Source organism: Roseomonas acroporae, from assembly GCF_023223525.1.
Lineage (GTDB): Bacteria > Pseudomonadota > Alphaproteobacteria > Acetobacterales > Acetobacteraceae > Roseomonas_E > Roseomonas_E acroporae.
The window spans coordinates 1-43,659 of the sequence record NZ_JALPRX010000036.1 but is presented as its reverse complement, the minus strand read 5'-3'; the positions used below and the strand labels follow the sequence as shown (position 1 = coordinate 43,659).

The window sequence follows — 43,659 nt, the reverse complement described above, 5'->3', positions numbered from 1 at the left end:
GAGCCGGTCGGGCCTGATACGGTCAGGCCGGAACGGCTCCGGGGCGGATTGCCGGCAGGCGGAACGCCCGCGCCGTGCGGCCGCCCCCGGCGATGCGGGCGCGCGGCCGGCCACGGTGGGACGGCGGGCGGGCCCGGCGGATCGGGTGCCGGGACGGCCGGGCGGCCGCTTCCCGGAGCGGATCGACACCGGCCGCAGGGCCTTCCGGCCCGGCACGGCGGGCGCGGCCGCCCGTCGCCCGGGGCCGCCGCGAGGCCCGCGGTCGCAGGGGGCGGCCTCCGTGCGGCCGCGCCGGGCCGGGCGCGCCCGCGGATGCGGTCAGGGCACGAGGCGGCGGTAGAGATGCCAGGTCGCGTGCCCGAGCAGTGGCAGCACCACGGCGAGCCCGAGGAAGAAGGGGACCGAGCCGAGCAGCAGCAGCGAGGCGACGATCAGGCCCCAGGCCGCCATGGGGACGGGGTTCCCGGTCACCGCGCGTATCGAGGTGCGCACCGCCGATTCGACGCCCACGTCGCGGTCGAGCAGCAGCGGGAAGGACACGGCGCCCAGCATCAGCGCCACGGCGGCGAACAGGAAGCCGATGCCGTTGCCGAGGATCAGCAGGCGCCAGCCGGGGGCGGTGGTGAGGACCTGCTGCGCGAGCGCCGAGAGCGATGCGGGCCGCGCGCCGTCGAACACCATCCCGTAGAGGCCGAGGGCGCTGCGCAGCCACAGCAGGAACAGCGCCATCAGCACGAGGCCGAGCGCGACGATGCTGCCGATCGCGGGCGAGCGCAGCACGTCGAACGCGTTCCACCAGGAGGAGGACAGCCCCCGCTCCCGCCGGCGGCTGAGTTCGTAGAGGCCGATCGCCGCCACCGGGCCGAGCAGGGCGAAGCCCGCGACCAGCGGCCAGAGCAGCGGCAGCACCTCCGCGCCGTAGGTCATGCGGCCGAGCACGAGGCCGATGACCGGGTAGATGAGCGCCACGAAGGCCGCGTGCGTCGGGTGGGCGCGGAAGTCGTCGAGGCCCTGCCGCAGTGCCTCGCGCAGGTCGGCGAGGCCGATGCGGCGGACCGGCAGCGCCGCGCCGGACGGCGCCAGGGCCGGGGTCCGTGCGGGTGGTGCCGGGACGGCCCCGCGGGTCGGGGCGGGGCCCGCGGCGGCGGGCGGGCCACCGGCGGCGTAGGGAATTCTTTCCATGTCCATGCCTCCCAGGGCTGCCGGACGGGCGATCGCGGCATCATGCCGGGAGGGATGCCCGCCGGCTCTCGCCCGCGCGGGCAGCCACCCCGGCCGGGACGCACGCCGTCTCGGGCAATTCCGTATCTGGTAGGCCATGGGTCGGGCGGAAGGCCCCCCGGCCGCCGGCGCGGCGAAGGCTTCGCGGGGATCGTCACGGCGCGGGGCAGGCGGGGCCACGCCCGGCGGGAGCGGGACGGCCGGCCCGGACACGCATCCGGCGCCGCAGGGCCCCGCGCCCGTCGGTACCGGCCCGGTTTGACCGCCGGGGGAGGCCCACGATAGGGTGCCACCTGGCAGGGGAGATCCCCAGGGAGATCCCCCAGGGAAATCCCCCAGGGGAGACACCTGGAGGCCATCCCCCGTCCGGGGCGCCGGCGCCCTCCCGGAAGCGTGTGCTCCGGCCGCCGGCTTCGCGGCGGCGCGGACCCGGCCGGCCCATCGGCCGCCATCGGCCCGGCGCGCGACGCCCCGGCCGTTCCCGTGCATGAGGACCGCGATTTTGCCATCAGCGTCAGAGGGCAGCTGCGGCCCCCTTCCTGGCCCGCGCCCGGGCGTGCCCAGCCTGCGCGCGGCCTTCGCGGCGCACCGGGGCTACCTTTCCGACAAGTGGGAGCAGTATCCCGGCATCTACGAGGCCGAGCTGCACGACCTGCTGCAGGGCGGCGCCCCGTTGCGGGTGCTGGAGATCGGCATCCAGAACGGCGGCTCGCTCCAGCTCTGGTCGCAGGTCCTGCCGCCGGGCTCGCGCATCGTCGGCATGGACATCGACCCGGCCTGCGCCGGCCTCGAATTCGGCCCGGAGGTCGAGGTCTTCATCGGCGACGCGAGCGACGCCGCGACGCTGGATCGCTGTCTCGGCGGTCGTGTCTTCGACGTCATCGTGGATGACGGCTCGCACCGCTCCGGGCAGGTGATCGCGGCCTTCGAGGCGCTGTTCCCCCGTCTCGCCCCAGGCGGCGTCTACATCGTCGAGGACCTGCACTGCAGCTACCGCCGCTCGCACGGCGGCGGCCTGCGGCGGCGGGAGACGGCGATGACGTGGTTCAAGGATCTCGCCGACGCGCTCAACGTCGACCATTTCGAGCCGGCGGACGGCGATGCGCTCGCCCCGGACGCGCTGGCGCGGCTGCGCGCCTACGGACGGTGGCTGGCGCGGGTGAGCTTCTACGATTCCGTCGTGTCGGTCGCCCGCCTGCCGGCCGAGAAGACGCGCCCCTACGCGCGGCTCATGACCGGCACGGCGGCCCGCGTGGCCGACCCGGCGGCCATCCTGCCGCAACTGCCGGTGCGGCAGCTACGCGGCCTGACGCTGCTGCCGGGGATCGCCGGGGCGCTCGAGCCGTCGCTGCGCGCCGGCCTCGTCGCCGCGCGCGAGGAGGGCGAGGCGCTGCGCCGGATGCACGCCGAGGCGAGTGCCGAGGCCGGGAGCCTGCGCGCGCGGCTCGCCGAGGCCGAGGCCGCCGCGCAGCGGGCCGAGGCGGCACGTCGCCAGGAGACGCAGGCGCTGGCGGCACGGCTCGCCGAGGCCGAAGCCGGGATGGCGCGCCGCCTCGCCGCCGCCGACCGGACGGCCCAGGCGCGCATCCGGGCCGCCAGCGAGGCCGCGGGACAGGCGGAGGCGCGCGCCGGCACGCTGCGGTCGGAGCTCGCCGCCGCCCGCGCGGCGATGGCGGCGCTGGCCGGCGAGCGGGAGGCCGTCTCGGCGGAGCTGGCGGCCCTGCGCAACTCGGTGGGTGCCCGGCTGGGTCTCTACGGGGCCTATCGCCTCCAGCGGCTGCCACGACCGATCCGCCAGGCGCTGCGCGGTGCGGTGACGCGCGCGATGCGGCTGCGCGCCGGACTGCTCGGCCGCCCGTCCGCCGCGCCGCCCGCCGCCGCCTCGCCCGACACCCTGCCCGGGGCGCCGGTCGTGCCCGCCGCGCTGCTCCCCGCCGCGCCGCCTGGGTTGCCCGCGCCTTCGGAGCCCGTGCCTCGCCCCGCGACCGCGCGGCGGCTGATCTCGGCGCGATTCCCGGCCCTGCGCCCCCTGCCGACCTACCCGCTGCCCGAGGCTCCGCCGCGTCTCTCGATCGTGACCGACGGCATCGGCCCCGCCTCCGGGACGGACACCGCGCTGCTGCTCGGCGCGGCGCTGGCGGCGCGGCTCGGCGCGGGCCTGCGCGTCGTCACGCGGGACGCGCCCGGGGAGGCGGCGACGGTGCGCGAGGTGCTCGGGCGCAACGGCATGCGCTTCGACGGCCCCCTGGAGCTCGCCTTCGCGCCGGAGGACGAATCGCGCGAATTGCCGGTCGCGCCGCTGGACCTGTTCCTGACCACCTCCTGGCGGGCCACGCGCGCCACCCTCGGCAGCGTCCCGCCGGGGCGGGTCGCGGCGATCGTGGAGGAGGACGAGCGGACGCTCCATCCGCATGGCGAAGAGCGGCTGCGCTGCGCCGAGACTCTGGGCCATCCCGGCCTGCCGGTGGTGGTCAGCACCGAGATGCTCTTCCGCCACCTCGCGGAAGGCCCGGATGCCCTGCCGAACCTGGCGTCCGAAGGGATGTGGTTCGAGCCGGCCTTTCCCGGCGCCGACGCGCCGTCCGCGGAAGCGGCGCGTCGGCGCCTCCTCTTCCAGGCGCGGCTGGACGACCCGCGGAACCTCTTCTGGCGCGGCCTGGAGGCGCTGGACGCCGCCGTGGCCGAGGGGCTGTTTCCCGATACCGCCTGGGAGATGCACTGGGTCGGCGAGGCGTTGCCGGCGGTGGCGCTCGCCCGGGGCGTGGTGCCGATCCGCGCGGGGACGACGGCTCAGGATGTCCGCCAGCCCCTCATCGCCTCCATGGATGCCGGGCTGGTGCTGACGGATGCGCCGCACCCCGCCTACCCGACGCTCGACCTCGCTGCCGCCGGTGCCGCGGTGCTGACCAACACGCATCCCGGCAGGTCCTCGCTCGCCCGCTATTCCGCCAACATCCTCATGGCGCCGCCGACCACCGAGGGGCTGCTCGACGGGCTGCGCCGCCTGCAGGGGCTCGCGGAGGACGACGCCGCGCGGGCGCGCCACCGCGCGGCCGACCGTATCGGCCGCGACTGGAACGCGGCGCTGGCGCCGGTGGTTGCCCGCCTGGCCGCGCGCCTCCCGGCGATCCGCTGAGCGGCCGATGTTCAGGGACCTGACCGACGGCCCGCTGGGCTACGCGCCGCCCTGGGAGGCGTGGCCCCTCGCCACGCGGCTCGACGCGCTGCGGCGCGGGCGGCCGCGCATCGCCTGGCTCTACGAGACGCCGGACACCAGCACCTTCCGCTACCGCTGCCTGAACCCGACCGCGACCCTGGCGGCGACCCGGCCGGATATCGGCGCCGCCTGGTTCGGGCTGGACGACCTGCCCGCGCTGATGGACGAGGTGTCCGGCCTGCATGCCCTCGTCATCTGCCGCGTGCGCTACGACGCGCGCCTGGCGCGCCTCGTCACGCGCGCGAAGGCGGCGGGCGTGCGCGTGCTGTTCGACTGCGACGACCTCGTCTTCGACATCGGCTACATCCACCTCATCCTCGACACGCTCGACCAGGATGTCGGCAACCGCGACGTCTGGGACGACTGGTATGCCCATGTCGGCCGCAAGGAGACGCTGGCGCGGCTCTGCGACGGCGGCATCACCACCAACCGCTTCATCGCCGACAGGCTGGGCCGGATCGTCGCGAACGGGCTGGAATCGGTCGGCATCGTGCCGAACTACTTCGACCGCGAGCAGGAGGAGGCGTCGCGCGCCCTGCTCGCGGCCAAGCGCGCCCGCGGCTTCCGCGGGGACGGGCGCGTCACCATCGGCTACTTCAGCGGCTCGCCGACGCACAACCGGGACTTCGCGGTGGCCGCCCCGGCGCTGGCGCGCCTGCTCGCGGCCGATCCGGCGGTGGACCTGCGGGTGGTCGGCTTCCTCGATTCCACCGGCCCGTTGCGGCACCTCGCCAGCCGCGTCGAGATCATCCCGCTGCAGGACTACATCAACCTCCAGCGCGTCATCGCCGAGGTGGAGATCAACATCGCGCCGCTCCAGGACAACAGCTTCACCAACTGCAAGAGCGAGCTGAAATTCTTCGAGGCCGCGGCCGTGGGAACCTGGACCGTCGCGACGCCCACCTACACCTTCCGCCACGCGATCCGGGACGGCGAGACGGGCCTGCTCGCGCGCGCCGACCAGTGGGACGACGCCCTGGCCGCTTCCGTGGCGCGCGTGCGCGACCCCGAACGCTACGCGCCGGTCGCCGAGGCCGCCGCGGCCGAGGTCTATGCGAGGTATGGCTGGGACAGGCAGACGGCGTGCATCGAGGCCGCCCTCGGCCTGTGAGGCGTGGCGGGTACGGTCACGGGAAGGGCGGCCACGGAAAGAGCGGGCACGGAAAGAGCGGCCACGGTCAGAGCGGGCGCGGGCAGGGAGACACGGGCAAAGGGGAGGCGGGCACGGGGCTTGGGTGGGGCGGGCGTGGTACCGGCCGGCCTCCGGGGCGCCGCGGCGATGCCGATGATCGGGGGGCAGCTCCGGGAAGCGGGCTCCGGGCGGATCCGCCGCAGGGGGCGGAAGCATCGCGACGCTCGGCTTCCGGCAGGCTGCCGCCCACCGGCAGGGGCAGCGGCGGCGAGCGCCGGGATCGTCGGTCGGCGATCAGCCATCGGCCGGCGATCCCGATGGGGAGGAGCGCATCGCCCGGCCGGCGCCGGCCCGTGGGCTCACCAGCGGCGCCAGCCGCGGCCGTAGTAGCCGTAGCGCGGGCCGCTGTTCGCGATCGCGGCGCCGGCGATGATGCCGAGTGCCCCCGCGGCGACGGCGGTGCCGACCACCGCGTTGTTCTGCTGCTGCTGCTGCGCGTACTCCGCCTGCGCCAGGGGCGCGAGGCCCTGCGCGGCATAGCAGGCATTGGGATCGCCCATCTGGCAGGCATAGTTGGCCTGGTTGGCCTGGATCTGGTACGGGCCCGGGCCGGTCGCGCAGGCGGTGACGCTGAGGGCGGCGAGCACGGCGATGGAGCGGAACGGCAGGCGGGTGAAGCGCGTCATCGATCTGTCCTCCGGTCCGGGCGCGGCGCCCCGACCCACTGCCCGGACCCTAGGGGTGGCGGCCGGGCGGATCGCTGAAGCATTTCAGGGATCCGCGGCGGGAGTGTGGCGACAGGACGGCGGGCCGGGCGCGATCGGCCGTGCCGGTTGCGGCCCGGAAGGGCCGATCCCGGTGCCGCGGGGACCCGGCCGGGCACGATGGTTGTCGGGGCACGGACCGGCCCGTCATCAATTCCGCGCGCACCAGTCCCGCCAGGCATGGCGCAGCGCCTGCCCGAGCGCCTGTCCGAAGCGCGGCGCGTCGCAGAGCGGCGACTGGCGAACCTGGTCCCGCAGGCCGGCGCGCAGCGCGGCAAGGCCGGCCAGGTCGGAGGCGCGGTATCGGGCGAGCCGGACGTAGTCCTCGACCGATCCCGCGACCCATCCGGGCAGGCCGGCATTGCCGAGATGGCTCAGCGCATGCCGCGCGGCGAAGCCGTCGCCGGCCAGCGCCACCACCGGCACGCCCATCCACAGCGCCTCGCACACCGTCAGGCCGCCGGTGTAGGGGAACGGGTCGAGGGCGATGTCGATGTCGCGATAGGCCGCGAGCATCTCCGCGTGCGGGCAGCCGCCCAGCAGGTCGAGCCGGTCGGGATCGAGGCCCAGCGCGGCGAGCCGCGAGACGAAATCGGCGCGCGTCGCGGGATCCGCCAGCGCGTGGGTGCGCAGCCGCAGCCGCGCGCCGGGCACCTGCCGCAGCACCTCGGCCCAGGCGGCGAGGGTGACCGGCGTGACCTTGGCCAGGTTGTTGAAGCAGCCGAAGGTGACGTAACCGTTGCGCAACGCCGGCAGCGGCCCCGGCTCCGGCGCGTAGGGCGGCGGCGTGTAGCAGACGTAGCCGTCCGGCAGACGCAGCAGCCGCTCGCTGTAGAAGGGCTCGAAGCCGGGCGGGGTTTCGCGCGCATCGGTCAGCATCCAGTCGACGCAGTCGAGGCCGGTGGACGCGAATTGCACGCCGACCCACTTCACCTGCACCGGGGCCGGGCGGTGCTGCAGCGCCAGCAGGCGGCCGCCCTCGCCGTAGCCGCCGCAATCGAGCAGCACGTCCACGCCGTCATCCCGGATCGTCTCGGCCAGTGCCTCGTCCGGCAGATCCGCGACGTCGCGCCAGAGCGTGGCGCGGGCACGATAGCGGGCGGCCAGCCAGTCCCGCCTCGTGCGCAGCGCGTAGCAGGCCAGTTCGAACCCGTCCGCGGGCAGGGCCTCCAGCCCCGCCAGGGTCAGCCAGCCGACCGGGTGCACGCCCAGGCAGCCCGACAGCACGCCGACCCGCAGCCGCCGCTCCGGGTCGCGGGCGTTGCCGTGCGCCACGCGGGCGGGCGGGCCGACGCGACGGGCGATGTCGCGCCCGGCGGCCAGCAGCGGCGCCGCGCCGCCCTGCTCGGGATGGTACGGCAACACGGAGAGGCGGTTGATGAGGGTCGGCAGTTCGCCGCCGGAGATGGCGACGGCCCGCTCGGCCGCCGCCAGCCCCTCCCGCTGCCGGCCGCAATAGGTGAGGGCCAGGGAGCGGTTGGAGAGCAGGGACGGGTGCTCGCCGAAATTCCGCAGCGCGTCGTCGAGCACCGCGAGCATCTCGGCGAAGCGGTAGCGCTTCCACAGGACCGAGGCGAGCATGTTGCGCAGGTCGAGATCGCCCGGCGAGGCGGCCATGGCCTCGCGCAGCAGCGGCTCGGCCTCCGTCTCCCGACCGGCACGCATGAGGCCGTGCGCCAGCTCCGCCAGGATCGCGGGCTCGCCCGGCGCCAGCGCCTCGGCCACGCGCAGATGGGCGAGCACCGTCTCCGGCCGGCCGCAGCCGACCTGCAGGTGGGCCGCGGCGAGTGGCCAGGCGGGCGAGAAGGGGTCCGCCTCGGCGCCGGCGTCGACGTGGCGCAGCGCGTCCGCCTCGCCCAGCCATGCACGCAGGGCGCGGGCCAGCAGCTTCGCGGCCGCCGCCATCTGCGCCGGGTGCGCGCGCAGCACCGCCTCGCAGCGGCTCGCCGCCAGCTCGGCGTCGCCCTGCTCCAGGAGCAGCCGGGCTTCCATGAGCAGCAGCCCGGGTTCGACCGGGTCGATGGCGCGGGCGCGCTCCAGCAGCGCCGCCGCCTCGCCGGGATGGCCGTCCGCCTCGGCCACCATGGCCCGGGCGGCGAGGGCGGGCACGTGCTCGGGCGCGCGGGCCAGCGCCGCGTCGAGCAGCCTCGCCGCCTCCGTCGGCTCCCGTCGCAGCGCGGCGGCGAGGCCGAGGCGGAACCAGGGCTCGGCCAGGTCCGGCAGGGCGACGGCGGCATCCCGCAGCAGCGGCAGCGCCTCCTCGACGCGGCCGAGATCGGCCAGGGCGAGGCCGAGGTTCAGGCCGGCATAGGCCCCCCCCTCGCCGCTCTCCGCCGCCGCCCGCAGCAGCGGCAGGGCCGTGGCCGGGGCACGCGCCGCCAGCGCGTCAAGACCGGCCCGGAAGGGCGATGGCGGCGCCGACGCATCCTGCATGTCAGTGCGCCGCGCCGGACGGGGCGGGACGGGCGGCGACCAGCAGCCCGTCGATCATCCCGTCATCCTCCAGGCGCAGCACCTCCTCGCGCATCTCCACCACGTCGAGCGCCGCCGCGGCGAGGGCGCGCTCGAGGTAGGCGCGGCCGTGGCTGAAGCGCGCGCTGCGCTCCAGGTGCCAGCCCATCCCCGTGTCCGCCCCGCGCTCGACGGTGAACAGCAGCAGCCCGTCCGGCGCGAGCCGCCGGCGGCACAGCGCCAGCATCTCGTCCGCCTGGCCGAGATAGATCAGCACGTCCGCGGCGACGATGACGTCGCAGGGCGGCTGCGCCTCCCGCAGCACCGTCATCAGGTTGGCCTGGCGGAGCGCGGTGTAGACGCCCTTGCGCGCCGCCTGCTCCAGCATCCGGGCGGACAGGTCCACGCCGGTCAGGCCGCCGCCGAGCAGGTCGCTCAGGGCGACGCCGACCAGGCCGGTGCCGCAGCCGAGGTCGAGCACCGGGCCGAGACGCTCCGTGCCGGCGGCGAGGCCGGGCCGGAGCCGCTCCAGGGCGCGTCGGACGAGCCCGGGGCCGCGCCAGCCGAGCGAGAGCAGCGACAGCTCGAAGCTCGGCGCGTAGCGGTCGAACAGGGCGGTGGCGTAGGCCTCGGCGCCCTGCTCCGTGGTGTCGCCGTTCAGGGCGGCGGCGAGGTGCGCGAGGTAGCCGTCCTCCGGCCGCAGGCGCGAGGCGGACAGGAGATGCGCGGCCGCGCCGTCCAGGTCCCGCAGCCGCATCAGCGCATGCGCCAGCACCGCGTGCAGCGATGCGTCGGCGGGCCGGCTGGCGAGTGCCTCGCGCGCCAGCGCCGCGGCCAGGTCGGGCCGGTCGGCGGCCAGCGCGTTCTGCGCCCGCAGCGCGGCGACCGGCAGGTCGGGCCGTTCGATGCCGTGCTGGGAGAGGATTTCCTCGGCGGCGTCGTGATGGCCGGTCTCGCTCAGCGCGCGCGCCAGGGCGAAGCGGTACTGGGGGTTGGCCGGATCCGCGCGCAGGGCGGCGCCGATCAGGAACACCGCCTCGTCGTGCTGGCCCTGCTCCAGCAGCGCCGTGCCGAGCAGTGCCTTGGCGGCGGGGCTGGCGGAGTCCGCCAGCACGGCCGCGGCCGCATCGTCCAGTGCGCCGGTGCGGTCGCCGCCGGCGCGGCGCGCGCGGCTGCGCAGTTGCAGCAGCGCGGAGGAGCCGGGATCGGCGGCGAGGGCGTCGTCGACGTCGGCGACGGCCTCGGTGGTCCGGCCGAGGGCCAGCAGCGCCTCGGCCCGCAGGCCCAGCGCCATCGGCGGCGGGGTCGGCACGCGACGCAGGCGGTCGAGCGCCGGCAGCGCCTCCACATGCCGGCCCTGCTGCATCAGGTCGCAGGCGCGCTGGAACAGGCGTTCGACCACCGCCACATCCGGCGGCACGGCGGCGGGCGCGTGGGGCGGCCGGGGAGACAGGGCAGCGTGCAAGGCAGGATCCTCCTGGGCGAGGCCGGCGATCCTGCCGACCCGGTGCGGGCCCCGGCGCGGGGCCCAATGCGGTGTCAGGGGCGGTGTCAGGGGCGGTGTCCGGTGTGGGGCCGGGTGCGGCCCGGGCGGTTCAGCTCCAGAGGCCGGCGGCGATGTTGTCGTTGATGGTGGCGATGAAGCGCAGGTCCGGCTCGGGCGCGTCGCACTCGCGCAGCACGGCGTGCGCGACGCTGGCGAGCGAGGCGCGCAGCGCGGCGGGCAGGGCGTTGTCCGGGTCCTGCACCAGGTTCAGCACCGCATCCCAGAGGCGCCGGCTGTCGGCCAGTCCGCGCGCGCGGTCGAGCGGATGCGCATCTTCCGCCAGGGCGAGGCGGATATAGCGGTTGGCGCGGGTGAAGACCTCGGCCTCCATCTGCTTCGGCGTCAGGCGGCGGCGATAGGCGGCCGCGCCCTGGGCGGCGGTGGCCGGCGGGCTGGCGGGAAGCAGGGCCGGATCACTGGTCTGCATCATGCGGGTGTGGCTCCGAGCGGGGAGAGGAAGGGAGCGTTGCCGTGCGCCGTCAGGCGCGGGCGGCCACGAACGGGCGGACAGTGGCGCACGTGCCGGCGCACGGCGCCGGGCGCGGCGCGCACCAGCGCGGCGCCGGCGATGAGGCGTGGCGGAAGCGGGACGGAACCGGGCCATCCGGGCTGTCGGGCGGGCGGGGCTGCGGCGGTTCTTCACGCGGCGTTCCGGCACGGGCGCTGCTTCGCGGATTCTCTGGCGGGCCTGCCGCGCGGGCAGGAGAGGGGGAGCCGACGCCGCCGGCATCCTGTCGGCGGCGGGGGTCGGCAACCGGCGGCTTTGCGCCGGAAGAGGGATCAGCCGAACAGCTTCAGCAGGGCCTGGGGCGCCTGGTTGGCGATGCTCAGCGCCTGGGTGCCGAGCTGCTGGCGGATCTGGAGCGCCTGCAGGTTGGCGGACTCCTTGGCGAGGTCGGCGTCGACCAGCGCGCCGAGGCCCGAGTTCTGGGAGTCGATCAGCGACTTGTTGAAGGTGATCTGCGCCTGGACGTGGCTCTTGTAGGTGGCGAAGGTGTTGAGCGTGGTCAGGGTGTTGTTGATCGCGGTGGTGAGCTTGCCCGTGGCCGTCATCGCCGAGGCGGCCTGGCTCTGGGTGAAGGTGCTCGCCGTCGAGACGTTGTTCCAGACGTTGGCGGTGGCCTGGTAGTTGGTGAAGCTGTAGGTCACGCCGTCCGCGGTCTCGACCACCTTGTAGGTCTTGGCGGTCGCGTTGCTCAGCAGGTTGTTGCCGTTGTAGGTCGAGTTGGTGATGTAGGACTTGATCTGGTCGGTCATGCCCTTGACCTGGGCCGCGTAGTTGGCCTTCTGGTCGGCGCTGAGCGTGCCGTCCGCCAGCTTCGTCACCATGCTCTTGAGGTTGTTCAGCGTGTCGGAGATGCTGCTGAGGCCGGTGCTGGTGGTGTCGAGCAGGCCGTTGACGCCGCCGAGCTGCTCGTTGGCGGAGGTGGCGGCGGCGACGTTGCCGCGCACGCGCTGGGCCACCGCGTAGGCGGCGCCGTCGTCGCTGGCGTCGGCGACGCGGTAGCCGGTGGAAATGCGCTTCTGCGTCGCGGTCAGCTCGTCCTGCGTGGCGTTCAGCGACTGCAGCGCGACCTGCGCGCCGACGTTGGTGACAACCGAGTTCATGGCCATGGTCGGGTTTTCCTTTCGCGTGGGCCGATTGTTCGGCGCCACGCCCCGACTGTGTCGCCGGCCTATGAACGCCTGCTTAAGCCCGGCCACGAATTCCGGCTGCCCCGTCCTGTGCCGCCCCTTCCTGCGTCGCCCATTCCTGCGTCGGCGCGGCCGGCGGCCGTGACGGCGCGGGGCGCCGTCCGGGCGGAGGGTCGGCGGCGCCTGCACCATGGGAATGCGCCCCCGCCGGCGCAGCCCTGATGCGATGCAGGGAAGAGGGCGAGCCATCGGGCGTTGCGTTCATCATCCCTTACGCAACCGTCGGCATGATCGCCCGGCATGTGGCGGCGACATGGCCGGCCGATGGGGCATCGTACAGGTGGACGTCGCCGTTTCCGTGCGCGCAGACTGGGCCGGCGGATCGTCCAGGCCGCAGGCCGGGGCGAAGGCGGCATCAGAACCGCCGCGCGACCCGGGCTCGCCACCCGGGGTGAAGGCCGGAGAACCGGCCGACGAGATCGGGGGGATGCATGCCCACGCGTCGAACGCTGCTGATCCTGCCGGCCCTCGCTGCCCTCGCCCGTGCCTCCCCGGCGCGCGCCGGCTTTCCCGACCGGCCGCTGCGGATCGTCGTTCCCTTCGCGCCAGGCGGCAACAGCGACACCAACCTGCGCACCGTCACGCCGCGCATGGCCGAGCTGCTCGGCCAGGACATCGCGGTGGAGAACCGGCCGGGCGGCAATGGCGACGTCGGCATCGAGGCGGTGCTGCGCGCGCGGCCGGACGGCTACACGCTGCTCGGCGCGAGCACCGGGCCGATCATCAACGGCCCGCTGCTGCAGGCAGGCCCGCGCCGCGATCCGCTGCGCGAACTCGCGCCCGTCGGGCTGGTCAGCCTGATCCCGATGGCGCTGATCGTGCATCCCGACATGCCGGCACGCACCCTCGGCGAGCTCGTGCGCTACTCGCGCCAACGCGCCGGCGGCGTGACGATCGGCACGTCCGGCATCGGCGGCGCCAACCATCTGCCGCTGGAGCTGTTCAAGGCGGCCAGCGGCGCCAACATCGTGCACGTGCCCTTCCGCGGCGGCGCCTCGGCGGTGCCGGAACTGCTGGCGGGCAACATCAACGGCACGCTGATCGAGCTGTCCACCGTGCTCGCGCTGCACCGCGAGGGCCGGGCGCGGATCCTGGCCGTCACCTCGGCGCGCCGCTCCCCGCTGCTGCCCGGCGTGCCCACCTTCATCGAGTGCGGCGTGCCGGGCTTCACCGCCGCCACCTTCGTCGGCCTGTTCGCGCCATCGGGCACGCCCGAGGCGGCGATCGCGCGCGTGTCGGAGGCGCTGGCCACGGCCCTGTCCGATCCCGACACGCGGGCGCGCCTGCTCACCCTCGGCGCCGAGATCACGGAGCCCGAGGAGCGTACGCCGGAAGCCTTCGCCACCTGGCTGCGGCGGGAATGCGAACGCGCGCACCGGGCGGTGCAACTCGCCGGCATCCGGCCCGGATAGAGCATCTTCAAGCTGGGTGTACTCACCCAGCGACTCGGAAAGTGCGAAAAACCGAACGGCTCCATGACGTATCGCCGGAGAGCGGGACGCCAGGAGGCGTGGGGCGTCCCCGGAGACCATGGGCGGCGGCGCGCCCGGTATCGTCCCCGGCAGCGTTCCGGGCCGGGCGACGGGCGCAGCGGGGCGGCCCATACGCATGGCGGATGAACCCGGCCTGTCCGGCCTCGGTCCCGCGCCACTGTCGACGGGGCAGTCGATCCCGCCGGGCGTATCAGTCCGCCGCCCCGGCCTCGGCGTGCAGCATCGCCAGCACCGCCTCGGTGTGCTCGCCGAGCCGCGGCGCCGGCGCCAGCGCGTCGCCGAGGCCGGGCAGGCCGGGAAAGGGCAGCGCGCCGAGCGCCGGCTGCGCCACCGTGCGCATCGTGCCCGCGGCGTGCGTCTGCGGCTCCGCCAGCCAGTCGAGCGGCGTGTTCACGCGCTCCGCGAGCAGACGCGCCGCGTGCAGGCGCGGCAGCCACTCGGCCACCGTCGCTCCGGCGAAGGCGTCGCGCAGGATCGGCAGCAGCGCGTCGCGGTGCGCCGCGCGCTCGGCGAAGCTGGCGAAGCGCGGCTCGGCCGGCAGGTCGGGCCGGCCCAGCACCGCGGCCAGGGCGGCGAATTCGGGCTCGCGCACCAGCGCCACCGAGAGCCAGCCGCCGCAGGCGCCGCGGTAGCAGCCCGCCGGCACGTTGAGCGGCGACGGCATCCCGCCCTGCCGGGCCGCCTCCGCGATCGGGTAGGCGAGCAGCGCCGCGGTGCCGCCCATCAGCGAGATGTCGAGCACGCGCCGGCGTGGCGCGGCGTCGCGCGCGCGCTCGGCCAGCGCCGCCTGCACGGCGATGAAGGCGTGCAGGCCGGTGACGATGTCGCTCAGCACCACCGGCATCTTGTGCGGCACGCCGTCGGCGCCCTGGTTCAGCGCGATCATGCCGGCGAAGGCCTGGATCACGCTGTCCGTGCAGGGGCGCTCGGCGAACGGGCCTTCCTGGCCGAAGCCGGAGATGGAGACGCAGACCGCGCCGGGCGAGGCCGCTTCCGGCCCGAGGCCGAGACGGCGCGCGATGCCGGGGCGGAAGCTCTCGATCAGCACGTCGGCGCGCGCGGCCAGCGCCCGCGCCGCGGCCCGGCCCGGTTCCTCCCGCAGGTCCAGCACCACGCTGCGCTTGCCGCGGTTGTAGGTGGCGTGCAGCACGGAATCCGTGCCCTCGCGGCTGCCGAGGCCGCGCGACCAGTCGCCGGCGGGCGGCTCCAGCTTCACCACGTCGGCGCCGCAGGCCGCCAGCAGCATGCCGCAATAGGGGCCCGCCACGCCCTGGCCGGCATCGAGCACGAACAGGCCCGCATAGGGCCGCAGGGCTTCGGTCACGTCTCTCTCCCGCCTTGTCGCGACCGTCTTTAGAGCCGATCCAGCCTGACTGTATCAGGCCGGAACGGCTCTAACCTTTGATTTTTCGCATTTTCCGAGCCGCTGAGCGAGGACGCTCAGCTTGAAAATGCTCTAGAGCGGATCGCCGGGGCCTGCAGGCCCAATCGCGCCGTCGCCGCGAATGGCGGGCGGCGTCGGGACGCGGTCCCGGCCGGGCCGCGCCCCGCTGCGGGGCGGATCGCACCGCCTCGGCATGGCCGGTGGTACGCGGCCGTCGCCCGTGCTTCCTCCCCCGCCCCGATGCCCGGTCCCGGCCGAGGCTTGCCGGGCGCCCGGCGGCTGGCGGATGCTGCGCCCGGTTGCCGGCGCGGGGGGAAACGGGGATGGGCGAGGCGAGGGAGCAGGCCATGGCCGGCACGCGGCCGACGGTCGCGGCCACGCGGCGTGGCTGGCTGGGCGGGCTCGCGGGCATGCTGGCCGGGGCAGCGGCCGGCGCCGGGACGGCGCGCGCGGAGGCGTGGCCCGTGCGCCCGGTGCGCTGGGTGGTGCCCTATCCGCCGGGCGGGCCGACCGACATCCTGGCGCGCATCGTCGCGGCCGGCCTCGCCGACAGCCTCGGCCAGCCCTTCGTGGTGGAGAACCGCGGCGGCGGCTCCGGCGTGATCGGCATGCAGGAGGTGGCGCGGGCGGCGCCGGATGGCGGCACCTTCATGGTCAACGCCTCGGCGCAGGCCATCGTGCCGCACTTCCAGCCGAACATGCCGGTGGACGCGCTGGCCGACTTCACGCCGGTCACCAACATCGCCGCGGTGCCGCTGATCCTGGTCGTCACGCCCGGCCTGCCGGCGCGCTCGGTGGCGGAACTGGTGGCGTATGCCCGGGCCAATCCGGGGAGGCTCTCCTTCGCCTCCTCCTCGACCGGCGCCGCGCCGCATCTCGCGGGGGAGTTGTTCAGGCGCATGACGGGGACGGATCTGGTCCACGTGCCCTATCGCGGCAGCGGGCCGGCGATCCAGGACCTGATCGCGGGCAACGTGCAGCTCATGTTCGACAGCCTGCCCTCCTCGGCCGCGGCGGTGCGGGCCGGGCAGATCCGGGCGCTGGCCGTGACCACGGCGCACCGGGTCGCCGCCTTCCCGGACCTGCCGACCGTGGCGGAGGCGGGGGTGCCGGGCTACGAGATCGCGACCTGGTACGGCATCTGGGGACCGGCGCGGGTGCCGCCGGCGATCGTGTCGCGGCTGCGCGACGCGGTGGCGCGGGTGGTGGCGCTGCCGGAGACGCGGGCGCGGCTCGATGCGCTGGGCGCCGAGCCGGTGGCGGACACGCCCGGGCACTTCGCCGCCTTCGTGCGCGCGGAGTACGACCGCTGGGGGCGGCTGGTCCGCGAGGCGGGGCTGCGGCTGGAGTGACGGAGTCGGCCGGCGCGCCGGCCCGCTCCCCTGCCGCCCGCTCCCTCGACGCCCGCCTTCCTGCCGGCCGCCCCGCGCCCGTCGCCCCGGGTCAGGCCGCCGCGCGCAGCACCGGGGCGAGGCGGTCCGCCCAGGCCGCCGCGTGGTCCTCGCGCGCGATCAGGTCCTGGCGCACCTCGATCAGCGCCGCCGGCAGGCCGCGCGCGTCGCCGTGCACGGGCACGGTGTAGTCGTACTCGGCCTCGACCTTGTAGGGCTCGTTGTCGCCGACCACGAGGCTCGGGTCGTCGCGCAGCCCGGCGATCAGGGCCTCGGCGAAGTCGGCGGCCTTGCCGTACAGGATGCCGCAGTGCCAGGGCCGCGTCTCGCCGAGGAAGATCGGCGTGAAGCTGTGCACGCCGACCACGAAGGTCGGGCGCCCCGCCGCCCGGCGCGCGTCGAGGCAGGCGGCGACGCGGGCGTGGAAGGGCGTGAAGAACCGCGCCGCCCGGCGGTCGCGCTCGGCCTGGTCGAGGCCGGCATTGCCGGGGATGTCGGTCGCCTCGCTGCGCACGGGGATGCTGGTCGGCGTGCCGAGGGGGCGGTTGCAGTCGATCAGCAGGCGCGAATAGCCGGAGAGGAACAGCGGCGCGTCGAGCAGCGCCGAGAGCCGGCGCGCCATCGCCGCCGCGCCGATGTCGTAGGCGATGTGCCGCTCCAGCTCGCGCGCCTCCAGCCCCAGCCGCGCATAGGCGGCCGGGATGTGGTTGGAGGCGTGCTCGCAGAGCAGCACGTAGGGCGAATCGCCGGCCTCGTTCACCGCCGTGACCGGCGGCGGGGCGTCCTCGGGCCCGTCCCCTGGCGCATCCCCTGGCACGTCCCCGCGCGTCTGCGCCATCGCTACTCCTTCACCTCGTCGGTGTGCACATGGAAGCCCGACAGGGTGGCCGGGCCGAAGGAGGTTACCATGGCGACGTCGGTGGCGTCGCGGCCCGTGGCCATCAGGATGCGGCCGATGCGCGGGGTGTTGTGGCGCGCGTCGAAGGTCCACCAGCGGCCGGAGAGGTACACCTCGAACCACGCCGAGAAATCCATCGGCGCGTCCACCGGCGGGATGCCGATGTCGCCCAGGTAGCCCGTGCAGTAGCGCGCCGGGATGTTCATGCAGCGGCAGAAGGTGACGGCGAGGTGCGCGTAGTCGCGGCAGACGCCGACGCGCTCCTGGTAGCCGTCCCAGGCGGTGCGGGTGGGGCGGGCGAACTGGTAGCCGAAGGTGATGTGGTTGTGGACGTAGTCCACGATCGCCTGCACCCGCTCCCAGCCCGGCCGCGTGTGGCCGAACAGCGACCAGGCGGTGTCGGAGAGCCGGTCCGTGTCGCAGTAGCGGCTGCCGAGCAGGTAGATCAGCGTCTCGTCGGGAAGTTCCGGCACCGGATGCTGCACCGCGTCCCAGTTGATCTCGTCCGGCAGGCCGCTGTCCTGGACCTCGAAGTCGGCCGAGATCTTCAGCTCGCCCGGCGGCGCGTGGATGCGCGTGCAGTGGTTGCCGAACATGTCCCGGTAGTCCCAGGTGCTGATCGGCTGGTTGAAGCGCATGTTCTGCGAGGAGAGCAGGTCCTTCTCGCGCGAGGGATGCACCATCAGCATCAGGATCAGCGGCGCCCAGTCGGGGCAGGAGTAGCTGATGTCGTAGCCGGTTCGGATCTTCATCGTGGATTGGCTCCGGTGTTCGTTCTGGGCAACGGGAGGCCGGCGACGCGGCCGGCGGAATTCGGGGGCGGGCGCGGCGCATCCCGCACCCGCGGCGGCCGGCAGGGCCCTGCCGGGACGTGCGGCGGGATCACGGCGCGCCCTCCGTCGCGGCCAGCGGAGAGGCAGGCGAGGCGGCGGGCAGGGTGGCAGCGGCCACCGCCGCGGGGCCGGCCTCCTGCGGCGCGGCCGCCGTGGCGACGGGCCGGTCGGCGGGCACCTGCCGCTTCGGCGCGTCGGCCGTCGCCGGGGAGGCGGGCGCCTCTGGTTCGGCGGTGACGTCCACCTCGACGGTCATGCCGAGGTTGTCGGCTGGAAAGCCGATCCAGGTGCCGTGCAGCGGCACCGCCTGGCGCGGGTCGCGCGCCACGGCGACGCGGATCAGGTCGCGGTTGCCGACGATGCCGTTGGTGGGGTCGAACTCCACCCAGCCGGCGCCTGGCAGGTAGACCTGCGCCCAGGCATGCGTGGCGCCGCCGCCGAGATGCGCCGGCGCGCCCTCGCGCTTCGGGACGTGCAGGTAGCCCGAGACGAAGCGGGCGGCGAGGCCGAGCGCCCGCACCGCCTCGATCATCAGCATCGCGAAGTCCCGGCAGGAGCCGCTGCGCAGCCAGAGCGTCCGCGTCGGCGACTGCACGCCCATCTCCTCGCGCGCCACGTAGGTGAAGTCGCGGCGGATCGCGTGCGTCATGCTGGTGAGCAGGTCGCGCGTGTCGGTCAGGCGGCCCTCGTTGCGCAGGAACTGCCGCGCCCAGTGGTCCACCGCGTGCTCGGGATCGGGGGCGTGGCGCTCGATGGTGCGGCTGAGGTCGGGCATCTCCTCCACCGCGTAGGAGAAGGGATAGCTCGTCGCGTATTCCTCGATCGGGAAGTCGAGCGCGTTCACCGGACGGTGCAGCAGGCGCAGCACGCTCTCGAACCGCAGCTCGCGCGCGCGGCGGCCGAAGCGCGCGATGGCGACGGTGTTGCCGAACACGTCGTGCAGCCAGCGCACGTCCAGCGGCTCCGGCGTGATCGTCAGCGCCGCCGCGAGCAGCTGCTGATCGTGCCCTTCGCGCGGACGCAGCATCATCCGGTGCTCCCCGAAGGAGACCGGCTGGCGGTACCGGTAGGTCGTGACGTGACGGACGGCGAGGATCGGCATTTGGCAGCGGCTAGCGCCTGTCGGGAGAAACGGTTGCCATGCGTCGCGCGCGGGGCTGGGACCGTGGCGCATGAAGCAACGCCGGGCGAGGCGGTGTCGGGCGGGCAGGCATCCGGCTGCGCCGGTCGCGCCGTCACGGAGCCGTTGGTGGTGGCAGGCCGGTCGGCCGCGCGGCACGCTGGTCGCGTGCGGCGGCCCGCACCCCGGCGGGGGCGGCCTTTATACGATCGGTCCCGGACGGTCCAGGGAGGCCGCGCCCCATGGCAGCCATGCGGCGGCCTTCGGGTGCACCGAACCTCGGAATGCGTGCCATGCGTCGATCCTCGTCGCGACGTGGACCTGACGCCCTCCCCGTGCCGGACCGCGCTGGCCGTTCGAGGGCCCGGCTGCGGCACGACCTCCTTGTAGCGGATACAGCGCGCCACCGCATCGATTGTTCCCGCCGCGCACGGGGGGCGGCGGGTTGTTCCCGTCGCGCACGGCGCGAGGTCGGTTGTGCTCGCCGCGCACGGCGCGGCCGGTTGTGCCCGCCGCGCGCGGCGCGAGGCCGGTTGTGCTCGCCGCGCAAGGCGCGGCCGGGCGCCCTTCAGCCGATGCGGGTCAGGAGGCGGGCGGCGCGAAGGGCGGCAGCAACCAGAGCGGTTCCTTCAGCCGGCCGACGAAGGCGGCGTGCGCGGCGAGCTCGGCCTCGCTCGGCACGATCGGGCGCGGCGTCCGGGGCCGCGCGGGGCCGTCGGCGGCGGCGGCCGAGACCGGCGCGACGCGGCGCGCCGTGAGGCCGAGCCCCGGCTGCCGGCCGCCCATCAGCTCCAGGTAGACCTGCGCCAGCAGCTTCACGTCGAGCAGCGCGTTGTGGCTGGTGCGCATCGAGTTGTCGATGCCGTAGCGCCGGCACAGCGCGTCGAGGTTGTTGGCGAGGCCGGGGAAGCGCGCCTTGGCCATGGCCAGCGTGTCGACCATGCGCGCGCGGTCCAGCGCCGGGCGCCCGGCGCGGCGCAACTCGGCGTCGAGGAAGCCGAAGTCGAAGGGCGCGTTGTGCGCGATGATCGGGTCGGCGCCGAGGAATTCCTCGAGCTTCGGCAGGATCTCGGCGAAGCGCGGCTTGCCGCGCAGCATCTCGGTGGTCATGCCGTGGATGCGCACGGCATCCTCCGGCACCTCGCGCTCGGGGTCGATCAGCTCGTGCAGGAAGTTGCCGGTCGGGATCAGGTTGACCAGCTCGATCGCGGCCACCTCGATCACCCGGTCGCCCTTGCCGGGATCGAGGCCCGTGGTCTCGGTATCGAGCAGCACGCTGCGCCTGGAGGCGCCGACCCGCTCAGCCATGCCCGATCCGCCCCGGCGGCCGCGTCCTGTCCATGCCTCCTTCTACAGTCCGGCGCGGTTCCGCGGGAAGCCCAGGGGCGGGGCGGGGGCGGGGACCGAAGGTCGGTGCAGCATTCACATAAATGAGAATACGTTAATTTATACATTTCCGATATTGATCGGAAACGTTTAATCGACGATCCTTGTCGTCTTGAAATTGACACGAATGTCATTCGAGGCGCCTGCGATCATGTCCGCATCCGGAATGCCCAAAAGGAACGCCTTCGGCCTGTCCTGGGCAATGCCGCGTGTCCTGGCCCGGATCCCGGTCCCGGGCCGGCGTGGACGTGCCACCCAGGGACAGGAGGAGGCCGGCAGGTACGCGGCAGCGGGCGTCGCGTCGCCCGGCGACTCCGGCGCGCTGTCGCATCTCGATTTCCTGCGCTTCCTGGCCGCGCTGGGCGTGGTGGCGGAGCACTACGCGCAGTACCTGCTGCAGCAGGCGAAGCATCCGGAATGGATGCCCCGAACCGAGTTCCTCAACCTCAACGTCGACCTGTTCTTCATCATCTCCGGCTTCGTGATCGCCTACGCCTATGCCGACCGGGTCGGGACGCTGCCGCAGTACGGCCTGTTCCTGCGCCGACGGATCGCGCGGCTGGCGCCGCTGCACTGGCTGACGCTCGGCTTCTACGCCTTCGTCGCGGCGGCGATGGTGCTCCTGAACATGGAGTTCACCTATCCCGGGGCGCACGAGCCCGGCTGCTTCGTGGCGCAGCTCCTCATGGTTCACGCCTTCGGCGGCTGCTCGACCCTCTCCTTCAATTTCCCGAGCTGGTCGATCAGCGCGGAGATGTTCGCCTACCTGCTGTTCCCGCTGCTGCTGCGCATGGGCAGGAGGCTGACGCTGGCGCTCTCGATCATCGCCATGGGCGCGATGATCGCGGTCTCCAACGGCCTGCCCTTCGCCGCGGAGCATCCCTGGTACCTGTGGACGTCGGGTGCCGGGCCGCTGCGCGCGCTGGTCGGCTTCCTGTTCGGGCTGGCGCTGTTCCTGGTGCGGCACCGGCTCGTCGGCCTGCCGGGCGCGCGGGCGGGGCTGCTGCTGGCCTTCGCGGGCTTCCTGGGCGGCGGGCTGGCCGGCCTGCCGGTCTCCTGGCTGATGCCCTGCATCCTGATGGTCGCCATCTTCGCCGCGGCCGCCGACATGCAGCGGCGCGCCGGCCGGCGGCTGGCGGGGCAGGACCTGATCGCCCGCCTGGGTCCGCTCGGCGACCTGACCTTCTCGATCTACATGCTGCACATGCCGGTCCAGCTCATCGTGCTGAAGCTGCTCGGGCAGCGCTTGCTGCACCTCGACGGCCTGCCGCTGACGGTGCTGGCCGTCACCGCCGTGCTGGTGCTGGTCGGCCTCGCCTCCCTGTCGCTGCGCTACTACGAGACGCCGCTGCGCGCGCTGATCGGCTCCCCCCGCCGGCAGCCGAAGCCGATGGCGCGCGGGCCGGCCGCCGTCGCGTAGGGACGCGCCGACGGGCCATGCAGGGCCGGGCGGCCGGCACGGGCGGGCGGGTTCGAGCGCCCTGCCCGTGACGTCCCCAGCGGCGTCCCGGCCTGACAGTATCAGGCCGGAACGGCTCTAACCTTCTGGTCTTTCGCATTTTCCGGGGCGCTGGGTGAGTACACCCAGCTTGAAAATGCTCTAGCGGCGTCCGGCCGGCCGCTGCCGCAGCATCGCCTCCACCTCCTCGGCGCCGGCGATGCGCGGAAAGGCGCCGGCGGCGAGCTGGTCCAGGCTCGGCGCGGGCAGGCCGAGACGCGAGGCGTAGATCCAGGAGTAGGTGAGGACGCGCTGCACGTAGGTGCGCGTCTCGTTGATCGGGATCGACTCCAGATAGAGGAAGGGGTCGTCGCGGTGCCGGTTGGTGGGCTGCCAGCGCATGACCGCGCCGGGGCCGGCATTGTAGGCGGCCAGCACCCGGATCAGGTCGCCGCGCATCGCCTCCTGGCGCGCCAGCCACAGGATGAAGCGCTGGCCGAGTTCCAGCCCGTAGGCCGGGTCGTGCAGGCGCTGGGCGTTGCCCGCGAGGCTGGGGTCGTTCGCGAGGTAGCTCGCCGTCGCGGGCAGAAGCTGCATGATGCCGCGCGCCCCGGCCGGCGAGACGGCGGTGTGGTCGAAATTCGATTCCGTGCGGGCCAGCGCGTAGACCAGCGCCGGATCGACCCGGAAGCCCTGCTGCGGCCGCAGGTTGGGCACCGGGAAGCGGGCGAAGTCGCGCGGGCGGCCGTCGGCGCTCTGCACGAGGCCGGCGAGCTGCGCCGCGAGGCCGGTCAGCCCCGCCTGGTTCGCCACCACCAGCATGGCGCGCGACAGGCCGGAATTGCCCGCGGCCGAGGGCCAGAGCCGGCGCAGTTCCGCCTCGGCGCGTCCGGTCTGGCCGATCTGCAGCAGGGCGAGGGCACGCCAGCCGCTGGCGGTCTCGGCCAGGGCGGCGCCTTCCGCCTCGCCGGGCACCTCCTGCCCCCAGTCGAAATTGGCGGGCAGGCCGAGGGCGCGGCGGGCGAGCAGGCCGTAGAAGGTGCGCGGCTCCTGCGCCGCGGCCAGCATCCAGGGTACGTAGTCGCGCGGCTGGCGGGCCCGCACGGCGGCGCGGGCGGTCCAGAAGGCGGCGGCCGAGCGCAGCACGGCCGGGGCACCCTCCGAGCGCGCCGTCACCTCGAAGTAGTTCTTGGCCGCCTCGAAGTGGTCCAGCGCGAAGGCCGAGAGGCCGGCGGTGAAGGCGGCGGGCGCCTGCGCCGCCGGGTGCCGCGCGGCCTCGGCCGCGATGCGCAGCGCATCGGCATCGCGGCCGCGCCGGAACAGCGCCTCGGCGATGTCGGCCTTGAGCAGCGCGGCATAGGCCGCGCCCACCCCCGGCGTGCGGGCGACGAGGGTGAGGGCGGCGTTGACGTTGTCGGCCGCCACCCGGTCGCGCACGGCGCGGTCCAGCACGGCGTTGCGCGTGACCGGGCGGGCGCTGGCGCGCTCCTCGGGCACCACCTCGTCGCGGTCGAGCGTCTCGGCGCTCGGCAGCGGCGGCAGGGCCGCGTTGGCGGGCAGCCGGCTGGCGAGCAGCGCGTGGATGCGCGGCGCGTCCGGCTGGTCGGCGTAGTGGGCGAGCCAGGACTGCAGCTCGGCCGGCGTGGGGTGGACGCCGCTGGAGGCGGCGTTGGCGGCAAGGTAGTGCTCGGCGAGGACGTGCCCGAGCAGTCGTCGGTCCTCGAGGTGGGCGACCTCCGCCATCGCGCCGGCGTGGTCGCCGCGCGAGAGCAGGTCGAAGATGCGTCGCAACCGCGCGGCATCGGACGGGGCCAATGGCTGCGGCAGTCCGGCTACGCCACCTTGCGGCGAAACCCGGGGGACGCTCATGGCGGTCTGGACGACCCGCTGCGCCTGGGCGGGAACCTGAGCCCCCAGCCACAGGGTTGCTCCGAGCAGACCCCTCGCGAGGACGGCGCCGGAACGGCGGGCCATGAGGCAGAGCGCTGGCATGGCGCGCCCCGTTAGCGGGCCGAAAGCCCCCGAGGCAAGCGAAAAGCTTCATAATTTAGCATGCGCGCAATGATTGAGCGCGGAATTCCAGGGACTTAGACTCCTGGTTCCATTCACCTTCTTGTGAGGCGGCCTGCTGAAACCGTTTACAGATCGATGCCGCGGGCGATCAATCCGCGGTCTCGCCGTCATTCCCGGTCGTCGCCGCGGCGTCCAGCGTGCGGCGCAGCAGCAGCAGGTCCGACCAGGCGTCGCGCTTGGCGCCGGGGGTGCGCAGCAGGTAGGCCGGGTGCAGCGTGGCCAGCGCCGGCACCTCGGCGCCGCCGCCCTGAAGCAGCCCGGCGAGCGCCCCGCCAGCCGCGCCGCCCGGGGTCCCGGCGGGCGGGTCGGGCAGGGACACGCGGTGCCAGCGGCCGCGCAGGCGGGTGATCCCCTCGCGGGCGCGCAGCATGCCCTTGGCCGCGGTGCCGCCGAGCAGCACCAGATGCCGCGGCCGCACCAGCGCGATATGCCGCAGCACGAAGGGCATGAACAGGGCGATCTCGGCGTCCGTCGGGGTGCGGTTGCCGGGGGGGCGCCAGGGCAGGATGTTGCTGATGTAGAAATTGCGCGCCCGGTCCAGCCCGATGCTGGCCAGCATGCGGTCGAGCAGGCGGCCCGACTGGCCGACGAAGGGACGGCCGAGCCGGTCCTCCTCGGCGCCGGGCGCCTCCCCCAGGAACATCAGCCCGCTCTCCGGCACGCCGTCCGCGAAGACGAGGTTGGTGGCGGTCTCGCGCAGCGGGTTGTCGAATCCGGCCAGGGCGAGACGCAGCGCGTCCAGCGAATCGGCCGCGGCGGCGGCCTCGGCGGCGCGGCTCGCCGCCGGGGCGCCGAGGGCGGGGGCGGCGGGCGGCAGGACGGGCGGGCGGGCGAGGGAGGCCGCCATGCCGGTGCCGGGCAGGGCCCGCGCCTCGCCCGCCAAGGCACGGGGCGGCGAGGCGCCGGCGCGTGCCGGGCCCGAGGCGGGCGCCGGGGCCGGGGCGGCGGTGCGGTCGGCCGGCAGGTCGTCCAGCGCCTCGTCCGCGCCCCAATCGAGCTGCAGGCGCAACGCCGCCAGCAGCTCGGCGCGCTCGCTCAACCCCGCCATCCGCCGGCCGCTGGCCGGGTCTTCCCGGCGGACCGATCCCCGACCATGTCGCGCCCTCGCCTTGTTGCGTCCCGGCCGTCCGCCGCGCCGGTCGGCGGCCTGCGGGCCGCGGATAGCCGATATCGTCGCGAGGCGGGGTTACGCACAAGCCACCAAGCCGTTAAATCCCGCAGGAATCGAGGAGGGATCGCGCATGTCGGAAGCAGGGGCGGCGGACGCCATCGAGCGGGAGTCGATGGAGTTCGATGTGCTGATCGTGGGTGCGGGCCCCTCCGGCCTGGCCGCCGCGATCCGCCTCAAGCAGCTCGCGCCGGACGCCGCCGTCTGCGTGGTGGAGAAGGGCAGCGAGGTCGGTGCCCACATCCTCTCCGGCGCCGTGCTGGAGCCCCGCGCGCTCGACGAGCTGATCCCCGATTGGCGCGACGATCCGCCCGCCCTGGCCACCCCCGCCGGCGACGACCGCTTCATGCTGCTGACGGCGACGAAGGCCTACAAGCTGCCGACGCCGCCGCAGATGAACAACCACGGCAACTACATCGTCAGCCTGGGCAATGTCTGCCGCTGGCTCGGCGCCAAGGCCGAGGCGTTGGGGGTGGAAATCTACCCGGGCTTCGCGGCGGCCTCGACCATCATCGAGGACGGCGTGGTGAAGGGCGTCATCACCGGCGACCAGGGCATCACCAGGGAAGGCCGGCCGGGCCCGAACTTCCAGCCGGGCATGGAACTGCGCGCCACCTACACGCTGCTCGCCGAGGGCTGCCGCGGCTCGCTGACCAAGAAGCTGTTCGAGCGCTACGACCTGCGCAAGGGCGTGGCGCCGCAGACCTTCGCCCTCGGCATGAAGGAGCTGTGGGAGATCCCGAAGGAGAGGCACACGCCGGGGCTGGTCTGGCACTCCACGGGATGGCCGCTCGCCTCCGACACCTATGGCGGCTCCTGGCTCTACATGCTGGGCGAGAACCTGGTCTCGATCGGCTTCGTGGTCGGGCTGGACTACCCGAATCCCTGGCTCTCGCCCTTCGACGAGTTCCAGCGCTTCAAGACGCACCCCGCCGTGCGCGCCATGCTGGAGGGGGGCAAGCGCATCGCCTACGGCGCCCGCGCGCTGAACGAGGGCGGCTTCCAGGCCATCCCGAAGCTGGTCTTCCCGGGCGGCGCGCTGATCGGCGACACGGCGGGCTTCCTCAACGTGCCCAAGATCAAGGGCACCCACACCGCGATGAAGAGCGGCATGGTGGCGGCCGAGGCGGTGGCCGCGGCGCTCGGGCAGGAGAGCCGGCCCGAGCTGCTCGACGCCTACCCGGCGGCGCTGGAGAGGAGCTGGGTCTACGAGGAGCTGAAGGCGGTGCGCAACGTGCGGCCGGCCTTCGCGAAATTCGGCCTCTACGGCGGCATCGCGCTGAACGCGCTCGACACCTACGTCTTCCGCGGCAAGGCGCCGTGGACGATGACCCACCACCCCGACAACGAGTCGCTGAAGAAGGCGAAGGACGCGCCGCGCATCGCCTACCCGAAGCCGGACGGCAAGCTGACCTTCGACCGGCTCTCCTCGGTGTTCCTGTCGAACACCAACCACGAGGAGGACCAGCCGGCGCACCTGAAGCTGCGCGACCCGGGCCGCTGGAAGGGCGTGAACTGGGACGAGTTCCGCAGCCCCGAGAGCCGCTACTGCCCGGCCGCCGTGTACGAGGCGGTGGGGCCGGAGGCGGAGCGGGAGCTGAAGGGCACGCCGGACGCCGAGGCCACCGGCCCGGGCGCCGAGGTGGAGGCGGGCGGCGCCGGCGCGCGCCTCGTGATCAACGCGCAGAACTGCGTGCACTGCAAGACCTGCGACATCAAGGACCCGTCGCAGAACATCGACTGGACCACCCCGGAGGGCGGCGGCGGGCCCAACTACATCGGCGGGATGTAGGGGAGCGCGCCGCCCGACCGCTTCGCATGAGGCGGGCGGCGGCGGGCCGGACGACATGGGCGGCATGTAGGGGGTGAGCCGCCCGACCGCTTCGCGCGGCCGGGGCGGCGGCACCCGCCCGCTACGCCGCCCTGGCCTTGCAGGCTTCCAGCACCGCGTGGATCCACGGCTCGAAGCGGGGATGCGACATGGTCAGCGGCGTGGCGCTGATCCCGGGCATCACGATCCCCGGCATCGTCGAGACGCGCTCGCACAGCGCGTCGAACCGCGCCGTGGTGGTCGTGGCGCGTATCGACGTCTCCTGGTACTCGACGAGCTGGCCGTGCTCCAGGCGGAAGGACGTGTGCGCCGCCTGCACGTTGGCCGAGGCGGCCAAGTGCTCCATCACCAGCCGTTCCGCCATGCGCAGCGCATGCGTCTCGTCGTCGACGGTGATGCTGACCAGCAGCACGGACGGTTCGCTCATGGGGATCTCCCGTTGCGGCGCGGGCGCCGAGGCGGGAGAGAATGGGGGCGGCCGGGAACGGCGCCAAGGCGCCGGCAGCCCGCCGGGCTGCATGGAGACGGGTCGGCACCGGGAAGGGCGCCGCCCTTCCCGGACCCATCCCGGCAGGAGGGCGAGGCCCTCCTGCACCTCTCTTCGCCCGGGTCCGGGACGTTGAGACAGCCCGGGTGCCTGTCCGGACGGGGTTTCCAAAGGGGCTTCGCCCTTTGGTGGGGTGCAGGGGCGAAGCCCCTGCTGGGGTGGGGTGCAGGGGCAAGGCCCCTGCCGGGGTCCGGGGCGGAGCCCCGGAACCGCGCCGTCAGCCCTCGCCCGCCTCCGGCAGACGCTGGTCCATGCCCCGGTAGGCGATGAGCTGGCGGTGGTCGCGCCGCGCCGGCGGCAGGGCCAGCCACTCGCGGAACTCGTTCAGCACCATCGCCGTGATCGGCGCCGCCTGCGAGGCGAGCGCCTCCTCGATGCCGAAGAAGCGCAGCGTCTCCAGCTCGCCCGAGCCCGCGATCTCGCCCTCGGCGGCCTCGGCCGGGGCGATCAGGAAGCGGGCGTTGAAGCGGATGGAGCGCGAGGGCGGCGTCACCGCGCGGCAGAGATAGTCGAGCTTCGCGAGGTCCGGCAGCACGCCGCCCTTCGGCCCGGCCGGGCCCAGGCGCAGCCCGGTCTCCTCGAACAGCTCGCGCACCGCCGCGACGGCCAGCGCCCGGGCCAGGCCCGGCGTCGCCTTGCGCGCCAGCATCTCCTGCACGACCGGGCGCAGCTCGCTCGCCGCCTTGGCGGTGTGGTCGGCGCGGTCCACCCGGCCGCCGGGGAAGACCAGCCGGTGCGGCATGAATCGGTGCCGGGCGGAGCGCAGCCCCATCAGGATCTCGGGCGCCTCCGGCCGGCCGCGCCACAGGATCACCGTGGCCGCGTTCTTCGGCTGCACGGCGCGCTTCGTGGTGCGCGGCGGGCCCTCCACCCGGGGGGCGGCGGTCGCGTCCGGGAGGGCGGGATCGGTCGGGGCGAGCAGCGTGTCAGACAAGGTCGAACCCCCTTCCGCGGAGCCAGGCGGCGAAGCCGAAGCGCTCGGGCACCGAAAGCTGCCGGGCCATGTTCTCGGACCAGGCGCAGCCCGCCGGCTTCGGGCCGTGCACGTCGGGGTAGCGCGGCCTGGCCGGCGGGCGCGCGGCGTCGTAGTCGGGCAGGACAGCCTCCAGCATCGTGTCGTCGTAGCGTTCGCGGTGCACCACCACGCGCGGCGGCAGCCGGGGCGAGACGCGCTCGCGGGCCACGGGCCAACCCAGCGTCAGCCCGGCCACGGGATACACGCCGCGCGGCAGGCCGAGTAGGGGGGAAACCTTCTCGATATGGCTGCGGACGTAGGAGATCGGGCAGGTGCCGAGCCCCATCGCGTCCGCCGCCGCCATCAGATGGGCCATGGCGAGCGCCGCGTCCACCGCCGTGTTGAGGAAGGTGTCGAGGTTGTTGTTGGCATGCTCCCTCCCGTGCAGGGCGCAGACGCGCTGGCCGCGCCGCATGTCGCCACAGAACACCAGCAGCACGGGCGCTGCCTTGATCCAGGGCATGGTCCCGATCCAGTCGGCCACGGCGGCGATGCGCGCCGGGTCGCGCAGGACCAGGATGGAATACTGCTGCAGGTCCGACTTCGAGGGCGCCGACTGGGCGCAGGCCAGCAGCGTGTCGAGCAGCGGCTCCGGCACCGGGGTCGCGGCGTAGCAGCGGGTGACGCTGCGGCCGAGGATCGCGGCGGTGGCATCGGGAAGGGGGTTGGCCAGGGGGCCGGGCTGGGGATCGGCCAGGGGAGCGGGTAGGGGGGCGGCCAGGGAATCCACCGCCGCGGCGCTGCCGTCGGCGGTCGGCGCCGCCTCGGGGAGGCCGTAGCGCCGGCGCAGCAGGGCATCGGGATCGGCGGGCATCCGGCAACCTCTCATCGCGGCGGCCGGGCGGGAAGCGGCGCGGGCGGAGGGCTGGCATTCCACAGCCGGGGGACAAGCGGCGTGTCGCGACACGGGGCACACCGGGGGAGCAAGCGGGGAGCATCCCGACACCCCCAACGCCCGGCGCGTGGGCGGACCATCGCGGGCGCACGGGATGCCTCGGGCATTCGCGCGCGGGAGCCGTGGTGCCACGTGGCGGATGGGTACAAAAAAGCAACGCCGGCGGCGGAACGCCCCTTCCGCCGACGGTTGTGCGGCCCCAGGGTGCCGGCGCCGGCGCAGCCCGCGAATCGGCGGAATCCTTGGGGAAATTGGCCATGCCGGCAGCGTGCCGGGAACATTCGGGGCGCGGGTGGCAAGGCGCGGACCGGGCCGGGACAGCGCGGCGATGATGGCCGGCTCGCATGTCGTGGTCGGCATGGTGGCGTGGTTCTGGGCCGCGCCGCTGCTGCACCTGCCACAGACCGAACCGATCGCGCTCGGCCTCGCGGCGCTCGGGGCGCTGCTGCCGGACATCGATCACCCGCGCTCCTGGGTCGGGCAGCACACGACGCTGCTCTCCAAGCCCATCGCCATGTTCTTCAGCCATCGCGGCCTGACCCATTCGCTGCTCGCGATCGCGCTCTGCCTCGTGCTGCTGCGCGCGCGCGCCTTCTGGACGCCGCTCGCCGTGGGCTACCTCTCGCACCTGGCCGCCGACCTGCTGACGCCGCGCGGCCTGCGCCTCGCTTGGCCGCTGCGCTGGACCGTGGCGGTGCCGCTCTGCCGCACCGGCGGGGTGGGGGAGCCGCTGATCGTCGGCCTGCTGCTGCTCGCGACCGGGCTGCACCTGTTCCGGGTGCGGCCGCCATGGCTCTGAGGACCGCCCGCGGCGGGCAGGCCGCCCGCCCGGCGTCACGTGTCGGGTGGCGAACGGCGCCGGGCGGGGAACGCGCCGGCGGGCGCGCATCCGGCGCGGCATCCGGCGCGGCATGCGGCGGCCAGGCCGGGCCCTGCCGCACGCGGCCGGCCCCGGGGCCACGGGCACGCCGCCTCAGCCCATCGCCCTGACCTCGGCGCCGCCCCGTTCCTCCAGCAATCGGATCAGCGCCGTCACGTCCGGGGCCGGTCCCTCCTGCGCCCGTTCCTCCTGCGCCAGCGCCGCGTCGTAGAGTTGGCGCGCCGCCTGCGAGGTGCTCATGCTGACGCCCAGCGCCGCCGCCTCCTCCAGCGCCAGGCGCATGTCCTTGCGCATCAGCGCCAGCCGGAAGCCGAAGTCGAAGCGCCGCTCCAGCACCGCGCCGGGCACGAAGCGCTCCGTCGAGAAGGAGCGGCCGCTGCTCTCGTTGATGACGCGGGTCATCAGCGCCGGGTCGATGCCGGCCCGCGCCCCCATCACCAGCGCCTCGCAGGCCGCCGCCCAGGCGGTGGCGCAGAGCAGGTTGTTGACCAGCTTCAGCGTCTGCCCCTGGCCGACCTGCCCGCCCACGTAGGTGGTGCGGCTGCCGATCACCTCCAGCACCGGCCGCAGCCGCTCGAAGGCGGCCGGGTCGCCCGCCGCCATCACCGCGAGCGTGCCGGCCGCCGCCCCGGCGACGCCGCCGCTCACCGGCGCGTCGAGCGAGACGACGCCGCGCGCCGCCAGCCCCTCGGCCACTGCGCTCGCCACCACGGCGCCGGTGGTGGAGAGGTCCACGTAGGTGGCGAGGCGCCCGCCCTCGATCAGGCCGCCGGGGCCGAGCGCCACCTGCCGCACCACCTCCGGCGTCGGCAGGCTGACCAGCACGGTCGGGGCCGCGTCGGCCACGGCGGCGGGCGAGTCGTGCGCGGTGGCGCCGAGGCGCACCGCCGCCGCCACCGCCGCCGGGGCGATGTCGTGGACGTGCAGCACGTGGCCGTGCCCGATCAGCCGCCGCACCATCTCGGCGCCCATCACGCCGAGGCCGACGAAGCCGATCGGCCCGATCCCGGTCGCCGCCGGATGGGAGGTCGCCGGGCCGCTCATTGCGGGCGCACCGTGGGGCAGGCGCTCTGCGCGAGCGGCCGGAAGGCCTGCTCGCCGGGCAGGGTGGCGAGGATGCGGTACACGTCCCACGGCCCGGTGGACTGCTCGGGCTGCTTGACCTCCATCAGGTACATGTCGTGCACCATGCGCCCGTCCGCGCGCACCGTGCCGCCATGCGCGAACACGTCGTCCACCGGCAGCTCGCGCATGCGCGCCGCCACCGCGTCGCCCCGGTCGGTGCCCGCGGCCTGCACGGCGCGCAGGTAGTGGGTGACGGCCGAGTAGACGCCGGCATGGTACTGCGTCGGCACGTTGCGGTGCCGCTCCTGGAAGCGGCGGGCGAAGGTGCGGGTCTCGTCGTCGCGGTCCCAGTAGAAGGCTTCCGTCAGCACCAGCCCGCGCGCGGCGCGCAGGCCGAGAGCGTGGATGTCGGTGATGTTGACGAACAGCCCCATCAGCCGCTGGCCGCGCTGGGCGAGGCCGAATTCGGCGGCCTGCTTGATCGCGTTCACCGTGTCCGTGCCGGCATTGGCCAGCACCACGACGCGGGCGCGCGAGGCCTGCGCCTGGAGCAGGTAGGAGGAGAAGTCGGCGGTGTTGAGCGGGTGGCGCACCCGACCGGCGACGCGGCCGCCGCCCTGCTCCACCACGGGGGTGGATTCCCGCTCCTGCGCGTAGCCGCCCTCGTAGTCGACGGTGATGTAGAAGAAGCTCGTGTCGCCCTGGTTCATCACCGCTCGGGTGGTGCCGTGGGCGAAGGCGTAGCTGTCCGAGACCCAGTGGAAGCCGGTGGGCGAGCAGGCGCGGCCGGTCAGCTCGGGCGAGACGGCCGAGGTGTTGATGGAGACGCGGTTGCGCTCGCGCGCGATCTGCTGCACCGCCAGCGCCACGGCGCTGTTGGGCATGTCGGTGACCATGTCCACGCCGTCCACGTCGAACCAGCGCCGGGCCAGGGCGCCGCCGACATCGGGGCGGTTCTGGTGGTCGCCGGAGACGATCTCGACCGGCCGGCCCAGCACCCGGCCGCCGAAATCCTCGACCGCCATGCGCGCCGCGGCCACGGAGCCGGGCCCGGCGAAGTCGGCGTAGGGACCGTTCATGTCGGACAGCACGCCGATGCGTACCGCGTCGTCGGAAAGCTGTGCCCTGGCGCCGGTCGCGGCGAGCGCGACGGCGCAGGCAAGGGCTGCGAGGCGCGGCATGCGCATCATCCTGGACATCCTCCCGGTTCGCGGGCCTTTGGCGGCCCGTCCGGCGGGAGGGTAGGGCGGATCGCCGGCGAGCGGAACCACCCGCCGCCGTCACCCGCCGTCCCGGGCCGTGGCGCCGGCCGGCGATGGCGGGGCCGGCCTTCAGAGGCGCAGCCCCATGCGCCGCACCATCGCGCTGTCCTGCTCGTAGTATTCCCGCGCGAAGGTCGCGTAGCCCTCGCTGTCGGCGTACATCACCGGCATGTCGTAGCGCTCGGCGACGGCGAGGGTGGCGGGATCGAACAGCGCCTCCTTGAAGGCGTCGTGCAGGATGCGCACCACCGCCGGGTCCATGCCCTTCGGCCCGGCGAGGCCGATCGGGGAGGGGGCCACGATGTCGATGCCGACCTCGCGCAGCGTCGGCACGTCGGGGAAGCGCTTCATCCGCTGCTCGCCCCAGGTGACCAGCAGGCGCAGCCGGCCGTCCTGCACCAGGTCCGCCCAGCCGCTGCTCTCCGCCGCGCAGGTGGTGTTGCCGGAGAGCAGCGACTGCAGGTTGTCGGCGGCGCCGCGGAACGGCACGTGCACCCAGCGTATGCCGCCGGCTTCCAGGGCGATGCGCTCCATGGTGACGTCGAGCGTCGCGACGCCCGGCGTGCCGTAGGTGACCTCGCCCGGATGCGCGCGGGCGTAGGCCAGGAATTCCTGGAAGGTCTTCCACGGCGCGTCGCCGCGCACCACCACGCCGAAGCTGTAGCCGAGCAGCCGGATGATCCAGGTGAAGTCGTTCACCGGGTCGTAGGCCGGGCGGGCCGACATGACGGGGATGCGGAAGATCGAGGTGGGCATCTGGCCGAGCGTGTAGCCGTCCGGCCGTGTCGCGTTGGCGAGCTGCTGCGCGCCGAGCGTGCCGGAGGCGCCCGGCTTGTTCTCCACCACGATCGGCTGGCCGAGCCGCTTCCCGGCCTGCTCGCCGAGGACGCGCATCGTCGCGTCGGAAGCGCCCCCCGCGGGCCAGGGCACGATGACGCGGATCGGCCGGTCGGGAAACCGGCCCTGGGACAGGGCGGGGCGCGCGAGCAGGGCGGCGCCCGCGCCGAGGAGCGCGGCGCGGCGGCTGGTGTCGATCACGGAGCATTCCTCGTTCGGGCGCGGTCTGTCGCCGCGTCTCGTTGGGCGGGCGGCCGGCGCCGGGCATGCGCCCCGGCGCCGGCGGTCGGCTGGCTCAGTCGGCCACCAGCACGTCCTCGGCCTCGGCGACGGCGCGAAGCTGGTACTCGGTGTCGCCGAACAGGTTCTCGATCATGGTCAGCCGCTTGAAGTAGTGGCCGGCCTTGTACTCCATCGTCATGGCGATGCCGCCGTGCAGCTGCACCGACTGCTCGCCGACGAAGCGGCCGCTGTCGTTGATCTGCACCTTGGCGGCGGCGACGGCGGCGCGGCGCTCGCGCGGATCGGCGGCCTCCGACATCATGGCGGCGTACATCGCCATGGAACGGGCCTGCTCCAGCGCCACCAGCATGTCGGCGGCGCGGTGCTGGAGCGCCTGGAAGCTGCCGATGGTGGTGCCGAATTGCTGGCGGGTCTTGAGGTAGTCCACGGTCGTGGTCTGGAGCGCGTCCATCGCGCCGACGGCCTCGGCCGAGACGGCGGCCAGCGCCTCGTCCACCACGCGCTCGATCAGGGGCAGGCCCTGGCCGATCTCGCCCAGCACCGCGTCCTGGCCGACGCGCACGTTGGAGAAGGCGATCTCGGCGCCGCGCAGCCCGTCCTGCGTCGGGTAGCCGGTGCGGGTGACGCCGGCGGCGTCGGCGGGAACGAGGAACAGGGTGATGCCCTCGCGGTCCCGCCGGCTGCCGGAGGTGCGGGCGCTGACCACCAGCATGTCGGCGGAATCGCCGTGCAGCACCACGCCCTTCTCGCCGTCGATGACGAAGCCGTCGCCTTCGCGCTTCGCGGTCGTCGCGATGTCGAACAGGTCGTAGCGCGCCTGGCGCTCGGTCTGGGCGAAGGCGAGGCGCAGCGTGCCCTCGGCGATGCGCGGGATGAAGGTGTCCTGCTGCGCCTCCGAGCCGCCATGGCGCAGGAAGCCGCCGCCCAGGATGACGGTGGCGAGGTAGGGCTCGACCGCGAGGCCGCGCCCGAGCGCCTCCATCACGATCATCGTCTCGACGGCGCCGCCGCCGAAGCCGCCGTGCCGCTCCTCGAAGGGCAGGCCGAGCAGGCCGAGCTCGGCGTACTGCTTCCACAGCGCCTCGCTCCAGCCGAGCGGCTCGGCGCGGTAGGCCTTGCGCTTCTCGAAGTCGCCGTAGGCGTCCTCGATCATGCGGTCCACGCTGTCCTTGAGGAGGCGCTGCTCGTCGGTCAGGTCGAAATCCACGTGACGTTCCCCCTCAGAGGCCCAGGAAGGCCTTGGCGATGATGTTGCGCTGGATCTCGTTGGAGCCGCCGTAGATCGAGACCTTGCGGTAGTTGAAGTAGTTGGGCGCGGCCGTCTCGGCCCACTCGGGCATGATCTCCGGCTCGTTGGAGCCCTCGCGGTCGTGCTCGGCGAGCGGCAGGGCGTAGGGGCCGGCGATGTCGACCAGCAGCGCCGTGGTCGCCTGCTGCAGCTCGGAGCCCTTGATCTTGAGGATCGAGGTGGCGGGGTCGGGCTTGCTCGCATCCTGCCTGCCCTGCGCCGCGACCACGCGCATCTGCGTGATCTCCAGCGCCTTGAGCTGCACCTCGATGCGGGCGACGCGGCGGCGGAATTCGGGGTCGTCCCACACCACGCCCTCGCCCATCGGCGTCTCACGCGCGATGCGCTTGGCGCGGGCGAGGCGCTGCTTGGTCATGCCGATGCGCGCGATGCCCAGGCGCTCGTTGGCGAGCAGGAACTTGGCGTAGTCCCAGCCGCGGTTCTCCTCGCCGACGAGGTTCTCCAGCGGCACCTCCACGTCGTCGAAGAACACCTCGTTCACCTCGTGCGCGCCGTCGATGGTGATGATCGGGCGGACGCTGATCCCCGGCGTCTTCATGTCGGCCAGGATGAAGGAGATGCCCTTCTGCTTCTTCGCCTCGCGGTCGGTGCGGACGAGGCAGAAGATCCAGTCGGCGTGCTGGCCGAGCGTGGTCCAGGTCTTCTGGCCGTTGATCACCCACTTGTCGCCGCGCTTCTCGGCGCGGGTCTTGAGCGAGGCGAGGTCGGAGCCCGAGCCCGGCTCGGAGAAGCCCTGCGCCCACCAGATGTCCACGTTGGCGGTGGCGGGCAGGAAGCGCTCCTTCTGCGCCTCGGAGCCGAACTGGGCGATCACCGGCCCGACCATGGCGGTGTTGAAGCCGAGCGGCTGCGGCACGGCGGCGCGCTGCAGCTCCTCGGTGTAGATGTAGCGCTGGACGGGGGTCCAGTCCTTGCCGCCCCACTTCACCGGCCAGTTCGGCACGGCGAGGCCGTGGGCGTTCAGGATGCGCTGGGAGGTGACGATGTCCTCCTTCGAGAGATGCCGGCCCTCGGCGACGCGCTGGCGGATCTCGGCCGGGATCTCGGCCCGGAAGAAGCGGCGCAGCTCGTCGCGGAAGGCGATCTCGTCCGGCGTATAGCGGAGTTCCATGGGGCGCTTCCTCCTGCTCAGTTGATTTCCAAGAGACCTGCGGCACCCATGCCGCCGGCCACGCACATCGTCACCACGGCACGCTTCGCGCCGCGCCGCCGGCCCTCCAGCAGGGCGTGGCCGACCAGGCGCGCGCCGCTCATGCCGTAGGGATGGCCGATGCTGATGGCGCCGCCGTTCACGTTCAGCCGCTCGGACGGGATGCCCAGCCGGTCGCGGCAGTACAGCGCCTGCGAGGCGAAGGCCTCGTTCATCTCCCACAGGTCGATGTCCTCGACCCGCAGCCCGTTGCGCTCCAGCAGGCGCGGCACGGCGAGCACCGGGCCGATGCCCATCTCCTCCGGCCCGCAGCCGGCGACGGCGAGGGAGCGGAACACGCCGAGCGGCGTGAGCCCGCGCCGCGCCGCCTCCTCGGACGACATCAGCACGCAGGCCGAGGCGCCGTCGGAAAGCTGGCTGGCATTGCCGGCGGTGACGAAGCCGCCCTCGCGCACCGGCTTGAGCCTGGCCAGGCCCTCGTAGTTGGTCTCCGGCCGGTTGCCCTCGTCGCGGGCGATGGTGATCGTCTCCCGCCGCGTCTCGCCGGTGGCCTTGTCGGTGACCGCCCAGGTGGTGGTGATCGGCACGATCTCGTCGTCGAAGCGGCGGGCCTGCTGCGCGGCGGCGGTGCGGCGCTGGCTCTCCACCGCGAACTCGTCCTGCGCCTCGCGGCTGATGCCGTAGCGCTCGGCGACGATGTCGGCCGTCTCGATCATCGGCATGTAGACGGCCGGGACGTGCTGCTCGATCCAGGCGTCGCGCAGCCCGGTCTTGTTCATCGAGGGCGAGACGAGGCTGATCGATTCCAGCCCGCCCGCGACCGCCACCGGCACCTGGTCGACCAGGATGCGCTTGGCGGCGGCGCCGATCGCCTCCAGCCCGGAGGCGCAGAAGCGCGCCACCACCTGCGCCGAGGCGGCGACCGGCACGCCGGCGCGGATCGCCGAGGCGCGGGCGATGTTGTAGCCGGTGGCGCCCTCCGGGAAGCCGCAGCCGAGGATCACCTCCTCCACCGCCTCCTTCTCGACGCCGGCGCGCTCCAGCGCCGCGCCGATCACGTGCGCGCCCATCTCGGCGCCGTGGGTGATGTTGAGCCCGCCGCGGAACGCCTTGCCGATCGGCGTGCGCGCGGTGCTGACGATGACGGCCTCGGTCATGGTGCCGTTCCCTCCCTCTTGTCCTGTTCCGGCGTCGCGCCGGCCTCGTCGGTGCCCATGGTGGCTTCCGCCCGGGCGCGCTCCTCCTCGAGCAGCACCCGCGCCAGCAGCTTGCCGGCCGGCGAGCGCGGCAGCGAGTCCCGGATCTCCAGCGCCGCCGGCATCTCGTGCCGGCCCAGCCGGTCGGTCAGGAATTCGCGCAGCGATTCCAGCGTCATCGCCGGGGCGCCGGGGCGCGGCACGACGAAGGCCTTGGCCGCCTGCCCACGATAGGCGTCGGGCACGCCGATCACCACCACCTCGGCCACGTCCGGATGCTCGTGGATCGCCCCCTCGACGGCGGCCGGGTAGACGTTGAAGCCGCTGGAGATGATCATGTTCTTGCGCCGGTCGTGCAGGGTGAACACCCCCTGCGCGTCCATCGCGCCGATGTCGCCGGTCAGGAAGAAGCCGTCGGCGAAGGCGGCGCGGGTCTCCTCCGGCCGGTTCCAGTAGCCCTTGAAGACGTTGGGGCCGCGTATCGCGATCTCGCCGCTCTCGCCCGGCGGCAGCACGCGGCGCGGCTCGTCGAGCGAGACGACGCGCAGCTCGATCCCCGGCAGCGGGATGCCGATCAGCCCGGGGCGCGGCGCCGCGCCGAGCGGGATGCGGCTGCCGGCCGGCGCCGTCTCGGTCATGCCCCAGCCGCCGCGCAGCCGCAGCCCGACCAGCGCCTCGGCCCGCCGCTCGATCTCGAAGGGCATGGGCGCGCCGCCGGAGGTGGCCGAGCGCAGCGAGGAGAAGTCGCAGCCGGCCGCCTCGGGGTGCTGCACCAGCGCGGTCCACATGGTGGGCACGCCGGCGAAGTCCGTGGCGCGCTTCTCCGCGATGTCGCGCAGCAGGGTCGGCACGTCGAAGCGGGTGCGCAGCAGCAGTTCGTGCCCGTCCGCGACGCCGCGCAGCAGGATGGTGGTCAGCGCGAAGATGTGGAACAGCGGCAGCACCGCGATCACCCGGCGCGGCAGGTCGGCCGCCGGCACGCCGTCGCGCCAGGCGCGGTAGATGGCGATGGCCGCGGTCAGGTTGCCATGCGTCAGCATCGCGCCCTTGGGCAGGCCGGTGGTGCCGCCGGTGTATTGCAGCAGCAGCACGTCCCCGGGCGAGACGGCGGGCCAGGCGGCGGGCGGGGGCGTCTGCAGCAGCGGGTCGAGCGGGCGGAGCCGGTCGCTCCAGGGCACGTCCTGCGCCGGCAGGCCGGAGGCGCCCCAGCGCGCATCGGCGCCGACCAGCACGCGCTCGGCCGCGCCCTCGCCGAGCAGGCGCAGCGCGGTCGGCAGGATGCCCGGCAGGTCGGTGGTCAGCACCAGCCGCGCGCCGCTGTCGCGCAGCTTGTGCGCCAGCTCGCGCGGGGCATCCATCGGGCTGAGATGCACCACCCGCGCCCCGGTGCGCGCCACGGCGAAGAAGCAGACCGGGTGCCAGGGCGTGTTGGGCAGCAGCAGCCCCACCGCGTCGCCCGGCCCGATGCCCTCGGCCAGCAGCCCGGCGGCGAGCCCGTCGGCCATGGCGCCGAGTTCGCGGTAGCCGATGGTGCGGTCGCGGAACTCGATCGCCGGGCGGTCGGCCCAGCGCGCCACCGCCGCGTCCAGCAGCGCCGGCACGGTGCCTTCGGGCAGGGGCGCGTCCCAGTCGGCCGCCTCGGGGAAGGCGGCGCGCCAAGGTGTGTCGGATGGGTGGGCCGGCGCCACGGCGCCGGCCGCCTCGGCGGTCATGCTCAGGCGCCGGCCGCCGGGGCCTTCGCCGGCGCGGCGCCGGCCGAGAGGGCCGCCACGTCGGATTCCTTCAGGTCCGCGAAGCTGCGGCCCTCGGCGGCCAGGCGACGCAGCAGCGCCGCCGGGCGCAGGCTCTCGTCGCCGGTCTGCTCGGCGAAGCGGTCCAGCCGCTCGACGATGTGCGGCAGGCCGGCGAGGCCGGCATAGAACATCGGGCCGCCATTCTGCGCCGGCCAATTGTAGCCGTAGAGCCAGATCACGTCGATGTCGCCGGGGCGGTAGGCGACGCCCTCCTCCAGGATGCGGGCGCCCTCGTTGATCATCGGGAAGACGAGGCGCTCGATCAGCTCCTGCTGCGGGATCGCGCGGCGGGTGATGCCGCGCTCGGCGGCGAGCTTCTCGATGATCGCCGTCACCGCCGGGTCCGGGTGCGGGGTGCGGTCGCCCTTCTCGTAGCGGTAGTAGCCGGCGCCGGTCTTCTGGCCGAGGCGGCCGGCCTCGCACAGCGCGTCCGCCACCGGGGCCTTCTTGCCGGTCGCCTTGCGGATGCGCCAGCCGATGTCGAGCCCGGCGAGGTCGCCCATGGCGCAGGCGCCCATGCGGAAGCCGAAGGCGGCGAGCGCTGCGTCGATGTCGGAAGGAGAGGCGCCTTCCAGCAGCAGCCGCTCCACCTCGGCGGTGCGCTTCGAGAGCATGCGGTTGCCGACGAAGCCGAAGCAGACGCCGACCGTGACCGGCACCTTGGCGAGCTTGCGGCCGATCTCGACCGCCGTCGCCAGCGCGTCCGGCGAGGTCTTCTCCGCGCGCACCACCTCCAGCAGCTTCATCACGTTGGCGGGCGAGAAGAAGTGCATGCCGAGCACGTCGCCGGGGCGGCTCGTGGCGGCGGCGATCTCGTCCACGTTCAGGTAGGAGGTGTTGGTGGCCAGCACCGCGCCGGGCTTGGCCACGCGGTCGAGCGTGCCGAAGATGTCCTTCTTGACGCCCATCTCCTCGAAGGCCGCCTCGATCACGATGTCGGCGTCGGCGGCCGCCTCCAGCCCCACCTTGCCGGTGATGCGGCCCATGCGGCGCTCGCGCTCCTCGGGCTTGAGGCTGCCGCGCTTGACCGAGATGTCGTAGGTCTGGCCGACCCGCTCCAGGCCGCGTTGCAGCCCTTCCTCGCTGGTCTCGATCACCGTCACCGGGATGCCGGCATTGGCGAAGCACATGGCGATGCCGCCGCCCATCGTGCCGGCGCCGATCACCGCCGCCTTCGCCACCGGCCGCGCCGTGGTGCCCTTGGGCTGGCCCGGGATGCGGCTGCTCTCGCGCTCGGCGAAGAACAGGTGGCGCATCGCCTTGGAGCGGTCGTCGGCGACGAGGCGCTTGAACGCCTCCCGCTCGGCCGCCATGCCCTGGGCGAAGGGGGTGTCGAAGGTCAGGCGCACGCAGTCGAGGATGGCGGCGACGCTCGGGTTGTCGCCCGCCTTCTTCGCGATGGCCGCCGCCGCCTGCTCGAATTCCTCGCGCGTGGCCGGGGTGAGCTTGTCGGTCAGGGCGCTGGCGCGGCGCGGCGCGGTGCCGACCAGCGCGAGCGCCTTCGCCTTGGCCGCCGCCAGCAGGTCACCCTCGGCCACCGCGTCGACGATGCCGAGCTGTGCCGCCTTCGCCGCGTCCACCGGCTCGCCCTCGCTGGCGAGCCTGGCCGCCGCCGCCGCGCCGATCAGCCGGGGCAGGCGCTGCGTGCCGCCGGCGCCGGGCAGGATGCCGAGCTTCACCTCGGGCAGGCCGAGCTTCGCGCCGGGGGCGGCGATGCGGGCGTGGCAGCCCAGCGCCACCTCCAGCCCGCCGCCCAGCGCGGCGCCGTTGATCGCGGCCACCACCGGCTTGTCGAGCGCCTCCAGCGCGTCGATCACCTCGGGCAGGGAGGGGGGCACGGGCGGCTTGCCGAATTCGGTGATGTCGGCCCCGGCGATGAAGGTGCGGCCCTCGGCGGCCAGCACCAGCGCCTTGACCGAGGCATCCGCCGCCGCCTCGCGCGCCGCCGCCAGCAGGCCGGCGCGCACCGCCGCGCTCAGCGCGTTCACCGGCGGGTTGGCGATGCGCGCCACCAGGATGCCGTCCTCGCGCGCCGTGGTTACCGGGTTCGCTGCCGTCATGTCCGAACGTCCTCCGTCTGCCATCTGGCATCCGCCATCTGACCGCTTGCCTGATTTCGCAATGCGGAATAGGATTTTGCAGTTTCGATGTGCTGCTAACGCAGTCCCCGGCCCCGCGTCAAGCGCGGCGGCGCGGTCGGGACGAAGGTAGGGCGGCGGGGCGGCCAGGGCAGGGAACGGGGCAGGCGATGCGGAGCGGCGGCCAACGCGCTGGCACGGATGAGGAGGCGGCGCCGCCCCGGAGCGCCGCCACGCCGCGGCGCCGGCGCGAGGCGGCGCGCCAAGGGGCCAGGGAGCCGGCCAGGGAGCCGGCCAGGGAGCCTGGCGGGAGCGTCCCGGCGCCGATGGCGGACCCGGCGGGCGGCGAGGACCGGCAATTCGTCACCGCCCTGGCCCGGGGCCTCGACATCCTGCACGCCTTCACCGCGCGCGACGACCTGCTCGGCAACCAGGAGCTGGCGGCACGCACCGGCCTGCCCAAGCCCACCGTCTCGCGCCTGACCCACACGCTGACCGTGCTCGGGCACCTCGTCCACGTGCCGCGCTTCAACAAGTACCGGCTGGGCCTGGCGACCGTCTCACTGGGCCAGACCGCGCTCGCCGCCCTGCCGGCGCGCGTGGCGCTGCGGCCGCTGATGCAGGCCCTGAGCACGCAGGTGGAGGCCAGCGTCTCGCTCGGCGGGCGGCACCGGCTGTCGATGCTCTACGTCGAGCACTGCTCGCCGCTCTCGCCCGTGGCGTTGCAGCTCGGCGTCGGCTCGCGCATCCCGCTCGCCGTCACCGCCATGGGCCGCGCCTACTACGCCCTGGCCGCCCCCGAGGAACGCGCCGAGATCGGGGCGCAGCTCGCCGCGCGCTTCCCGGAACGCTGGCCGGCGCTGCGGCGCGGGCTGGCGGAGGCGGCGGAGATGCACGCGGCGCTGGGCTTCGTCACCTCGGTCGGCGACTGGAACAACGAGGTGCACGCCGCCGGCGCCGCCTTCGCCCTGCCGGACGGCACGGTGCTGGCGCTCAATTGCGGCGCGCCGGCCTTCCTGATGCCGCGCGAGCGCGTGCTGCGCGAGGCCGGGCCGCGCGTGGCCGAGCTGGCGCGGCAGGCGAGGCGGCTGGGCGGGGGCTGAGGACCGGGCGGCGGGCAGGCGTGTTCGTCGTGGGGTGCGCACCGGGTGCGGCGACCATCCGGCATGAACTCGCCTGAAAGGATTTGTCGATCATTGGTGATGCGCGCAGTGGTGGTATTCTCACCTTGCGGGAGGGACTATAACCGGCTCATGTCTGAAGCGCGCGTCACCTCGGCAGGACCATTCGGCTCGGATTCGGAATCGATGATGCGGGCGGATCAGCTCGCCTCCGTCCGCCGCAGCGTCATGAACGCCATTCCCGTCAACATGCTGCTCGGCTTCGCGGCACTCGTCGTGGCGCTGCGCTACGGCCACGGCATGATAGGGGGGATCTGGTACGCCGGCTCCAGCACGATCAACCTCGCCCGCATGGCCCTGTGCGGCGCGCGTCTGCACCGCGTCGGCGGGGGTTATACGCGGGATGCCCGGCAGGCGGTGCCGCGTGCGGTGGAGGCGCACCAGCGCCTGCACCTGCTGGCCGCCGCGCTGTCTGGCACGGCCTGGGCCCTGGTGCCGCTGCTGTGCGCCGGCTACGCGGAGCCGCAGGCGACGTTCTACCTCGTCGTGGTGTGCGGCATCACCGCCGGCGCGGTGGTGTACGGCGCCGCCCAGGCGCGCATTCCGATCAGCTTCATCGTCCCGGCGCTGCTGTCGGTGATCGGCTGCCTGCTGTACGCGGGTGGCTTCGACCGCAACGCCCTCGCCGCGACCGTGGCGCTGTACCTGGTTGCCCTGGTGCGCAGCGCGTGGGGGAGCGAGGCCGGCTTCCGGGAGCTGAGCCGGCTGAAGAACGAGGCCACGGCCATGGCCCGTTCCCTCGGCGCGGCCCGCGACCGCGCCACCGAGTTCGCCCAGCGCATGCACCATCGCGCCAATCACGATGCGCTGACCGAGCTGCTCAACCGTGCCGGTTTCATGCAGGCGCTCGAGCAGCGGGTCGCCAGCGGCGCGCCGGTCTGCCTGATGCTGCTCGACCTCGACGGCTTCAAGTCGGTCAACGACCTGTATGGCCACGAGGCGGGTGACAGGGTGCTGGTCGAGGTGGCGCGGCGCCTGCGGCAGGCCCTGCCGGACGGGTATGCCGCGGGCCGGCTCGGCGGCGACGAATTCGCGGTGGTGCTGGCGCCGGAGTGCCTGACCAGGCCGGTCACCCAACTGGCGACCCGGCTGATCGCCGCCATCGCGATTCCCTTCCCCGGCTGCGCGGCCGGCAGCGTCGGGGTCAGCATCGGCATACACGGCCTG

At 74.2% G+C, this 43,659-nt stretch carries 33 protein-coding genes; 9 read left to right on the top strand and 24 right to left on the bottom strand.

The window, feature by feature from the left end; translation table 11 throughout:
- Positions 1 to 318 precede the first annotated feature (318 nt).
- Positions 319 to 1,182 (bottom strand): DUF2189 domain-containing protein, encoded by an 864-nt coding sequence (locus tag M0638_RS09775; protein ID WP_248666794.1) that lies wholly within the window; start codon positions 1,180 to 1,182, stop codon positions 319 to 321.
- A 595-nt stretch (positions 1,183 to 1,777) separates the two neighbouring features.
- Here M0638_RS09775 and M0638_RS09770 point away from each other — a divergent pair.
- Positions 1,778 to 4,357 carry a rhamnosyltransferase WsaF family glycosyltransferase gene (locus M0638_RS09770; RefSeq protein ID WP_248666793.1) on the top strand — a complete coding sequence of 860 codons (2,580 nt, stop codon included), beginning with the start codon at positions 1,778 to 1,780 and terminating at the stop codon, positions 4,355 to 4,357.
- 7 nt (positions 4,358 to 4,364) lie between these two features.
- Positions 4,365 to 5,549 carry a glycosyltransferase gene (locus tag M0638_RS09765; protein WP_248666792.1) on the top strand — a complete coding sequence of 395 codons (1,185 nt, stop codon included), beginning with the start codon at positions 4,365 to 4,367 and terminating at the stop codon, positions 5,547 to 5,549.
- 380 nt (positions 5,550 to 5,929) lie between these two features.
- On the opposite strand, the gene M0638_RS09760 is transcribed toward M0638_RS09765, so the two are convergent.
- From M0638_RS09760 to M0638_RS09735, 5 genes are all read right to left on the bottom strand, one after another.
- Positions 5,930 to 6,256: a hypothetical protein gene (locus M0638_RS09760; RefSeq protein WP_248666791.1), complete on the bottom strand. Its 327-nt coding sequence runs from the start codon at positions 6,254 to 6,256 to the stop codon at positions 5,930 to 5,932.
- Positions 6,257 to 6,484: 228 nt separating this feature from the next.
- Positions 6,485 to 8,767 carry an O-linked N-acetylglucosamine transferase family protein gene (locus tag M0638_RS28800; protein ID WP_282571932.1) on the bottom strand — a complete coding sequence of 761 codons (2,283 nt, stop codon included), beginning with the start codon at positions 8,765 to 8,767 and terminating at the stop codon, positions 6,485 to 6,487.
- A 1-nt stretch (position 8,768) separates the two neighbouring features.
- A complete protein-coding gene (locus M0638_RS09745; protein WP_248666790.1) occupies positions 8,769 to 10,250 on the bottom strand; it encodes a tetratricopeptide repeat protein in 1,482 nt (493 codons plus the stop codon).
- A 130-nt stretch (positions 10,251 to 10,380) separates the two neighbouring features.
- Positions 10,381 to 10,761, bottom strand: a complete 381-nt coding sequence (locus M0638_RS09740; protein ID WP_248666789.1) for a flagellar biosynthesis regulator FlaF — start codon at positions 10,759 to 10,761, stop codon at positions 10,381 to 10,383.
- A gap of 350 nt (positions 10,762 to 11,111) precedes the next feature.
- Positions 11,112 to 11,945 (bottom strand): flagellin, encoded by an 834-nt coding sequence (locus M0638_RS09735; protein WP_248666788.1) that lies wholly within the window; start codon positions 11,943 to 11,945, stop codon positions 11,112 to 11,114.
- 512 nt (positions 11,946 to 12,457) lie between these two features.
- Here M0638_RS09735 and M0638_RS09730 point away from each other — a divergent pair.
- A complete protein-coding gene (locus M0638_RS09730; RefSeq protein WP_248666787.1) occupies positions 12,458 to 13,438 on the top strand; it encodes a Bug family tripartite tricarboxylate transporter substrate binding protein in 981 nt (326 codons plus the stop codon).
- A gap of 271 nt (positions 13,439 to 13,709) precedes the next feature.
- Here the strand turns inward: M0638_RS09730 and M0638_RS09725 are convergent, their stop codons facing one another.
- Positions 13,710 to 14,843 carry a CaiB/BaiF CoA transferase family protein gene (locus M0638_RS09725; RefSeq protein ID WP_248666786.1) on the bottom strand — a complete coding sequence of 378 codons (1,134 nt, stop codon included), beginning with the start codon at positions 14,841 to 14,843 and terminating at the stop codon, positions 13,710 to 13,712.
- A gap of 383 nt (positions 14,844 to 15,226) precedes the next feature.
- Between M0638_RS09725 and M0638_RS09720 the strand changes: the two genes are divergently transcribed.
- Positions 15,227 to 16,255 (top strand): tripartite tricarboxylate transporter substrate binding protein, encoded by a 1,029-nt coding sequence (locus M0638_RS09720; RefSeq protein ID WP_248666785.1) that lies wholly within the window; start codon positions 15,227 to 15,229, stop codon positions 16,253 to 16,255.
- Between the two features lie 91 nt (positions 16,256 to 16,346).
- Here the strand turns inward: M0638_RS09720 and M0638_RS09715 are convergent, their stop codons facing one another.
- The 4 genes from M0638_RS09715 to dnaQ form a co-directional block, all read right to left on the bottom strand.
- Entirely contained in the window at positions 16,347 to 17,132 is a 786-nt protein-coding gene (locus M0638_RS09715) for an N-formylglutamate amidohydrolase (protein ID WP_248666784.1), read from the bottom strand.
- A 2-nt stretch (positions 17,133 to 17,134) separates the two neighbouring features.
- Entirely contained in the window at positions 17,135 to 17,944 is an 810-nt protein-coding gene (locus tag M0638_RS09710; protein WP_248666783.1) for a transglutaminase-like domain-containing protein, read from the bottom strand.
- Between the two features lie 130 nt (positions 17,945 to 18,074).
- Positions 18,075 to 19,127 (bottom strand): transglutaminase family protein, encoded by a 1,053-nt coding sequence (locus tag M0638_RS09705; RefSeq protein ID WP_248666782.1) that lies wholly within the window; start codon positions 19,125 to 19,127, stop codon positions 18,075 to 18,077.
- Positions 19,128 to 19,727: 600 nt separating this feature from the next.
- Positions 19,728 to 20,453: a DNA polymerase III subunit epsilon gene (dnaQ, locus tag M0638_RS09700; RefSeq protein WP_248666781.1), complete on the bottom strand. Its 726-nt coding sequence runs from the start codon at positions 20,451 to 20,453 to the stop codon at positions 19,728 to 19,730.
- A gap of 244 nt (positions 20,454 to 20,697) precedes the next feature.
- Here dnaQ and M0638_RS09695 point away from each other — a divergent pair, with 244 nt between their 5' ends.
- Positions 20,698 to 21,951, top strand: a complete 1,254-nt coding sequence (locus tag M0638_RS09695; RefSeq protein ID WP_248666780.1) for an acyltransferase family protein — start codon at positions 20,698 to 20,700, stop codon at positions 21,949 to 21,951.
- Between the two features lie 180 nt (positions 21,952 to 22,131).
- Here M0638_RS09695 and M0638_RS09690 read toward each other — a convergent pair whose 3' ends face one another.
- Both M0638_RS09690 and M0638_RS09685 read right to left on the bottom strand, forming a co-directional pair.
- Positions 22,132 to 23,760 (bottom strand): lytic transglycosylase domain-containing protein, encoded by a 1,629-nt coding sequence (locus M0638_RS09690; protein ID WP_248666779.1) that lies wholly within the window; start codon positions 23,758 to 23,760, stop codon positions 22,132 to 22,134.
- A 370-nt stretch (positions 23,761 to 24,130) separates the two neighbouring features.
- A complete protein-coding gene (locus tag M0638_RS09685; RefSeq protein WP_408903270.1) occupies positions 24,131 to 25,090 on the bottom strand; it encodes a uracil-DNA glycosylase in 960 nt (319 codons plus the stop codon).
- 193 nt (positions 25,091 to 25,283) lie between these two features.
- On the opposite strand from M0638_RS09685, the gene M0638_RS09680 reads away from it, so the two are divergent.
- Complete coding sequence (locus tag M0638_RS09680) at positions 25,284 to 27,002, top strand: electron transfer flavoprotein-ubiquinone oxidoreductase (protein WP_248666777.1); 1,719 nt, start codon at positions 25,284 to 25,286, stop codon at positions 27,000 to 27,002.
- Between the two features lie 121 nt (positions 27,003 to 27,123).
- Here M0638_RS09680 and cutA read toward each other — a convergent pair whose 3' ends face one another.
- The 3 genes from cutA to M0638_RS09665 form a co-directional block, all read right to left on the bottom strand.
- Positions 27,124 to 27,468, bottom strand: coding sequence for a divalent cation tolerance protein CutA (gene cutA / locus M0638_RS09675; RefSeq protein WP_248666776.1), 345 nt, complete (start codon positions 27,466 to 27,468; stop codon positions 27,124 to 27,126).
- 337 nt (positions 27,469 to 27,805) lie between these two features.
- Positions 27,806 to 28,522 carry an NUDIX hydrolase gene (locus M0638_RS09670; protein ID WP_248666775.1) on the bottom strand — a complete coding sequence of 239 codons (717 nt, stop codon included), beginning with the start codon at positions 28,520 to 28,522 and terminating at the stop codon, positions 27,806 to 27,808.
- Entirely contained in the window at positions 28,515 to 29,417 is a 903-nt protein-coding gene (locus M0638_RS09665) for a nitroreductase family protein (protein WP_248666774.1), read from the bottom strand. Before M0638_RS09665 ends, M0638_RS09670 begins: the two co-directional genes overlap by 8 nt.
- A 409-nt stretch (positions 29,418 to 29,826) precedes the next feature.
- Between M0638_RS09665 and M0638_RS09660 the strand changes: the two genes are divergently transcribed.
- On the top strand, positions 29,827 to 30,297 hold the full coding sequence (locus M0638_RS09660; protein WP_248666773.1) for a metal-dependent hydrolase: 471 nt from the start codon (positions 29,827 to 29,829) through the stop codon (positions 30,295 to 30,297).
- A 174-nt stretch (positions 30,298 to 30,471) separates the two neighbouring features.
- Here the strand turns inward: M0638_RS09660 and M0638_RS09655 are convergent, their stop codons facing one another.
- The 8 genes from M0638_RS09655 to M0638_RS09620 all read right to left on the bottom strand — a co-directional run bounded on the left by M0638_RS09655 (position 30,472) and on the right by M0638_RS09620 (position 41,293).
- Complete coding sequence (locus M0638_RS09655; protein ID WP_248666772.1) at positions 30,472 to 31,422, bottom strand: NAD(P)-dependent oxidoreductase; 951 nt, start codon at positions 31,420 to 31,422, stop codon at positions 30,472 to 30,474.
- Positions 31,419 to 32,624: an ABC transporter substrate-binding protein gene (locus M0638_RS09650; protein ID WP_345893016.1), complete on the bottom strand. Its 1,206-nt coding sequence runs from the start codon at positions 32,622 to 32,624 to the stop codon at positions 31,419 to 31,421. Before M0638_RS09650 ends, M0638_RS09655 begins: the two co-directional genes overlap by 4 nt.
- Before the next feature lie 150 nt (positions 32,625 to 32,774).
- Positions 32,775 to 33,743 (bottom strand): tripartite tricarboxylate transporter substrate binding protein, encoded by a 969-nt coding sequence (locus tag M0638_RS09645; RefSeq protein WP_248666771.1) that lies wholly within the window; start codon positions 33,741 to 33,743, stop codon positions 32,775 to 32,777.
- Between the two features lie 94 nt (positions 33,744 to 33,837).
- On the bottom strand, positions 33,838 to 34,992 hold the full coding sequence (locus M0638_RS09640; protein ID WP_248666770.1) for an acyl-CoA dehydrogenase family protein: 1,155 nt from the start codon (positions 34,990 to 34,992) through the stop codon (positions 33,838 to 33,840).
- Between the two features lie 13 nt (positions 34,993 to 35,005).
- Positions 35,006 to 36,205 carry an acyl-CoA dehydrogenase family protein gene (locus tag M0638_RS09635; RefSeq protein WP_248666769.1) on the bottom strand — a complete coding sequence of 400 codons (1,200 nt, stop codon included), beginning with the start codon at positions 36,203 to 36,205 and terminating at the stop codon, positions 35,006 to 35,008.
- Positions 36,206 to 36,222: 17 nt separating this feature from the next.
- The gene (locus M0638_RS09630; RefSeq protein ID WP_248666768.1) at positions 36,223 to 37,401 is read right to left on the bottom strand and encodes an acetyl-CoA C-acyltransferase; all 1,179 of its coding nucleotides are present in this window, start codon (positions 37,399 to 37,401) and stop codon (positions 36,223 to 36,225) included.
- Entirely contained in the window at positions 37,398 to 39,152 is a 1,755-nt protein-coding gene (locus tag M0638_RS09625; RefSeq protein ID WP_248666767.1) for an AMP-binding protein, read from the bottom strand. Before M0638_RS09625 ends, M0638_RS09630 begins: the two co-directional genes overlap by 4 nt.
- A 2-nt stretch (positions 39,153 to 39,154) precedes the next feature.
- Complete coding sequence (locus M0638_RS09620) at positions 39,155 to 41,293, bottom strand: 3-hydroxyacyl-CoA dehydrogenase NAD-binding domain-containing protein (protein ID WP_248666766.1); 2,139 nt, start codon at positions 41,291 to 41,293, stop codon at positions 39,155 to 39,157.
- A 344-nt stretch (positions 41,294 to 41,637) separates the two neighbouring features.
- On the opposite strand from M0638_RS09620, the gene M0638_RS09615 reads away from it, so the two are divergent.
- Both M0638_RS09615 and M0638_RS09610 read left to right on the top strand, forming a co-directional pair.
- Positions 41,638 to 42,414, top strand: a complete 777-nt coding sequence (locus M0638_RS09615) for an IclR family transcriptional regulator (RefSeq protein WP_248666765.1) — start codon at positions 41,638 to 41,640, stop codon at positions 42,412 to 42,414.
- A 204-nt stretch (positions 42,415 to 42,618) separates the two neighbouring features.
- On the top strand, positions 42,619 to 43,659 hold a 1,041-nt coding region (locus tag M0638_RS09610; protein WP_248666764.1), incomplete at its 3' end, for a GGDEF domain-containing protein.

What these genes read in the sequence shown, in the direction of transcription:
- M0638_RS09775 (WP_248666794.1), bottom strand. Translation starts at nt 1,182, where the DNA reads ATGGAAAGAATTCCCTACGCCGCCGGTGGCCCGCCCGCCGCCGCGGGC.
- M0638_RS09765 (WP_248666792.1), top strand. Translation starts at nt 4,365, where the DNA reads ATGTTCAGGGACCTGACCGACGGCCCGCTGGGCTACGCGCCGCCCTGG.
- M0638_RS09760 (WP_248666791.1), bottom strand. Translation starts at nt 6,256, where the DNA reads ATGACGCGCTTCACCCGCCTGCCGTTCCGCTCCATCGCCGTGCTCGCC.
- M0638_RS28800 (WP_282571932.1), bottom strand. Translation starts at nt 8,767, where the DNA reads ATGCAGGATGCGTCGGCGCCGCCATCGCCCTTCCGGGCCGGTCTTGAC.
- M0638_RS09740 (WP_248666789.1), bottom strand. Translation starts at nt 10,761, where the DNA reads ATGATGCAGACCAGTGATCCGGCCCTGCTTCCCGCCAGCCCGCCGGCC.
- M0638_RS09735 (WP_248666788.1), bottom strand. Translation starts at nt 11,945, where the DNA reads ATGGCCATGAACTCGGTTGTCACCAACGTCGGCGCGCAGGTCGCGCTG.
- M0638_RS09730 (WP_248666787.1), top strand. Translation starts at nt 12,458, where the DNA reads ATGCCCACGCGTCGAACGCTGCTGATCCTGCCGGCCCTCGCTGCCCTC.
- M0638_RS09720 (WP_248666785.1), top strand. Translation starts at nt 15,227, where the DNA reads ATGGGCGAGGCGAGGGAGCAGGCCATGGCCGGCACGCGGCCGACGGTC.
- M0638_RS09715 (WP_248666784.1), bottom strand. Translation starts at nt 17,132, where the DNA reads ATGGCGCAGACGCGCGGGGACGTGCCAGGGGATGCGCCAGGGGACGGG.
- M0638_RS09710 (WP_248666783.1), bottom strand. Translation starts at nt 17,944, where the DNA reads ATGAAGATCCGAACCGGCTACGACATCAGCTACTCCTGCCCCGACTGG.
- M0638_RS09705 (WP_248666782.1), bottom strand. Translation starts at nt 19,127, where the DNA reads ATGCCGATCCTCGCCGTCCGTCACGTCACGACCTACCGGTACCGCCAG.
- dnaQ (WP_248666781.1), bottom strand. Translation starts at nt 20,453, where the DNA reads ATGGCTGAGCGGGTCGGCGCCTCCAGGCGCAGCGTGCTGCTCGATACC.
- M0638_RS09695 (WP_248666780.1), top strand. Translation starts at nt 20,698, where the DNA reads ATGCCCAAAAGGAACGCCTTCGGCCTGTCCTGGGCAATGCCGCGTGTC.
- M0638_RS09685 (WP_408903270.1), bottom strand. Translation starts at nt 25,090, where the DNA reads ATGGCGGGGTTGAGCGAGCGCGCCGAGCTGCTGGCGGCGTTGCGCCTG.
- M0638_RS09680 (WP_248666777.1), top strand. Translation starts at nt 25,284, where the DNA reads ATGTCGGAAGCAGGGGCGGCGGACGCCATCGAGCGGGAGTCGATGGAG.
- cutA (WP_248666776.1), bottom strand. Translation starts at nt 27,468, where the DNA reads ATGAGCGAACCGTCCGTGCTGCTGGTCAGCATCACCGTCGACGACGAG.
- M0638_RS09665 (WP_248666774.1), bottom strand. Translation starts at nt 29,417, where the DNA reads ATGCCCGCCGATCCCGATGCCCTGCTGCGCCGGCGCTACGGCCTCCCC.
- M0638_RS09660 (WP_248666773.1), top strand. Translation starts at nt 29,827, where the DNA reads ATGATGGCCGGCTCGCATGTCGTGGTCGGCATGGTGGCGTGGTTCTGG.
- M0638_RS09655 (WP_248666772.1), bottom strand. Translation starts at nt 31,422, where the DNA reads ATGAGCGGCCCGGCGACCTCCCATCCGGCGGCGACCGGGATCGGGCCG.
- M0638_RS09650 (WP_345893016.1), bottom strand. Translation starts at nt 32,624, where the DNA reads ATGCCGCGCCTCGCAGCCCTTGCCTGCGCCGTCGCGCTCGCCGCGACC.
- M0638_RS09635 (WP_248666769.1), bottom strand. Translation starts at nt 36,205, where the DNA reads ATGGAACTCCGCTATACGCCGGACGAGATCGCCTTCCGCGACGAGCTG.
- M0638_RS09630 (WP_248666768.1), bottom strand. Translation starts at nt 37,401, where the DNA reads ATGACCGAGGCCGTCATCGTCAGCACCGCGCGCACGCCGATCGGCAAG.
- M0638_RS09625 (WP_248666767.1), bottom strand. Translation starts at nt 39,152, where the DNA reads ATGACCGCCGAGGCGGCCGGCGCCGTGGCGCCGGCCCACCCATCCGAC.
- M0638_RS09620 (WP_248666766.1), bottom strand. Translation starts at nt 41,293, where the DNA reads ATGACGGCAGCGAACCCGGTAACCACGGCGCGCGAGGACGGCATCCTG.
- M0638_RS09615 (WP_248666765.1), top strand. Translation starts at nt 41,638, where the DNA reads ATGGCGGACCCGGCGGGCGGCGAGGACCGGCAATTCGTCACCGCCCTG.